This is a genomic window from Pseudomonas sp. GYB4201 (assembly GCF_056312595.1).
In genome coordinates this window covers 164,384-206,525 of the sequence record NZ_JBWGIG010000011.1, presented here as the reverse complement: position 1 = coordinate 206,525, position 42,142 = coordinate 164,384, and the positions used below count along the sequence as shown (strand labels likewise).

Sequence of the window (42,142 nt, the reverse complement as noted above, 5' to 3'; positions counted from 1 at the left end):
GTAACTTTTTGGCAGTCGCCCCAAAAAGTCACCAAAAAGGGCTTGCCCCTGCTTGGGCCCTCCGCTGCGCTACGGGTCCCCTCCTTCCGGCGCCGCTCAACGGGCAGACGGCACCCGCTATAGAAGCCTGCGGGTTACCGTCTCTTCGGCCTGCGGCCTCGGCCCTTCGGGCAGCCCGTTGATCGACGCCTCCAGTCGGCCCGGGCGCTTAACGGGGCCAAGATCAAAAGCAAGATCAAGATCAAGATCAAAAGCCAGATCACAAGCCAGATCACAAGCAGATCAACAGCCGATCAACGGCAGATCATCTGCCCCGCAAAACCTTCGCGATGGCGCGGCATCAGGCGCCTCGATTATCGTCGCGGCAGCGCCACTCCGCACCTATGCTGGTTCTCATTCCCGACAACGACAACAACGAGGTGTGGCATGCGTGAAGTGGTGATCGTCGACAGCGTGCGGACCGGCCTGGCCAAGTCCTTTCGCGGCAAGTTCAACCAGACCCGCCCCGATGACATGGCGGCTCATTGCGTCAACGCGCTGCTGTCGCGCAACGGTATCGACCCGGCCAGCGTCGAGGACTGTATCGTGGGGGCGGCGTCCAACGAGGGCGCCCAGGGCTTCAACATTGGCCGCAACGTGGCGGTGCTGTCGAAACTGGGCACCGGCACCGCTGGCATGACCCTCAACCGGTTCTGCTCCTCGGGCCTGCAGGCCATCGCCATCGCGGCCAACCAGATTGCCTCGGGCTTCAGCGACATCATCGTCGCCGGCGGCGTGGAGTCCATCAGCCTGACCCTGCGCAGCGTCAATCAGGACCGCCTGCTCAACCCCACCCTGCAGGAAAGCTCGCCGGGCATCTACATGCCCATGGGCCTGACCGCCGAGGTGGTGGCCAAGCGTTACCAGGTCAGCCGCCAGGCCCAGGACGCCTACGCTCTGCAGAGCCAGCAACGCACCGCCCAGGCCCAGGCCGATGGCCGCTTCGACGACGAGATCGTGGCCATGCACACCCGCTACCTGGTGGAGGACAAGGCCAGCGGTGAACAGAAGTGGCTGGACGGCGTGGTCGATCGCGACGACTGCAACCGCCCCGACACCACCCTGGAAAGCCTGGCCAGCCTGAAGCCGGCGTTCAGCGAGGACGGTTCGGTGACCGCCGGCAACGCCTCGCAACTGTCGGATGGCGCCTCCATGACCCTGGTCATGAGCCTGGAACGTGCCCAGGCCCTGGGCCTGAAGCCGCGCGCTATCTTCCGCGGGTTTACCGTGGCCGGCTGCGAGCCGGACGAGATGGGTATTGGCCCGGTGTTCGCCGTGCCCAAGCTGCTGAAGGCGGCGGGTGTGAGCTTGCAGGACGTGGACCTGTGGGAGCTGAACGAGGCGTTTGCCTCCCAGTGCCTGTACTGCCGGGACCGCCTGGAGATCGACAACGCCAGGTACAACGTCAACGGCGGCTCCATCGCCATCGGCCACCCGTTCGGCATGACCGGCTCGCGGCAGGTGGGGCATATCGTGCGTGAACTGCAGCGGCAGAAGCTGCGCTACGGCGTGGTGACCATGTGCGTGGGCGGCGGCATGGGCGCGGCGGGGCTGTTCGAGGCGCTGTAAGCCTTCAGCCTTGGCGCTGCATGCGCTGGATATAGGCCTCGGTCTCCTGCGCCGCCAGCTCGCGGGTAGGGTAGGGGCCTTCCTGGGTGTTTTCCCGGGTGGTGAAGAAAAACTCGCCGTTGACCATGATCACCCGGTCACTGCGGTAATGCACCGTGGGTACCGGGTCTTGCGCACGCTTGCCGTACATGGAAATTCCCCCAGGCTGGTTGCCTTCATCTTATCCATTTCCCCCCGCCAGCATAGCTACCACCCGTCACCCCCGTAGCAGCGGCCATCAGGCCGCGTCACGGGCGCCGCGGTGTGCCAGGCGGAGCGCTGTCAGCCGTTTTTCCCTGATTCGAGCATGTTTTCCGGGCGCACCCACTGGTCGAACTCGGCATCGGTGAGGTAGCCCAGGTCCAGCGCCGCCTGGCGCAGGGTGAGGTTCTCGGCGTAGGCCTTCTTGGCGATCTGCGCGGCCTTGTCGTAGCCGATGTGCGGGTTCAGCGCGGTTACCAGCATCAGCCCGCGTTCCAGGTGGTCGGCCATCTGCACCGGGTCGGGCTCCAGCCCGGCGATACAGTGCGCCTGGAAGTTGCTGCAGCCGTCGGCCAGCAGGCGGATGGATTGCAGCAGGTTGTGGATGATCACCGGCTTGTACACGTTCAACTGCAGGTGCCCTTGGCTGGCGGCAAAGCCGATGGCCACGTCGTTGCCCAGCACCTGGCAGGCCAGCATCGACAGCGCCTCGCACTGGGTGGGGTTGACCTTGCCGGGCATGATCGAGCTGCCCGGCTCGTTGGCCGGCAATTTCACCTCGGCGATGCCTGCGCGGGGGCCGGAGCCCAGCAGGCGCAGGTCGTTGGCCAGTTTCATCAGGGCCACCGCCAGGGTCTTCAGGGCGCCAGCCAGGGTGGTCAGCGGCTCGTGGCCGGCCAGGGCGGCGAATTTGTTTGGCGCGGTGATGAATGGCAGCCCCGACAGTGCCGCCAGCTCGGCGGCGATGGCCTCGGAAAAGCCGTGGGGCGCGTTCAAGCCGGTGCCTACCGCGGTGCCGCCCTGGGCCAGTTCGCACACCGCCGGCAGCGCTGCGCGAATGGCGCGCTGGGCGTAATCGAGTTGCGCCACGTAGGCCGACAGCTCCTGGCCGAAGGTGATGGGCGTGGCGTCCATCATGTGCGTGCGCCCGGTCTTGACCAGGTGCATGTGCCGCGCCGCCAGCTCTGCCAGGCCCGCCGACAGCTCAGCGATGGCCGGCAGCAGGTCCTGGTTCACCGCCTGGGCAGCGGCGATGCTCATGGCCGTGGGGAAGCAGTCGTTTGAACTCTGCGAACGGTTGACGTGGTCGTTCGGGTGCACTGGCGCCTTGCCGCCGCGGCCCTTGCCGGCCAGCTCGTTGGCGCGCCCGGCGATCACCTCGTTGACGTTCATGTTGCTCTGGGTGCCGCTGCCGGTCTGCCACACCACCAGGGGGAACTGGTCGTCGTGCTCGCCGCCCAGCACTTCGTCGGCCGCCTGTTCGATCAGCCGGGCGATGTCGGCCGGCAGGTCGCCGTTGCGGTCATTGACCCGCGCCGCGGCCTTCTTGATCAGCGCCAGGGCATGCAGCACCGCCAGGGGCATGCGCTGGTCGCCGATGGCGAAGTTGATCAGCGAGCGCTGGGTCTGGGCCCCCCAGTAGGCCTCGTCGGGAACTTCGATGGGGCCCAGGCTGTCAGTTTCTGTTCGGCTCATGCGACGGTCCTCCTTAACGGTGTGATTGGCAGTTTAGGCTGCGGATCGCCGTTGCGGTTCCATCAGGTTTCATCTGCCGACCGTGCGCCCGGGGTTGAGCCACAGGCTTGCTTGGGCGCAGAATGTTCGATTCCGGGGTACTACCTCGCCTGCTAACTTAAGGAAACTCGATGACCCGTCTTCGTGCCATCTGTACCGCGGTTGCTCTGGTCTGCGCCAGCGGCCAGGTCTTCGCCGACACCGCCAGCCACAACGCCAGTGCCGAATCGTTCCTGATGATGGCGCACGCCGACAAGCTCGGGACCCCGGTCTACATGCAGGTGCAGCAGATGTTTGCCCAGCGTTTCGAACAGACCAAGGCCCCGGACTCCAAGCGCGCCGTGCTGGAAACCTACCAGGCCAAGGCCAACGCCGCCCTGGACCAGGCCATTGGCTGGCCGAAGCTGAAGCCGGACATGGTCAAGCTGTACACCGACAACTTCACCGAGCAAGAGCTGCGTGACCTGGTCAAGTTCTACCAGTCGCCACTGGGCAAGAAAGTGCTGGAGAAGATGCCTTCGGTGACCCAGCAGTCCGCCCAGCTCACCCAGCAGAAGCTGGAAAGCGCGGTGCCGGTGGTCAACAAGCTGTTGTCTGACATGACCAACGAACTGGCACCGGCCAAGGCCGCCGCGCCAGCCGCACCGGCCAAGAAGCCGTAAGCGGGGCCCGTCATGACCATGCAGCAACGCATTGAACAGGCCCTGGTGGCCCTGAACCCGGCGCATTTGCAGGTGCTCGACGAGAGTCACATGCACAGCCGCGGCCAGGAAACCCACTACAAGGTGGTGCTGGTCACCGACCAGTTCGCCGGCCTGTCGCGCGTGAAGCGCCAGCAGATGGTCTATGCCACCCTGGGTGAGCTGATGGGGCAGTTCCACGCCCTGGCCCAGCACACCTACACCCCCGAGGAATGGGCACAGCTGGGCGTCGCCCCGGCGTCGCCCACCTGCGCGGGCGGGCATTGATCCAGAGCAATACTTCCTGGACCAGTTTTTTGCTAGAATTGGCGCAGAAGTAGCAGCCCTCCATTGAGAGGGCCTTGTGGGAGCGGGCTCTGCCCGCGAAGCAAACACCGAGGTGCTTCAGGCATCACGCGGTGTTCACTTCGCGGGCAGAGCCCGCTCCCACTGTCGTTTAACGAACATTCAAATATCAACCCGGTCCGCCCTTTACGAGGGCAACCACCTGGAGTTTCATCCATGACACAAGCCATTGTCGTGGCGGCACTGTACAAGTTCGTCACCCTGGAAGATTACGTTGACCTGCGTGAGCCCCTGCTCAATGCCATGGTCGACAACGGCATCAAGGGCACCCTGCTGATCGCCGAGGAAGGCATCAACGGCACGGTCTCCGGCACCCGCGAAGGCATCGACGGCCTGCTGGCCTGGCTGCGCAGCGACGCGCGCCTGGTGGACATCGACCATAAAGAGTCGTACTGCGACGAGCAGCCGTTCTACCGCACCAAGGTCAAGCTCAAGAAAGAGATCGTGACCCTGGGCGTGCCGGGCGTGGACCCCAACCGCAGCGTCGGCACCTACGTCGACCCAAAGGACTGGAACGCGCTGATCAACGACCCCGAAGTGCTGCTGATCGACACCCGCAACGACTACGAAGTGGCCATCGGCACCTTCGAAGGCGCCATCGACCCCAAGACCACCTCGTTCCGCGAGTTCCCCGACTACATCAAGGCGAACTTCGACCCGGCGGTGCACAAGAAAGTGGCCATGTTCTGCACCGGCGGCATCCGCTGTGAAAAAGCCTCCAGCTACATGCTGGGCGAAGGCTACGGCGAGGTGTTCCACCTCAAGGGCGGCATCCTCAAGTACCTGGAGGAAGTGCCCCAGGAAGAGTCCAAGTGGCAGGGCGACTGCTTCGTGTTCGACAACCGCGTCACCGTGCGCCACGACCTCACCGAGGGCGACTACGACCAGTGCCACGCCTGCCGCACGCCCATCAGCGTCGAAGACCGTGCCAGCGAGCACTACGCGCCTGGCATCAGCTGCCCGCATTGCTGGGACAGCCTGAGCGAGAAGACCCGCAAGAGCGCCATCGACCGCCAGAAGCAGATTGAATTGGCCAAGGCGCGCAACCTTCCGCATCCGATAGGCCATAATTACCGTAAAGCCGCTGCCCAGGACTGACGCCATGCAAAACCGCCTGCTCTACGTGATGGACCCCATGTGCTCCTGGTGCTGGGGCTTCGCACCCGTGGCGCAGGCGCTGATCGAGCAAGCCCAGGCCGCTGGCGTGGGCGTGCACCTGGTAATGGGCGGCCTGCGCACCGGGGGCGGCGCGGCGCTGGAACCGTCGCTGCGCAGCAGCATCCTGCACCACTGGCACGCGGTGCACGAGGCCACCGGCCAGCCGTTCCAGTTCGACGGCGCGCTGCCCGAAGGCTTCGTCTACGACACCGAACCGGCCTGCCGGGCGGTGGTGGCGGTGCGCAGCCTCGACGAAGGCGCGGCCTGGGCCATGGCCAAGCTGATCCAGCACGCCTTCTACGCCGAAGGCCGCGACGTGACCCAGGTGGCAGTGCTGGTGGAACTGGCCGAGGCGGCCGGCATCCCGCGCATCGAGTTCGCCGCCGCCTTCGACAGCGCCGAGCAACTGGCGGCCACCGCGGCCGACTTCAACTGGGTGCGCGACCTCAACATCGCCGGTTTCCCTACCTTGCTGGCCCAGCGCGGCGGCCAGATGGCCCTGCTGACCAACGGCTACCAGCCGCTGGACGAGCTGGCGCCGCTGTTCGCCCGCTGGCTGGAAAGGGCTGCCCATGCTTGACCTGCCCGGGCCGACCGAACTGCCCCTGCGGCCCGAGCCGGTCACCCCCGACCGGCTGAGCTGGGCGCACATTCGGCAATTGGCCCTGCGGCACCGCAAAGCCCTGTGGCTGGCCAATGGCGTGGCCGTGCTGGCCACCCTGTGCAGCGTGCCCATTCCCCTGCTGTTGCCGTTGCTGGTGGACGAAGTGTTGCTGGGCCATGGCGACACCGCGCTGCAAGTGATGAACCACGTGCTGCCCGGCGCCTGGCAGAAGGCCGCCGGCTACATCGGCCTGATGTTGCTGGTGACCTTTGCCCTGCGCTGCCTGGCGCTGGTGTTCAACGTGGTGCAGGCCAGGCTGTTCGCTGGGCTGGCCAAGGACATCGTCTACCGCCTGCGCATCCGCCTGATCGAACGCCTCAAGCGCATCTCCCTCAGCGAATACGAAAGCCTGGGCGGCGGCACCGTGACCACGCACCTGGTCACCGACCTGGACACCCTAGACAAGTTCGTCGGCGAGACCCTGAGCCGTTTCCTGGTGGCCATGCTCACCCTGGTGGGCACCGCCACCATCCTGATGTGGATGAACTGGAAGCTGGCGCTGCTGATCCTGTGCTTCAACCCGTTGGTGATCTTCGCCACGGTGCAGCTGGGCAAGCGCGTCAAGCACCTGAAGAAGCTGGAAAACGACAGCACCGCACGCTTCACCCAGGCGCTGACCGAAACCCTGGAGGCCATCCAGGAGGTGCGCGCCGGCAACCGCCAGGGCTTCTTCCTCGGTCGCCTGGGCCAACGCGCCCGTGAAGTGCGTGACTACGCCGTGGCCTCGCAATGGAAAAGCGACGCCTCGGGGCGTGCCAGCGGCCTGCTGTTCCAGTTCGGCATCGATATCTTCCGCGCCGTGGCCATGCTCACCGTGCTGTTCTCCGACCTGTCCATCGGCCAGATGCTGGCGGTGTTCAGCTACCTGTGGTTCATGATCAGCCCGGTGGAACAACTGCTCAACCTGCAATACGCCTACTACGCCGCCGGTGGCGCGCTGACCCGCATCAACGAACTGCTGGCGCGCGCCGACGAGCCGCAATACCCCGGCGGCATCGACCCGTTCCGCAACCGCGACACCGTGGGTATCGAGGTGCGCGACCTGAGCTTCGGCTACGGCGAGGACCAGGTGCTGGAACACCTGGACCTGTCCATCGCCCCGGGCGAGAAAGTGGCCATTGTCGGCGCCAGTGGCGGCGGCAAGAGCACCCTGGTGCAACTGCTGCTGGGCCTGTACACGCCGCAGAGCGGGGTCATCCGCTTTGGCGGTTGCACCCAGCAGGACATCGGCCTGACCACCCTGCGGGAAAATGTCGCGGTGGTGCTGCAGCACCCGTCACTGTTCAACGACACCGTGCGCGCCAACCTCACCATGGGCCGCGAGCGCAGCGACGAAGCCTGCTGGCAGGCCCTGGAGATCGCCCAGCTGGACGCCGCCATCCGCCTGCTGCCGCAAGGCCTGGACAGCATCGTCGGGCGCTCTGGCGTGCGCCTTTCCGGCGGCCAGCGGCAGCGCCTGGCGATTGCCCGGATGATTCTGGCGCAACCCAAGGTGGTGATTCTCGACGAGGCCACCTCGGCGCTGGACGCCGCCACCGAGTACAACCTGCACCAGGCCATGGCGCGCTTCCTCAACGGCCGCACCACGCTGATCATCGCCCATCGCTTGTCGGCGGTGAAACAGGCCGACCGGGTGCTGGTGTTCGATGGCGGAAGAGTGGCCGAGGACGGCGATCACCAGCAATTGATTGCCGATGGCGGGCTGTACGCGCGGCTGTACGGCCACCTGCAACAGGTCTGAAACGTCCGGTTTTGAGTACATTTGTACCAAAGACAACGCTAGCCATTCATTTGGATAGGCCTGTAAAGTGCCGCCTCGAACGAAATGTAATGCCTGATCATCGATAACCCACTGAACGCGCAGTTTTCGCCTAGGCTGAGCTGATGTGAGTGGAGTTTTCCTGGATGGTTGTCTGGCTCTGCTGATGCAAGGGACCTCATGAAGCAAAATCGGACTCTCGAAACGCCGAGATTATTAGGCATCGTCTGGCCATTTATCGCAGTCGTATTGTTTCAGGCACTGTTGGGGTGCATCAGCCTATACGCGTTGTCGGCCGTGCGGGGCTATGTGGCCGGCGAGAGTCTGTGGTCCAAGGGCCAGAAAGACGCCATCTACTACCTGAACCTGTACGCCGACAGCCGCGATGAACGCATTTTCAGCAAGTACCAGGCTGCCATTGCCGTGCCGCAGGGCAGCCATGACCTGCGCGTGGCCCTGGACCAGCCCGTCCCGGACCTGGTCGCGGCGCGCCAGGGCATCCTGCAGGGCGGCAACCACCCTGACGACGTGTCCAGCCTGATCTGGCTGTACCTCAATTTCCGCCATTTCAGCTACCTGGAGCGCGCCATCGAGCGCTGGACCGTGGGCGACAGCTACCTGGTGCAGCTGGACTCGGTGGCCCAACAGATGCACGCCGGCATCGGCAGTGGCAGCGCCAGCGAAGAAGACATCATGCGCTGGAAGGACCGCATTTTGGCCATCAACGACGGCGTCACGCCGGCGGCCAAGGCCTTCAGCGACGCGCTGGGGGAGGGCTCGCGGTTCCTCTGGCGGCTGTTGATGCTGGTCAACGTCGGCACCGCGCTGCTGCTCATCGCCCTGGCCCTGTGGCGCAGCCACAAGCTGCTGGTGCAGCGACGCGCCTTCGCCACCGCCCTGGAGCTTGAGAAAGAGCGTGCCCAGGTGACCCTGGCGTCCATCGGCGATGGCGTGATCGCCACCGACTTCGAGGGCTGCATCGCCTACATGAACCCGGCTGCCGAGCAGCTCACCCACTGGAACGCCGAGCAGGCGGCCGGCCTGCCGCTGGCCTCGCTGTTCAACCTGCTCGACGAAAACGCCGAGAAAGACAGCTTCACCCTGATCGAGCACATCCTCGGCGGCCAGCTGACCGGTGGCAGCGAGCACGCCAAGCTGATCCAGCGCCTGGACGGCAGCACCGTGTCGGTGACCCTGGTGGGCGCGCCCATCCGCACCGACGGGCGCATCAGCGGCACCGTGCTGGTGCTGCACGACATGACCCAGGAGCGGCAGTACATCGCCAACCTGTCCTGGCAGGCCACCCACGACGCCCTGACCGGCCTGGCCAACCGCCGCGAGTTCGAATTCCGCCTGGAGCAGGCGCTGGGCAACGTCGGCCGCAACCAGTGCCGCCACTCGCTGATGTTCCTCGACCTGGATCAGTTCAAGCTGGTCAACGACACCTGCGGCCATGCCGCTGGCGACGAGCTGCTGCGGCATATCTGCACTTTGTTGCAGTCGGGGCTGCGCGACGGCGACACCCTGGCGCGCCTGGGTGGCGACGAGTTCGGCATCCTCCTGGAAAACTGCCCGGCCGATGTCGCCGAGCGCATCGCCGACAGCCTGCGCCAGACCGTGCAGAACCTGCACTTCGTGTGGAAGGGCCGGCCATTCGTGACCACCGTGAGTATCGGCCTGGTACACATTGCCCAACTGCCCACCACCCTGGAAGCCTCCCTGCGCGCCGCCGACATGGCCTGCTACATGGCCAAGGAGAAGGGCCGCAACCGCGTGCAGGTGTACCACGCCGACGACACCGAGCTGTCCATGCGCTTCGGCGAGATGGCTTGGGTGCAGCGCCTGCACATGGCCCTGGAAGAGAACCGCTTCGTGCTCTACGCCCAGGAAATCGCCGCCCTGGGCCGCACTTCGGCCTCTGGCGGCCACGTGGAGATCCTGCTGCGCCTGCACGACGAAAGCGGGCGCATCATCATGCCGGAGAACTTCATCCCCGCCGCCGAGCGCTACGGCCTGATGACGGCGCTGGATCGCTGGGTGGTGCAGAACGTCTTCAAGATCATCCAGCAGTGCATGAGTGAAGGGGTGGAAGGGCCGCTGGCCATCTGCGCCATCAACCTGTCGGGCACCAGCATCGGCGACGAGGCGTTCCTGGAGTACCTGCGCGAGCAGTTCCAGCGCTTTGCCATTCCGCCGGAATTGATCTGTTTCGAAATCACCGAGACCGCGGCGATTTCCAACCTGGGCAGCGCCATCCGCTTCATCAACGAGCTCAAGAGCCTGGGCTGCCGCTTCTCGCTGGACGATTTCTGCGCCGGCATGTCCTCGTTCGCCTACCTCAAGCACCTGCCGGTGGACTTCCTCAAGATCGACGGCAGTTTCGTCAAGGACATGCTCGACGACCCGATCAACCGCGCCATGGTCGAGGTGATCAACCATATCGGCCACGTGATGGGCAAGGAAACCATCGCCGAGTTCGTCGAAACCCCGCTGATAGAGCAGGCTTTGCTGGAAATCGGGGTAGATTATGCCCAGGGTTATCTGATAGAACGTCCACAGGTATTCACCTGCGAAAGTCTGCAGCGTCGCGAGGTCCGCCCGCGCCCCTTGTTGTTCAAGGCGCCGGGGACTTTTCGCTGATGCTGCAGCCGTGACCGTCACTCAATAAAGAAGGAATCTGACAAGTGATCGAGGCGTTCGTCCGTACTGGCCCCCTCATGGAAGCCACCAGTTACCCGCTTTGGGCCCAACAGCTGATTCGTGACTGCAGCGAAAGCAAGCGGCGCGTGGTGGACCATGAGCTGTACCGCGCCATGCGCGATGCCACCCTCAGCGCCAAGACCATGCGTCAGTACCTGATTGGTGGCTGGCCGGTGGTGGAGCAGTTTGCCCTGTACATGGCCCAGAGCCTAACCAAGACCCGCTTTGGCCGCCACCCGGGCGAGGACATGGCCCGCCGCTGGCTGATGCGCAACATTCGCGTGGAACTCAACCATGCCGATTACTGGGTGCACTGGTGCAACGCCCATGGCGTCAGCCTGGAAGATCTGCAGGCGCAGGACGTGCCTGCCGAGCTGCTGTCGCTGAGCCACTGGTGCTGGCAGACCACGTCGGCGGACTCGCTGATCGTCGGCATTGCCGCTACCAACTACGCCATCGAGGGTGCCACCGGCGAATGGTCGGCGGTGGTCTGCGCCAACGACGTGTACGCCAACTCGTTCCCCGAGGAAGGCCGCAAGCGCGCCATGAAGTGGCTGAAGATGCACGCCCAGTACGACGACGCCCACCCGTGGGAAGCGCTGGAGATCATCTGCACCCTGGCCGGCCACAACCCCACCAAGGCGCTGCAGGCCGAGCTGCGTCGCGCGGTGTGCCGCAGCTACGACTACATGTTCAACTTCCTGGAGCGCTGCATGGCGTTCGAGCGCGAGCAGCACAGCGTGCGCCGCGAACGCCTGGCGGCCGTGGCCGCCCAGCACTGAGGGTGATTACTGGGCGTTGAACGCCTGGCCGTTCACGGCCTTGCTGTCCGGGCCCATCAGGTACAGGTACACCGGCATGATGGCCTCGGGCAGCGGGTTTTTCTCCGGCGCTTCCGCCGGGTAGGCCTGGGCACGCATGCTGGTGCGTGTGGCGCCCGGGTTGATGCTGTTGGCGCGCAACGTGCCCATGCCATCCAGCTCGTCGGCCAGGGTCTGCATCAGGCCTTCGGTGGCGAATTTCGACACCCCGTACGCACCCCAGTAGGCCCGGCCCTTGCGCCCGACGCTGCTGGAGGTGAACACCATCGAACCATCCGCCGACAGCTTGAGCAGCGGCAGCAGCGTGCTGGTGAGCATGAAGGTGGCGTTGACGTTGACGTGCATCACCCGCATGAAGTGCTCGCCCGACAGTTGGTCGAGGGGCGTGCGCGGGCCGATGATGGAGGCGTTGTGCAGCAGCCCGTCGAGGCGGCCGAACTCGTTCTCGATCATCACTGCCAGCTCGTCGTAGTGATGTGGCAGGGCGGTTTCCAGGTTGAAGGGGATGACCACCGGGCGCGGGTGGCCGGCGGCCTCGATCTGGTCGTAGACCTCGCTCAGGTTGGCTTCGGTCTTGCCCAGCAGCAGCACGGTGGCACCGTGGGCGGCGTAGGCGAGGGCGGCAGCGGCGCCGATGCCGCGGCCGGCACCGGTCACCAGGATGATGCGGTCCTTGAGCAGGGCGGGTGGGGCGGTGTAGTCGAACATGAAAATTCTCCTTTGCGGCCGCCACATCCCCGTAGCCGCTGGCGAAGCCTGCGCTGGCCCTGAAGTGCGCCGTAGATCTCCAGCGGGGCATAGGGCCAGCGCAGCCTGGCGGCAGCGGCTACGGGCGTGGTGGGCCGGCGGTCAGCAGCTGCACATGGCCTGGTCGAGCACCTTGCGCAGTTCCAGCGGGTGGTCCACCACCACGTCGGCGCCCCAGTGGCTGGGGTTGTCGTGAGGGTGAATATAGCCATAGCGCACGGCTGCGGTGCGGGTGCCGGCGTCGCGGCCCGACTCGATGTCGCGCAGGTCGTCGCCCACGAACAGCACGCTGGCCGGGTCCAGGTCGAGCATCTTGCACGCCAGGGTCAGCGGCTCGGGGTCGGGCTTGCTGTTGGTCACGTGGTCCGGGCAGATCAGCAGCGCCGAGCGCTCGGCCAGGCCCAGCTGCTGCATGATCGGCTCGGCGAAGCGCACCGGCTTGTTGGTGACCACGCCCCAGCGCAGGCCGGCTTTCTCGATGTCGTCCAGCAACTCGGCCATGCCCTCGTAGAGGTGGCTGTGCACCGCGCAGCCCACCTGGTAGCGCTCCAGGAATTCCAGGCGCAGGGCCTCGAACTCCGGCGCCTGGGGCGACAGGGCGAAGGTGGCCGAGACCATGGCCTTGGCACCGCCCGACACCACGTCGCGAATCAGCTGCTCATCGATGGCCGGCAGGTTGCGCTCGGCGAGCATGGCCTGGCAGATGGCGATGAAGTCCGGCGCCGTGTCCAGCAGGGTGCCGTCCATGTCGAAGAGAACCGCTCTCAAGCGCATCGATCACTCCTCCCGCAGGGTCTGGACCATGTAGTTGACGTCGACGTCGGCGGCCAGCTTGTAGTGCTTGGTCAGCGGGTTGTAGGTCAGGCCGATGATGTCCTTGACCGACAGGCCGGCCGTGCGCGCCCAGGCGCCCAGCTCGGAAGGGCGGATGAATTTCTTGAAGTCGTGGGTGCCGCGCGGCATCAGCTTGAGGATGTACTCGGCGCCGATGATGGCGAACAGGTAGGACTTGGGGTTGCGGTTGATGGTGGAGAAGAACACCTGGCCGCCCGGCTTGACCATTTTGTAGCAGGCGCGGATCACCGACGACGGGTCGGGCACGTGCTCGAGCATTTCCAGGCAGGTGACCACGTCGAACTGGCCAGGCATTTCCTCGGCCAGGGCCTCGGCGGTGATCTGCCGGTATTCCACCTGCACGCCGGACTCCAGCTGGTGCAGCTGGGCCACGGCCAGTGGCGCCTCGCCCATGTCGATGCCGGTGACGGTGGCGCCGCGCAGGGCCATGGCCTCGCTGAGGATGCCGCCGCCGCAGCCTACGTCCAGGACCTTCTTGCCGGACAGCTTGGCGCGCTCGTCAATCCAGTTGACGCGCATGGGGTTGATGTCGTGCAGGGGCTTGAACTCGCTCTCGCGGTCCCACCAGCGGTGCGCCAGGGCTTCGAACTTGGCGATTTCGGCGTGGTCGACGTTGCTCATTGGGGTGTCCTTTTGAAAACTGTGTTGAATTTGGCGTAGTGCCGGCCGCCACCAGGCGGCCGCAAGGGTTATTCGTGCCGGGCCGCGATGCGCTGGCCCCAGCCGGCGGCGGTGGCCGCCAGGCCCTGTTCGTCCATGCGCGTCAGCGCACGGTCCTGAAGCAGGGCGCTACCACCGACCCAGACGTGCGTCACGCAGTCCCGGCCCGTGGCGTAGATCAGTTGTGAAACCGGGTCGTACACTGGCTGCTGGGCCAGCCCCGACAGGTCGAACGCGGTCATGTCGGCGGCCTTGCCCACTTCCAGCGAGCCGATGCTGGCTTCCAGGCCCAGGGCGCGGGCGCCGTTGAGCGTGGCCATGCGCAGGGCGCGGTGGGCGTCCAGGGCGGTGGCGTTGCCGGCCACGGCCTTGGCCAGCAGCGCGGCGGTGCGCGTCTCGCCCAGCAGGTCGAGGTCATTGTTGCTGGCGGCGCCGTCGGTGCCTACTGCCACATTGACGCCGGCCTGCCACAGGCGTTCCACCGGGCAGAAGCCGCTGGCCAGCTTGAGGTTGGATTCGGGGCAGTGCACCACGCTGGTGTTGCTTTCCACCAGCAGGGCCAGGTCCTCTTCGCTGATTTGCGTCATGTGCACGGCCTGGAAGCGCGGGCCCAGCAGGCCCAGGCGGCCCAGGCGCGCCAGTGGCCGCTCGCCACCCTGCGCCAGGGCCTGCTCCACTTCGCCGGCCGTCTCGTGCACGTGCATCTGGATGGCAGCGTCCAGTTCGTCGGCCAGCACGCGGATTTTTTCCAGGTTGGCGTCACCCACGGTATAAGGGGCGTGGGGGCCGAAGGCAATGGAGATGCGCGGATGGTGTTTCAGGTCACTGAACAGTTCCACGCCCTGGTGCAGGGCTTCATCGGCGCTGCGTGCACCCGGGATGGGGAAATCCAGCACCGGAATGCTGATTTGCGCGCGCATGCCGCTGTGGTGCACCCGTTCGCTGGCCGCGCGCGGGTAGAAGTACATGTCCGAGAAGCAGGTAACGCCGCCTTTCAGCTGCTCGGCGATGGCCAGGTCAGTGCCGTCGCGCACGAACGCCTCGTCCACCCAGCGCCCTTCGGCGGGCCATATGTGGTCCTGCAGCCAGGTCATCAGCGGCAAATCGTCGGCCAGGCCGCGGAACAGGGTCATGGCCGCGTGGCCGTGGGCGTTGACCAAACCCGGGGTCAGCAGCATGCCGGGCAGCTCGCGCACCTCGCGGGCCGCCAGCTTCAAGGCTTCCGCTCGCGGGCCGATAAACACTATATTGCCGTCACGCACGCCCAGGCCATGCTCCTTCAGCACCACGCCGGCCGGTTCCACGGGCACCAGCCAGCTGGGCAACAGCAACAGGTCGAGGGGCTGGGCAGCGTCGGGCATGGTGAGGTTCCAGTGCTTTGGGTCGGTGATGGCGAAGTATACCCGAGCGTCTTCCCCGGGGGCTCGCTATAATCGGCCGCTTTTGATGTCAGCTTTCAGATCAGGGGTGGGCAATGCGCGAACGTCTATTGGCAGCAGAGAAAGTGAAGGCCATCGACTGGCGTGACGGGGCCCTGCATCTGCTCGACCAGCGCGTGCTGCCGCACCAGGAGACCTGGCTGGCCTACACCGACGCCGCCGGCGTCGCCGAGGCCATCCGTGGCATGGTGGTGCGCGGCGCGCCGGCCATCGGCATCAGTGCCGCCTATGGCATCGTCCTGGGCGCCCGCCAACGTCATGCCCAGGGGGGCGACTGGCTGGCAGCGCTGGAGCAGGATTTCACCGTGCTGGCGGCCTCGCGGCCTACGGCGGTCAACCTGTTCTGGGCGCTGAACCGCATGCGCGAGCGCCTGGAACGGGTCAAGGGCCATGCCGACGTGCTGGGCCTGCTGGAGGCCGAAGCCCTGGCCATCCATGAAAGCGACCGCGAGGCCAACCTGACCATGGCCCAGCTGGGCGTGGATCTGATCCGCCGTCACCAGGGCAACGCCCAGGCCATCCTAACCCACTGCAACACCGGCGCCCTGGCCACCGGCGGCTTCGGCACCGCGCTGGGGGTGATCCGCGGGGCGTTCATCGAAGGCATGGTCGAGCGCGTCTACGCCGATGAAACCCGCCCGTGGCTGCAGGGCTCGCGCCTGACCGCCTGGGAGCTGGCCAACGAGGGCATCCCGGTCACCGTCAACGCTGATTCCGCCGCCGCGCACTTGATGAAAACCAAAGGCATCACCTGGGTCATCGTCGGCGCCGACCGCATTACCGCCAACGGCGACGTGGCCAACAAGATCGGCACCTACCAGCTGGCCGTCACCGCCATGCACCACGGCGTGCGCTTCATGGTGGTGGCGCCCAGTTCCACCATCGACATGAGCCTGGCCAGTGGCGAGGACATTCCCATCGAGGAGCGCGACGGCCGCGAACTGCTGGAAGTGGGCGGGCAGCGCCTGGGCGCCGATGTCGATGCCTTCAACCCGGTGTTCGACGTGACCCCGGCGGACCTGATCGACGCGATCATCACCGAGAAAGGCATCGTCGAGCGGCCCGACGCGGCCAAGCTGGCCCAGCTGATGTGTCGCAAGCGGTTGCATTGACTCGCACCTGCGCCGCGCACCCTCTGGGACCGCGCCGATCCGGGACGCAGCCTTCGGCAGCTGCTACGGGGAAATCAGGGGTGTAAACATTGCCAATTGCGCACAAAAGCCCCTCAGAGCCATCCCAGGCGCGATCACTCATCAATTAATGGGTTTGCAAGCCTTCCAGGGGATAGGTCCCTGACGGGCTTTGTGGTAACATCCGACGGTTTCCAGGGTCGCCCTTTGAGGTGGCCCCCACTGCGCAGATCCAGAGCATAACTCGTTGATTTGTCGTAAGTCGCCTCACGGCCGTGCCGTCGGCGGCGAGCTTCGTTCGTCCCATTGGATGTGACGGAGTTTCACCAGAAAAAGGAATCAGGCTTCTCATGGGCGAACTGGCCAAAGAAATCCTCCCGGTCAATATCGAAGACGAGCTGAGACAGTCCTACCTCGACTACGCGATGAGCGTCATCGTCGGGCGTGCACTGCCTGATGCGCGTGATGGCTTGAAGCCCGTGCATCGCCGCGTTCTGTTTGCGATGAGTGAACTGGGTAACGACTGGAACAAACCGTACAAGAAATCCGCCCGTGTGGTCGGTGACGTGATCGGTAAGTACCACCCTCACGGTGACACCGCGGTCTACGACACCATCGTGCGTATGGCCCAGCCTTTCTCCCTGCGCTACCTGCTGGTAGACGGCCAGGGCAACTTCGGTTCGGTGGACGGCGACAACGCCGCGGCCATGCGATACACCGAAGTGCGCATGACCAAGCTGGCCCATGAGCTGCTGGCCGACCTGCACAAGGAAACCGTGGACTGGGTGCCCAACTACGACGGCACCGAGCAGATCCCGGCGGTGATGCCGACGCGCATCCCCAACCTGCTGGTCAACGGCTCCAGCGGTATCGCCGTGGGCATGGCCACCAACATCCCGCCACACAACCTCGGTGAAGTCATCGACGGTTGCCTGGCGCTGATCGACAACGCCGACATCACCGTCGACGAGTTGATGCAGTACATTCCCGGCCCCGACTTCCCGACCGCAGGCATCATCAACGGTCGCGCCGGCATCATCGAGGCCTACCGCACCGGCCGTGGCCGCATTTATATGCGTGCCCGTTCCACCGTCGAAGACATCGACAAGGTTGGCGGCCGCCAGCAGATCGTGGTCACCGAGCTGCCGTACCAGCTGAACAAGGCCCGCCTGATCGAGAAGATCGCGGAGCTGGTGAAAGAGAAGAAGCTGGAAGGCATCACCGAACTGCGCGACGAGTCCGACAAGGACGGCATGCGTATCGTCATCGAGCTGCGTCGCGGCGAAGTGCCGGAGGTGATCCTCAACAACCTCTACGCCCAGACCCAGATGCAGGCCGTGTTCGGCATCAACGTGGTGGCCCTGATCGACGGCCGCCCACGGGTGCTGAACCTCAAGGACCTGCTGGAAGCCTTCGTGCGCCACCGCCGCGAAGTGGTCACCCGCCGCACCGTGTTCGAGCTGCGCAAGGCCCGCGAGCGCGGCCACATCCTGGAAGGCCAGGCCGTTGCCCTGTCGAACATCGACCCGGTCATCGCCCTGATCAAGGCCTCGCCGACGCCGTCCGAGGCCAAGGAAGCCCTGGTCAGCACTGCCTGGGAATCCAGCGCCGTGGTAGCCATGGTGGAAGCGGCCGGCGCCGAGTCGTCGCGCCCCGAGAACCTGGATCCGCAGTACGGCCTGCGTGACGGCAAGTACTGGCTGTCGCCGGAACAGGCCCAGGCCATCCTCGACCTGCGCCTGCACCGCCTCACCGGCCTGGAGCACGAGAAGCTGCTGGCCGAGTACCAGGAGATCCTCAACCAGATCGGCGAGCTGATCCGCATCCTCAACAGCGCTGCGCGCCTGATGGAAGTGATTCGCGAAGAGCTGGAAGTGATCCGCGCCGAATACGGCGACGTGCGCCGCACCGAGATCCTCGACGCGCGCCTGGACCTGACCCTGGGTGACATGATCCCGGAAGAAGAGCGCGTGGTGACCATCTCCCACGGCGGCTACGCCAAGACCCAGCCACTGGCTGCCTACCAGGCCCAGCGCCGCGGCGGCAAGGGCAAGTCGGCTACCGGTGTGAAGGACGAAGACTACATCGCCCACCTGCTGGTAGCGAACAGCCATACCACCCTGCTGCTGTTCTCCAGCAAGGGCAAGGTGTACTGGCTCAAGACCTACGAGATCCCGGAGGCCTCGCGTGCCGCCCGTGGTCGCCCGCTGGTCAACCTGCTGCCGCTGGACGATGGCGAGTACATCACCACCATGCTGCCGGTGGAGGAATACACCGAAGGTCACTTCATCTTCATGGCCACCGCCAACGGCACCGTGAAGAAGACCCCGCTGGAATCCTTCAGCCGCCAGCGCAGCGTGGGCCTGATCGCCCTGGAGCTGGACGAAGGCGACGTGCTGATCTCGGCCGCCATCACCGACGGCGAGCGTGAAGTCATGCTGTTCTCCGACGGCGGCAAGGTCACCCGCTTCAAGGAATCCGACGTACGGGCCATGGGTCGTACCGCCCGCGGCGTGCGCGGCATGCGCCTGCCAGAAGGGCAGAAGCTGATTTCCATGCTGATCCCTGAAGAAGGCAGCCAGATCCTCACCGCTTCCGAGCGTGGTTATGGCAAGCGCACCGCCATCGGCGAGTTCCCCGAGTACAAGCGTGGCGGCCAGGGCGTCATCGCCATGGTCAGCAACGACCGCAACGGCCGTCTGGTCGGGGCTGTACAGGTGCTGGACGGCGAGGAGATCATGCTGATTTCCGACCAGGGCACCCTGGTGCGTACCCGCGTCAGCGAAGTCTCCAGCCTGGGCCGTAACACCCAGGGCGTGACGCTGATCAAGCTGGCCAGCGACGAGACGCTGGTAGGCCTGGAGCGCGTGCAGGAGCCATCGGAAGTCGAGGGCGAGGAATTGCTCGAGGGCGAAGAGGGCTTCGAAGCGCCGGCCGAAGGCGCCGAGGTGGCGGATGAGGCGCCAGGCGACGACGAGTTGCCGCAGGAATAAATTGTCGTGATGGATCATGGGGGCACTTCGGTGCCCTCAATGATATTTGGGTGGTGGTGCTGGTTGCCGTCAACGTTGGCCGTAGGAGCCGGCCTTGGCCGCGATGGCCTCACCGCCGATCTAACGAATTCAAGCAGAGCGAGAGTGGATGTGAGCAACCGAGCCTTTAACTTCTGCGCAGGTCCCGCTGCGCTCCCTGAAGCTGTCCTGCAGCGCGCCCAGGCCGAAATGCTGAACTGGCGCGGCAAGGGCCTCTCCGTCATGGAGATGAGCCACCGCAGCGACGACTACGTGGCCATTGCCGAGAAGGCCGAGCAGGACCTGCGTGACCTGCTGTCCATTCCGTCCAACTACAAGGTCCTGTTCCTGCAGGGTGGCGCCAGCCAGCAGTTCGCCGAGATCCCGCTGAACCTGCTGCCCGAAGGCGGCACCGCGGACTACATCGAGACCGGCATCTGGTCGAAGAAGGCCATCGAAGAAGCGCGTCGCTACGGCAACATCAACGTCGCCGCCAGCGCCAAGCCTTACGATTACCTGGCCATCCCTGGCCAGAACGAGTGGAACCTGACTCCAGGTGCCGCCTACGTTCACTACGCGTCCAACGAAACCATCGGCGGCCTGGAATTCGACTGGGTACCGCAGACCGGTGACGTGCCGCTGGTGGTGGACATGTCCTCCGACATCCTCTCGCGCCCCATCGACGTGTCGCAGTACGGCATGATCTACGCCGGCGCGCAGAAGAACATCGGCCCCAGCGGCCTGGTGGTGGTGATCATTCGCGAAGACCTGCTGGGCCGCGCCCGCAGCGCCTGCCCGACCATGCTCAACTACAAGATCGCCGCCGACAACGCGTCGATGTACAACACCCCGGCCACCTATTCCTGGTACCTCTCGGGCCTGGTGTTCGAGTGGCTGAAGGAGCAGGGTGGTGTCGAGGCCATGGAAGCGCGCAACCGCGCCAAGAAAGACCGCCTGTACGGCTTCATCGACAGCAGCGCCTTCTACACCAACCCGATCTCGCACAACGCCCGCTCGTGGATGAACGTGCCGTTCCGCCTGGCGGACGAGCGCCTGGACAAGGCCTTCCTGGCCGGCGCCGACGCCCGTGGCCTGCTCAACCTCAAGGGTCACCGTTCGGTGGGCGGCATGCGTGCCTCCATCTACAACGCCCTGGGCCTGGACGCGGTTGAAGCGCTGGTTGCCTACATGGCCGAGTTCGAGAAGGAAAACGCCTGATGTCTGACCAGGAGCTGAAAGCCCTGCGGGTGCGCATCGATGCCCTGGACGAGAAAATTCTCGAACTGATCAGCGATCGTGCCCGCTGCGCCGAAGAAGTTGCCCGCGTGAAAATGGCCTCCCTGGCCGAAGGCGAGGTGCCGGTGTTCTACCGGCCCGAGCGTGAAGCCCAGGTGCTGAAACGCGTGATGGAACGCAACAAGGGCCCATTGAGCAACGAAGAGATGGCGCGCTTGTTCCGCGAAGTCATGTCCTCGTGCCTGGCCCTGGAGAACCCACTGAAAGTCGCTTACCTGGGCCCTGAAGGTACCTTCACCCAGGCGGCGGCCATGAAACACTTCGGTCACGCCGTGATCAGCAAGCCGATGGCGGCCATCGACGAAGTGTTCCGTGAAGTGGTGGCTGGTGCGGTCAACTTCGGCGTGGTGCCGGTGGAAAACTCCACCGAGGGTGCGGTCAACCACACCCTGGACAGCTTCCTGGAACACGACATGGTCATCTGCGGTGAGGTGGAGCTGCGTATCCACCATCACCTGCTGATTGGCGAAAGCACCAAGACCGACGCGATCACGCGTATCTATTCCCACGCCCAGTCCCTGGCCCAGTGCCGCAAGTGGCTGGACGCGCATTACCCCAACGTCGAGCGTATCGCCGTGTCCAGCAACGCCGAGGCCGCCAAGCGGGTCAAGGGCGAGTGGAACTCGGCGGCCATCGCCGGCGACATGGCGGCCAGCCTCTACGGCCTGACCCGCCTGGCCGAGAAAATCGAGGACCGCCCGGATAACTCCACGCGGTTCCTGATCATCGGCAACCAGGAAGTGCCGCCCACCGGCGACGACAAGACCTCGATCATCGTCTCCATGAGCAACCGCCCGGGTGCGCTGCACGAGCTGCTGGTGCCGTTCCACGACAACGGCATCGACCTGACCCGTATCGAGACCCGTCCGTCACGCAGCGGTAAATGGACCTACGTATTCTTCATCGATTTCGTCGGCCATCACCGTGATCCGCTGATCAAGGGCGTGCTCGAGAAGATCAGCCAGGAAGCCGTGGCACTCAAGGTGCTGGGCTCGTACCCGAAAGCCGTTCTCTGAGGTTTAGCAATGAGTGATTTTCTCGCCCTCGCGCAGTCGGGCGTACAAAAGCTGTCGCCTTACGTCCCCGGCAAGCCGGTGGATGAACTGGCCCGCGAGTTGAACCTGGACCCGGCGAACATCGTCAAGCTGGCCAGCAACGAAAACCCGCTGGGTGCCAGCCCCAAGGTGCGCGAAGCCATCGCCAACGAGCTGGCCGAGCTGACCCGCTACCCCGACGGCAACGGCTTCGAGCTGAAGACCCTGTTGGCCGAGCGCTGCCGTGTGCAGGTCAACCAGGTCACCCTGGGCAACGGCTCCAACGACATCCTCGAGCTGGTGGCCCGCGCCTACCTGGCCCCTGGCCAGAACGCGGTGTTCAGCGAGCACGCCTTCGCCGTCTACCCGATCGTGACCCAGGCCGTGGGCGCCGAGTCGCGCGTGGTGCCGGCCAAGGAGTGGGGCCACGACCTGCCGGCCATGCTGGCGGCCATCGACGCCAACACCCGCATCGTCTTCATCGCCAACCCCAACAACCCGACCGGCACCTGGTTCAATGCCCAGGCGCTGGGCGACTTCCTGCGCGACGTGCCGCAGGACGTGCTGGTGGTGCTGGACGAGGCCTACATCGAATACGCCACCGGCGGCGAGCTGCCGGACGGCCTCGACTACCTGGCGCAGCACCCCAACCTGCTGGTCTCGCGCACCTTCTCCAAGGCCTATGGCCTGGCAGCGTTGCGCGTGGGCTACGCGCTGTCCTCGCCGGTGATCGCTGACGTGCTCAACCGCGTGCGCCAGCCGTTCAACGTCAACAGCCTGGCCCTGGCGGCCGCCTGTGCGGCGCTGACCGACAGCGCCTACCTGGCCAAGAGCCGCGAGCTCAACGAGTTCGGCATGCAACAGCTGCAGGAAGGCTGCCGCGAGCTGGGCCTGGGCTGGATCCCGTCCAAGGGCAACTTCCTCTGCATCGACCTGGGCCGCGTGGCTGCGCCGGTGTTCCAGGGCCTGTTGCAGGAAGGCGTGATCGTGCGTCCGGTGGCCAACTACGGCATGCCCAACCACCTGCGGGTGACCATTGGCCTGCCGACTGAAAACGCTCGTTTCCTGGAAGCGCTGAGCAAGGTCCTGGCACGTGGTTGATGGTTTTTCGGTAGTAGCACCCAAGCCCCTGATCGGCCGCCTGGTGGTGGTCGGCCTGGGCCTGATCGGTGGTTCCTTCGCCAAGGGCGTGCGCGAAAGCGGGCTGTGCGCGGAAGTGGTGGGCCTGGACCTGGACCCGCAGTCGCGCAAGCTGGCGGTGGAACTGGGCGTGGTCGACCGCTGCGAGGCGGACCTGGCCGAAGCCTGCAAGGGCGCCGACGTGATTCAGCTGGCCGTGCCTATCCTGGCCATGGAGAAACTGCTGGCCAAGCTGGCGCAGCTCGACCTGGGCGATGCCATCCTCACCGACGTGGGCAGTGCCAAGGGCAACGTCGTGCGTGCGGCGCGTGAAGTGCTGGCGCCGGCGCAGCTGCTCAACTTCGTGCCCGGCCACCCGATTGCCGGGTCCGAGCAGAGCGGGGTGGAGGCCTCCAACGCCAAGCTATTCCAGCGCCACAAGGTCATCCTCACGCCGTTGCCGGAGACCGCGCCGCGTGCGTTGTCCATCGTCGACGCGCTGTGGCGCGCATTGGGCGCCGACGTCGAGCACATGGCCATCGAGCGCCACGACGAAGTGCTGGCGGCCACCAGCCACCTGCCGCACCTGCTGGCCTTCGGCTTGGTGGATTCCCTGGCCAAGCGCAACGAAAACCTGGAAATCTTCCGCTACGCCGCGGGCGGTTTCCGCGACTTCACCCGTATTGCCGGCAGCGACCCGGTGATGTGGCATGACATCTTCCTGGCCAACCGCGACGCGGTGCTGCGCACCCTCGACACCTTCCGCAGCGACCTTGACGCGCTGCGTGACGCCGTGGACGCTGGCGACGGGCAGAAGATGCTCGGCGTGTTCACCCGCGCGCGCATGGCGCGCGAACACTTCGGCAAGATCCTCGCCCGCCGTGCCTACGTGGACAAGCGCGAGGCGCGCGACCTGAATTTCGTCGCCGCACCGGGTGGCCGCCTGTCGGGGCGTATCCGCGTGCCGGGCGACAAATCCATTTCCCACCGTGCGGTAATGCTCGGCGCGCTCGCCGACGGCACCACCGAGGTGGAAGGCTTCCTTGAAGGCGAGGACGCCTTGGCCACCCTGCAGGCGTTCCGCGACATGGGCGTGGTCATCGAGGGCCCGCACCACGGCCGCTTGACCATTCATGGCGTCGGCCTGCATGGCTTGCAGCCGCCGCCGGGGCCTATTTATGTCGGTAATTCCGGCACCAGCATGCGCCTGCTGGCCGGGCTGCTCGCGGCCCAGCGCTTCGACAGCGTGCTGACCGGCGATGCGTCCTTGTCCAAGCGCCCGATGAGCCGCGTGGCCAAGCCATTGCGGGAAATGGGCGCGCAGATCGAGACCGGCGCCGGCGGCCTGCCGCCGCTGACCATTCGCGGGGGCCAGCCGCTCAAGGCGCTGGACTACACGCTGCCCATGGCCAGTGCCCAGGTCAAATCCAGCCTGCTGCTGGCGGGCCTGTACGCCCAGGGTGAGACCCGCGTCACCGAGCCGGCGCCGACCCGCGACCACACCGAGCGCATGCTGCGTGGCTTCGGCTACCCGGTCGACACCCAGGGCGCCACGGTGTCCCTGGCGGCCGGCCAGCCACTGACGGCCACGCGCATCGAGGTGCCGGGGGATATTTCTTCCGCCGCGTTCTTCCTGGTGGCCGCGTCCATCGCCGCAGGGTCGGACCTGGTGCTGGAGCACGTGGGCATCAATCCCACCCGCACCGGTGTCATCGACATCCTGCGCCTGATGGGCGCCGACATTCGCCTGGAAAACCGCCGTGAAGTGGGCGGCGAGCCGGTGGCCGACCTGCATGTGCGCTCGGCCGCGCTCCAGGGCATCGATATTCCCGTCGAGCTGGTACCGCTGGCCATCGACGAATTCCCGGTGCTGTTCGTCGCCGCCGCCTGCGCCCAGGGGCGTACCGTGCTGCGCGGCGCCCAGGAACTGCGGGTCAAGGAATCGGATCGCATCCAGGCCATGGCCGACGGCCTCACGGCGCTGGGTGTAACATGTCAGCCAACCGAGGACGGCATCATCATCGACGGCGGTGCAATGCACGGTGGCGAAGTGCAAGGGCAGGGCGACCATCGCATCGCCATGGCCTTCAGTGTCGCCGCGCTGCGCGCCAGTGCGCCCATCCGCATCCTGGATTGCGCCAACGTCGCCACCTCCTTTCCCAACTTCCTGGCCGTGTGCGGCCAGGTCGGGATCCGTGTAACCGAAGAGGGCAAGTCGTGATTTCCCACGCGCCAGTAATTACTATCGACGGCCCAAGCGGCTCGGGCAAAGGCACTGTGGCCGGTATCCTGGCCAAGCGCCTGGGCTGGAACCTGCTGGACTCCGGCGCCCTGTATCGCCTGCTGGCCTTCAATGCCGGCAACCATGGCGTGGCCCTGGACAACGAAGCCTTGCTCGCGCAACTGGCCGCTCATCTGGATGTGCAATTCATCGCCGCCACCGAAGGCCAGCTGCAACGCATCATCCTCGAGGGTGATGAGGTCAGCAGCGTGATCCGCACCGAGACCGCCGGCGCCGGCGCCTCGAAAGTCGCCGCCCTGCCGGCGGTGCGCGACGCCCTGCTGCAGCGCCAGCGCGCGTTCCTGGAGGCCCCGGGCCTGATCGCCGATGGCCGCGACATGGGCACCGTGGTGTTCCCTGATGCACCGCTGAAAATCTTCCTGACCGCCAGTGCCGAGGAGCGTGCTCGTCGACGTTACTTGCAGTTGAAGGGCAAAGGCGAAGATGTTAGTCTGTCGAGTCTGCTAGATGAGATACGTGCGCGCGATGAGCGTGACACCCAGCGAGCGGTAGCCCCGCTCAAGCCGGCGGCTGACGCCATACAGCTGGATTCCACGGAATTGTCGATCGAGCAGGTGTTGGAACGCATCATGAGCGAAGTCGCACTACGCGACATCGCCGGGTGACCAGAACGCGTACGGGAAACCAGTCCCTAGCCCGTACGCCTTCTTTACTATGAACGAACCCGCATTGTCTGGAGTGCGGCTGATGGGCGTTTCTACCGCCCAAATCTACAGGAATTAAAATGAGCGAAAGCTTTGCGGAACTCTTTGAAGAAAGCCTGAAAACCCTCAACCTTCAACCAGGTGCGATCATCACCGGTATCGTTGTCGATATCGACGGTGACTGGGTTACTGTCCACGCCGGTCTGAAATCCGAGGGCGTCATCCCGCTCGAGCAGTTCTACAACGAAGCTGGCGAGCTGACCATCAAGGTCGGTGACGAAGTTCACGTTGCGCTGGACGCGGTCGAAGACGGCTTTGGCGAAACCAAGCTGTCCCGTGAAAAAGCCAAGCGCGCCGAGTGCTGGATTGTTCTGGAAGCAGCTTTCGCCGCCGAAGAAGTGGTCAAGGGCGTTATCAACGGTAAGGTTAAAGGCGGCTTCACTGTCGACGTTAACGGCATCCGTGCGTTCCTGCCTGGTTCCCTGGTCGACGTCCGTCCGGTTCGTGATACCACGCACCTGGAAGGCAAAGAGCTGGAATTCAAGGTCATCAAGCTGGACCAGAAGCGCAACAACGTTGTCGTTTCCCGTCGCAGCGTCCTGGAAGCAGAGAACTCGGCCGAGCGCGAAGCTCTGCTGGAATCGCTGCAGGAAGGCCAGCAAGTCAAGGGTATCGTCAAGAACCTCACCGACTACGGCGCCTTCGTGGACCTGGGCGGCGTGGACGGCCTGCTGCACATCACCGACATGGCCTGGAAGCGCATCAAGCACCCTTCCGAAGTGGTCAACGTTGGCGACGAGATCGACGTCAAGGTTCTGAAGTACGATCGCGAGCGCAACCGCGTTTCCCTGGGCTTCAAGCAACTGGGTGAAGACCCATGGGTTGCTATCAAGGCTCGTTACCCAGAGAACACCCGCGTCATGGCGCGCGTGACCAACCTGACCGACTACGGCTGCTTCGCTGAGCTGGAAGAAGGCGTTGAAGGCCTGGTACACGTTTCCGAAATGGACTGGACCAACAAGAACATCCACCCTTCGAAAGTCGTACAAGTCGGCGACGAAGTGGAAGTCATGGTTCTGGACATCGACGAAGAGCGTCGTCGTATCTCCCTGGGCATCAAGCAGTGCAAGTCGAACCCATGGGAAGACTTCTCTGGCCAGTTCAACAAGGGCGACGAAATCTCCGGCACCATCAAGTCGATCACCGATTTCGGTATCTTCATTGGTCTGGACGGCGGCATCGACGGTCTGGTTCACCTGTCCGACATCTCCTGGAACGAAGCTGGCGAAGAAGCAGTACGCCGCTACAAGAAAGGCGATGAGCTGAACACTGTGATCCTGTCGGTTGATCCAGAGCGTGAGCGCATCTCCCTGGGCATCAAGCAACTGGAAAGCGATCCGTTCTCCAACTACGTTGCTGTCAACGACAAAGGCGCTATCGTTCGCGGTACCGTTAAAGAAGTTGACGCCAAAGGCGCCATCATCACCCTGGCCGACGACATCGAAGCCACTCTGAAAGCTTCCGAAATCAGCCGTGACCGCGTTGAAGACGCGCGTAACGTCCTGAAGGAAGGCGAAGAAGTCGAAGCCAAGATCATCAGCGTTGACCGCAAGTCGCGCGTGATCAACTTGTCCATCAAGTCGAAAGACGTTGAAGACGAGAAAGAAGCAATCCAGAGCCTGCGCGACAAGCCAGCTGCTTCGGACATCGCAACTGGTCCAACCACCCTGGGTGACCTGCTGCGTGCTCAAATGGAAAAGCAGAACTAAGTTCTGATTGACCATTAGAAAAAGGGCGACTTCGGTCGCCCTTTTTTGTGCCCGCGATTTGCGTCCGCCCACGTATCCCTGTAGCAGCGGCCCCAGGCCGCGTCATGGTTGTCGCGGTATAAGCAGGACCACCGCCGACGCAGCCTTCGGCAGCTGCTACAGCGTGCATTTTGAAACAATCCCTTCGTTGATCCTCCTCCCAGTCTTGTCGCACTATCGCTCGGGTCACCCATGCAGGAAGCCCGCGCATTCCACAGTCGCGGCCGCTCAACCCAAGGAGAAGCGCCCATGCCCACCGGCACCGTCAAATGGTTCAACAACGAAAAAGGATTTGGCTTCATCGCCGCTGAAGCAGGCAAGGATCTGTTCGTCCACTACAAGGCCATCAAGGGTGATGGCTTCAAGAGCCTCCTGGAGGGCCAGAGAGTGACCTTCACCGTGGAGCGCACCCCAAGGGGGGATCAGGCCGTCGACGTCGAGGTGCAGTGAGCCAGTGCCCTCCAACAGCAGGCAGGCCGTTTCAACCTGCCTGCTGATTGTCTTGTCGCGGCAGCGGTGCACCTTCTACCGGCCTGCTACATTAAACAGTCATAAACAGTCGCCACTCTGTTGCTCCGCCGGAAGAAATCCGGGATGCAGGAGAATCTCCTGAAAAATCAGTTGTCTACCCAAAAGAGGGCATGCGGCGACCCGGCGAAACGGTCATTGACCGTTTCGGGGGCAATCAGAAGGACCGGTAATGAAAGGATGGCTGCCTCTCACCCTGTTGATCACGTTGTCCGGCTGCTCAGCGACCATGTCCAGCCACAACGTGAAGGGCCTCGCTACCCTGCACATCAATTGCTCGGGTATCACGTCCTCGTGGGAGAAGTGCTACGAGAAAGCGGAGAGCGCCTGCGGGGTGCGGGGTTATAGCGTGCTGAGCAAGTCCACGGACCTGACCGACGATACGCCTGACTACCCCTTTGGTATCAATCCTGCAAGCATGTCGAGTCGTAGCCTGGTGGTGCGTTGCAAGCAATCCTGATGTCCGGATTCCGCGATCTACCGTAAACCTTTGCAACAAGTCAATACGCGGGCTGTTCAAATCCCTCCAGCCATGCTAAAACCTTTGAAGCGATTGTCTAGCTTCTTGATAAAGAAGGGAAAAATATGACGAAATCTGAACTGATCGACCGTATTGTCACCCATCAAGGCCTGCTTTCATCCAAGGATGTGGAGCTGGCCATCAAGACCATGCTTGAGCAGATGTCACAGTGCCTGGCCACGGGTGATCGTATCGAGATTCGCGGTTTTGGCAGCTTCTCGCTGCACTACCGGGCACCACGGGTAGGCCGCAATCCCAAGACCGGGCAGTCGGTCAGTCTGGATGGGAAATTCGTTCCTCACTTCAAGCCAGGCAAGGAGCTGCGCGACCGGGTGAATGAGGATGAAGAGCACGAACATGCCTGAGGCATTCGGCAAAAGGAGTGCGTAGTGCACAAGGTTAAAAAACTGCTGCTAGTGGCCCTGGTCCTCCTGGTGCTGGTGGCGGGCGTCGTGTTCATGCTGGAGAACCAGCAACCCGTGAACATCGTGGTGCTGGGCTACACCGGCCCGCAGTTGCCGGTTGCAGTGCTCATCATCGCGGCATTCCTGGCAGGCATGGTCCTGGGTCCTGTCCTTGCGGTCCTGGCTTCCCTGCGCCGCCGCCGCAAAGTCGTCAGCCGGCCACTATGACTCAATTGATACAAGGCCGTCGGTGAACCAGATCGATATTTTGCTGCCTTACAAGTCGCAAGCCACTGGCATGAAGCCTTGGCGGTCCATTCTTGCCTTCGGCCACCCCTTTGTGGTCATGGATAATTAAGGTTGGTGAACAGCATGTACCCCGCGATCCACACTCAATGTTTCAAGGCCTACGACATCCGCGGCCAGGTCCCCTCCCAGCTCAACGATGACATCGCCTATCGGATAGGCCGGGCATTGGTGCTCGAACTCAGCGGCAAGGCCATCGTGGTAGGTCGCGACATGCGTCTGGAAAGCCCCGGCCTGGCCGCAGCCCTGGTCCGTGGCATCACCGAGGCCGGCGCCGACGTCATCGACATCGGCCTGTGCGGCACCGAGGAAGTCTACTTCGCCACCAGCCATTACAAGGCTGACGGCGGCGTGATGATCACTGCCAGCCATAACCCCAAGGGTTACAACGGCATGAAGCTGGTGAAGGCCGAATCCCGGCCCATCAGCGGCGATACCGGCCTGGATGCAATCCGCCAGCGTGTCGACGAAGGCAACCTCGGCACCCCGGCCGCCAAGGCTGGCCAAGTGCGCGAAGCCTTCGACAAGAGCGCCTACCTCGACCACCTGGTAGGTTACGTCGACGTCAAGGCCCTCAAGCCACTCAAAGTCCTCGCCGACCCGGGCAACGGTGCTGCCGGCCCTGTGGTCCAGGCCTTGGCCAGTCGCTTGCCGCTGGAGTGGGTATTCATCAACGTCGAGCCCGACGGCAACTTCCCCAACGGCGTGCCCAACCCGCTGCTCCCGGAAAACCGCGAGCTGACGCGCAAGGCCCTGCTGGAAAACGGCTGTGACATGGCCATTGCCTGGGACGGTGACTTCGACCGCTGCTTCTTCTTCGACGCCGACGGCCGCTTCATCGAAGGCTACTACCTGGTAGGCCTGCTGGCCGAGATGCTGCTCAAGCTGCACCCCGGCAGCAAGATCATCCATGACCCACGCCTGACCTGGAACACCATCGAACAGGTGGAGCAGGCCGGCGGCGTCGCCATTCAAAGCAAGACCGGCCACGCCTTTATCAAGGAGCGCATGCGCCTGGAAGATGCGGTCTACGGCGGCGAAATGAGCGCCCACCACTACTTCCGTGATTTCGCCTACTGCGACAGCGGCATGATCCCATGGTTGTTGGTGGCAGCGCTGATGTCCGAGACCGGCAAGACCTTGGCGCAGTTGGTAGACGAGCGGATCGCGGCGTACCCGTGCAGCGGCGAGATCAACTACCGCGTCGACGATGTGCCAGGCAGCATCGAGAAGATCCTGGCGCATTACCTGCCGCACAACCCCGCGGTTGATCGCACTGACGGCATCAGCGTGGAATTTGCTGATTGGCGGTTCAGCCTGCGCGGGTCGAACACCGAGCCGTTGCTGCGGTTGAACATTGAGAGCCGTGGGGATGAAGCGGTGGTGGGTAAGCGGCTGGCTGAGATTGAAGGCATGATTCAAGGGTAGTAGCGAGTGGCGGCATCAGGGGCTCTATATGGGCCCCGATTCATATGGATAGCCCAAGGGTTTATCCGTGATGGCAAATTGCCGCTTCGCAGATAATTTGTACGTAAGTACTTCAAATGGATGGCCTAATAATATTACCGTCGCGGGAAAACCTTTCGTTGAAACACGTGCTTACCCACTCATGAAGTCATTCGGGCTACAACGGGAAGCTTTGAAAATTCTTCTCTGGTATTCTGGCCAACAGCCATTCTCATTACGGTCTCACTCTCGCTAACCAAAAAGCTAGCAAAGCCCTTTCGCAAGTAACCACCAGAAATATGACTTTTGCCCCATTAACCTGGCAATGGCTAATGGGCTGTTAAGGATTAAAAAAATCTATGGAAATGATTCCCGTAATTCTGTCCGGTGGCGTCGGTAGCCGGTTGTGGCCTGTATCTCGGGAAGCTCACCCCAAGCCATTCATGGCGCTGCCAGACGGGCAAAATCTGATTCAGAAAACGTTTCTGCGCGCAACTCGCCTGGACGATGTCGTTGAGGTGATGACGGTCACCAACCGTGAATTGCTGTTCAAGACCGAGGACGAATACCGCACCGTCAATACCTTGGGTCGGGCACTGGGCTATATTCTGGAGCCGTTTGGGCGCAACACCGCGGCCGCCGTTGCCGCCGCCGCACTGCAGTTGAACGAGAGCCGCGGCAGTGATGCGCAGATGCTGGTACTCGCTGCCGACCATTTGATTCAAGATGAAACGGCTTTCGCCGCTGCAGTGAAACAGGCGTCGCAGCTGGCCGCGCAAGGATGGTTGGTTACATTTGGGATTCAGCCCCAATATCCTGAAACCGGCTTCGGGTACATCGAGGCCGCCGCGACGGGTGATCTTCCTTTTGGCCAGAAAGTGAAGCGCTTTGTCGAAAAACCGGACCTGCAGACCGCGGAATCCTACCTGGCTGCCGGGAACTATTTCTGGAACTCGGGCATGTTCTGCTTCCGGGTTGGCACTGTGCTCGAGGAGTTTGCTGCGCACGCGCCTGACGTGCTGGCAGCCGTTACGACCGCCATCGAGCAGTCGCGTTGCTCCAAAGCCTCGGGCTATAGGTGCCTCACGCTTGATGTGGATGCATTCAGCCAGGTGCCAGACATTTCTGTCGACTACGCCTTGATGGAGCGCTCTTCCAAGGTCGTCACTATCCCTTGTGATATCGGCTGGAGTGACATTGGCTCGTGGAATGCGGTCAGTGAATTGACCCGCGCAGATGCCAACGGCAACCGCTTTGAAGGCGAGGTACTGGCACATGGCTCCCTCAACAACTATGTCAACAGCGAGCATCGCCTGACCGCATTGGTCGGCGTTGAAGATCTGCTCGTCATCGACACGCCTGACGCCATGCTGATTGCTCACAAGGACCATGCCCAGGACGTCAAGCATATCGTAGGCCAGCTGAAAGCCAAGTCGCACACGGCGCATCTGTTGCACCAGACGGTCCACCGTCCATGGGGTACCTACACCACGCTGGAAAACGGTGAACGCTTCAAGATCAAACGCATCGTGGTCAAGCCAGGGGCCTCCTTGTCATTGCAGATGCATCATCACCGCAGTGAACACTGGATTGTCGTCAGTGGCATGGCCGTTGTAGTCAATGACACCCAGGAGCTCATGCTCAATACCAACGAGTCCACGTTCATCCGAGCGGGGCACAAGCACCGCCTGAAAAACCCTGGGGTTATTGACCTGGTGCTGATCGAGGTGCAAAGCGGAGACTATCTAGGCGAGGATGATATCGTTCGCTTCGAAGATAATTACGGGCGTGTCGGAAAATAGTACTTCCTTGTTTTGTACTTACTCGTCCGCACCAGCGGTTTGCGCTGGAATAGCATTGTCGTTCGGATGGTAGGGCAGGGGGGTAGGGGTACGGTATCTCACCGTATCGCTGCGATTGAGCGCTTGATTCAGGGGTAAATATGTTTGGTATGTTGAGAGGGCTTTGGGATTACCGAAGCTTCGTTATCAACTCGATTAAAAACGAGTTTATTGCAAGGTTTGCCCGCAGTCGCTTGGGCGGACTTTGGATGATTATTCATCCACTGACTCAGGTTGCGATATACGCCCTCATTCTGTCCAATGTCCTTGCGGCAAAACTGCCCGGTGTCGACAATAAATACGCCTATGCGCTGTATCTCATGGCCGGCATGCTGGCGTGGAATCTGTTTTCTGAAATCGTCTTGCGCTGCCTGACGGTTTTCATCGAAAACGGGAACCTGATGAAAAAGATGCGTTTTCCGCGTATAGCTTTACCGGTGATCGTCGTCGGCTCGTGCCTGCTTAACAACCTGCTGTTATTTGTTGCGGTGCTGGCTGTATTCGCGATTCTTGGCCATTTTCCAACACTGCAGATGTTCTGGTTGGTACCACTGGCATTGGCAGTGGTTGCGCTCGCGGTAGGGCTTGGCCTGGTGTTAGGTGTGCTCAACGTCTTCTTGAGGGACATTGGGCAAGTGGTCCCGATTGTATTGCAGGTGCTGTTTTGGTTTACGCCGATTGTGTACTCCGTGAATATCATCCCGGAGACGTTGCGTGGGGCGCTGGTCTATAACCCTTTGTATCCGCTCGTTACTGCTTATCAAAGCGTTATGGTTTACGGGGCTTCGCCTACTTTGCAACAGGTCGCAGTTGCCTTCGCCCTGGCGCTCTGCCTGATGGTGCTGGGCCTGTTTCTTTTCCGTCGAGCTGCACCTGAGATGGTGGATTCCCTATGAGCCTGCTCAGCGTTAAAAACCTGGGCAAAGCCTATCGTAGCTATCGTTCGGAGTGGCAGCGCATTGCCCGGTGGTTCTTCCTGCCGGTGTCGCCCAGTGAAGAACACTGGGTGCTCAAGCACGTAAGCTTCGAGATTCAGCCGGGAGAGGCGGTTGGCATCGTTGGCCAGAATGGCGCGGGTAAATCCACCCTGCTCAAGATGATCACCGGGACATTGCAGCCTTCCGAAGGGACTTTGCAGGTCAATGGCCGCATCGCAGCGATTCTTGAGTTGGGCATGGGTTTCAACCCCGAGCTCACCGGCCGCCAGAACGTCTACCACGCAGCTGGACTCATGGGGTTCAGCGCGCAGCAGTTGGATACAGTCATCGGTGATATTGAGGCGTTTGCCGAGATTGGCGAATACTTTGATGAGTCCGTGCGGACCTACTCAAGTGGGATGCAGATGCGCGTAGCGTTTGCCGTCGCCACCGCGTTCAGGCCCGAGATACTGATCGTCGACGAAGCGCTCTCCGTAGGCGATAGCTACTTTCAGCACAAAAGCTTCGACCGCATTCGAGAGTTCCAGCGCCTAGGCACCACGTTGCTGATCGTGTCCCATGACCGAGGTGCGATTCAGGGGCTTTGCAGCCGAGCGATCCTGCTGGAGTCCGGGACCGTGATCAAGGATGCCGCGCCAGAAGAGGTGATGGACTATTACAACGCCATAATCGCGGCCAAGGAAAACTCGACGGTAACCGTTACCCAGCTTGAGGACGGTAGCACCCAAACCCGGTCTGGTTCGGGTGAGGCGACGATTCGATCCGTTAGCCTGCATAACAGCGCAGGTGAGCCTATCGAATATGTGCAGGTTGGCGAGGCGGTCAGTCTGTGCATCGATATCCAGGTTAATAGCGATATCCCCGAACTGGTGACGGGCTATATGCTGAAGGATCGTTTGGGGCAAACCGTGTACGGGACCAATACTCACCACTTAGGTCGTGAGCTGGAGCACCTGACGGCAGGCCAGGAAGTACGCTATAGCTTCCGTTTCGAGGCCAACCTGGGTGTTGGTTCGTACTCGGTGGCGGTTGCCCTGCACACAACCGAGAATCATATTGCCTGCAACTATGAGTGGCAGGATCTGGCGCTTGTTTTCAATGTGGTTAATGTCTCTAAAGCAGAGTTTGTCGGCCTTGCCTGGCTACCGCCAACATTGGAAGAAAATAGATGAGTACAACCTTTTATCGCGCTTTTGAGGACCGACATCGTGGTAGCCGCGAGCTCATCGCGAAGCGCTTGGAGGTGTACCTGCCTTTCATCAGTCCACTCAAGGTGTTGTACTCCACCTGTCCTGCACTGGATGTGGGGTGTGGCCGTGGTGAATGGCTTGAATTGCTTAACGCGCATGGCTTTGCTGCCCGGGGAGTGGATCTTGACGAAGGCATGCTGGACGCCTGCCGGGAGCTGAACCTCGTGGCAGAGTATGGGGATGCATTATCGGCGCTTGCAGCGCTGGACGATAATAGCCAATCCGTTGTTTCCGCGTTCCATCTGGTGGAACACATACCTTTCAGTGATGTGCAGACGTTGGTGAAGGAAGCGTTGCGGGTGCTTAAACCCGCAGGACTGTTGATTATGGAAACACCTAACGCTGAAAATTTGGTAGTCGGGACCAGCAACTTCTTTCTCGACCCGACGCATGAAAAACCCGTTCCTCTGGATTTGCTTGGCTTTCTGACTGAGTACTCAGGGTTTTGCCGTAGCAAAGTAGTGCGGCTGCAAGAAGATCCGTTATTGCATGAATCGCAACAGTTGACCCTCATGGATGTCCTCGGTGGCGCTAGCCCCGATTACGCGATCGTTGCCCAGAAATCAGCCCCTCCTGATCAGTTGGCGATGTTCGAGGCCTGCTTTGCCCGCGATTACGGATTGAGCTTGGAACACTTGGCGAAGCGTTACGAGTCGCAGGTGCAGCAGCGCCATCAGGAGACCGTGGACAAGTTCCGGCAGGAGACCGTGAACAAGTTTCGCCTGCCCGAGCTTCAGGACCAGATCCTGGAAATCAAGACTGAACTGCAGTTGGTGCGCGAGCAGCGCGACGAGGCGTTGGCCAAGGCACATGAACTCTGGTTACAGGCCTGTGCGAACGACAGCGCCCTCCAGGCCTTGACCAGCAGCACGTCATGGCGCATCACGAGGCCGTTGCGGTGGGCGGTGCATAACGCGCAAGTAATGCCAGCAGTATGTGTCGGGGCGCTCAAGGCCGCCCCTCGGCGAGCATTGATTTCAGGCGTTCGTTTTGTGCTCGCGCGGCCAGCACTTCTGGACGGGCTGAACAAATTAATCAGGCGCGCTCCGGGTTTACATAATGCGCTGAAAAGATTTGCCCACAACCATAGGGTCATCACCGACGCTACGCTGGCTTCCAGCCAGTCGGCCGAGGGCTCAGTGCCGCAGCATCTTGATAGTTTGTCAGTAGAAGCTCGCCAGGTTTACCACGACTTGAAAAAAGCTATAGATCAAAAGGATCTGGGTTGATGCGTATTGTCCTAGACATGCAGGGCGCTCAGGCGCGTTACGTTAAATCTGAGGCGTCGTGCTACGTCACCAACCTGGCACGTAGCTTGGTCGAGTACTCGGGTGAGCACGAAATCATATTGGCCCTGAGCGGCTTGTTCGAAGGGAGTATCGAGGCGCTTCGCTCGGAGTTTCACGGTTTACTCCCGCGCGAAAACATTCGTGTATGGTCCGCTCCTGGTCCGGTCAGCCACAAGCACGGGGTGAATGAAGGACGCACGCAAGTTGCCGAGCTGATTCATGCAGCGTTTCTCGCAAGCCTCAAGCCTGACCTGCTATTGGTGTCGGATGCTTTCTACAGCGATGACAGCGAGCTTTTTTTCACTCCCGCAGCATTGGCGCAGGCACCCTGCAGTGTCGTTGTACTTGAGCATTTGGCGGAGGTGGAACATCCCACTGCCGCACAAATCGCTCGTCGTGCGCGGCAGCTCCAACAACTTGAAATGGCCGATAACGTGCTGTTGCTTCCGCCGTTGGAGGTCGAGCCAGTAAGCCGGACATTCGGTCTGCCCGTCGAGCGGTTTACCCGGCTGGTGTCGACTCCCATTGGAGGATTTACCGACCAAGGTTTGCGCGAAGATGCGTTGACAGTGTTGGCACTGCAGCCTCCTATCGAAGCTTCCCCGGAACGGGGCGCTCCGGTTGCACGGCAAAAGTTGGCCTACGTTTCACCATTGCCCCCCCAGAAAAGCGGCATCGCCGGCTACAGCGCAGAATTGTTACCTGAACTTAGCCGTTACTACGACATAGAGGTGGTAACCGGGCACCCGGAGGTAACTGATCCGTGGGTTGTAGCCAATTGCCCGATACGCACGGTTGAATGGTTCCGCCAACATGCAGAGAGTTATCAGAGGGTTATCTACCACTTCGGTAATAACCCGATGCACGCCTTCATGTTTGAGCTACTGGACGAAATTCCAGGCGTCGTGGTGCTACACGATTTCTATCTCAGCGATGTGCAATGGTATTGCCAGGTGCATGGCATCAAGCCTGATGCCTGGGTAAAAGAGCTGTACCAAGGGCATGGCTACAAAGCGGTGGCGGACTTTTACCGAGACGGAGTGTCCGGCACCCTGGCCAAGTATCCAGGTAGCCTTGGCGTGCTCAGCAAGGCATTAGGTGTCATCGTTCACTCCGACCATTCCTTGTCCCTGGCGCGGCAATGGTACGGGGATGCCCCCCACTGCTCGATGATTCCACTGCTGCGCATACCTGCTGCTACCCCAGATCGTGCGCGCGCTCGCAAGGCCTTGGGTTTGAGTGAGGATGACTTCGTCGTCTGCAGCTTCGGTTTCATGGGCAGGACCAAGCTCAACCATCGATTGCTGGCTGCTTGGGAAGGCTCCGCGCTGTTACGCCAGGATCCCAAGTGCAAGCTGTTTTTCGTGGGGCAGAATGAAGCTTCCGACTACGGCCAGGAAATCGAGCGCAGTTTGCGCGCCCGTGAAGAGGCATCGAGTGTAAGTATCGTGGGTTGGACGAATGCCGACACCTACGAACTGTACCTGGCTGCTGCAGATGTTGGGGTTCAACTGAGGGAGTTGTCGCGAGGGGAAACCTCCGCCGCTGTACTCGACTGTTTCAACTACGGGCTTGCTACTGTCGTGAACGCCAATGGCGCCATGGCAGACCTTCCCGATGATGCAGTGATCAAACTCCAGGATCAATTCAGCGATACACAGCTGACTGAAGCGCTTGAGGGGCTGCGCAGTGACGTGCAGGCCCGCGCCGAACTTGGGGGCAGGGCTGCTGCGTATGTGCATCGTGAGCATGCCCCGGCGCACTGTGCCGAGCTCTACGTTGAACGAATCGAAGCTCATTATCATGAGCGTGGCCACTATCAGGCGTTTATTTCTTCGTTGGCGAAGGTGTGTGGCGATAACGAAGGGCAAGTGGATATTCTTGCAACTTCACAGTGCATTGCCCTTAACCGACCGCCAAGGATGGGGCTGCGACGCATCTATGTAGATGTGTCTGCAATGGCTCGTGTCGATTTGCGCACAGGTATTCAACGCGTTGTACGGGCATTGCTGCTCGCACTCATTGAATCTCCGCCCCCAGGCTACCTGTTCGAGCCCGTTTACCTGAGCAACGCTAACGGGGCATGGCATTGGCGCTACGCGCGCAACTTTATGCTTACGCTGATGGGATGCCCGACCGGTTGGTTGCGGGACGACGCAGTGGACATGCAGCCGGGCGAGCAGTTCCTGGGCCTCGATTTTGCCGGCTCTTACGCCGTGGAAGGTGGCAAGGCCAAGGTGTTCTCACGTATGCGCGAGCGTGGGGTAAGAACCACATTTGTTGTATACGACCTGATTCCGATCTTGTTCGAAAAACATTTTCCGCCGGGCACCAAGGAGGCTCACGCCCAGTGGCTATACGAGATTACCCAGGCAGATGCGGCGCTTTGTATCTCTGCGGCAGTGGCTCACGATCTCCAGTACTGGGTTGCTGTTCACGGTGCGCCGCGGGCGCCTCACATGCATCTCCAGACTGGCTGGTTCCATCTTGGGGCTGATCTCAACTCATCGGTTCCCACTACAGGAATGGCAGACGGCGCAGCCCAGGTGCTCAAGTCCCTACGCGATGCGCCGACGTTCCTGTCCGTGGGGACCATTGAGCCGCGCAAGGGCTATGCCCAAGCGCTTTCGGCGTTTGAGTTGCTATGGGCCCAGGGCGAACAGCTTAATTTGGTCTTCGTGGGCAAACAGGGCTGGATGGTCGACGATCTTGCTGCACGCCTGCGTGAGCACCCGCAATTGAACAAGCGTCTTTTCTGGCTTGAAGGTATCAGTGATGAATACCTTGAAGCGCTCTATGCGTCCTCTTCCTGTTTGCTGGCGGCTTCCGAAGGCGAAGGGTTTGGTTTGCCACTGATCGAGGCTGCCCAGCACAAATTGCCGATCCTCGCTCGAGCACTGCCAGTATTTTGCGAGGTTGCAGGCGAGCATGCTGCGTTCTTCGAGGGGGATAGCGCACAAAACCTAGCCGATGCAGTGCTCCAGTGGATGACGGACAGTCATGAGGGAAGGACCATCGGCTCTACCAATATGCCTTGGCTAACGTGGAAGCAAAGTGCAGAGCAGTTCAAGGCAGCCTTGCTCGGTTTGGAGCAAGCTCACTTTACAGGACAAAAAACCATTGAGTCGCCAATGACTAGCGCAGCGACTCCCGCACAGGCTGCCCATCATGGTCAACCCGACGGCGTAGCTCATCGCTGAAGGTAATTAGCGCTAGCCCCGTTGAAGAAGCTCTGCAATCAACCCGCTACGGCGGGTTTTTTGCGTCTGCATGAAACTACAGGTTTTTTTGGGAGGGACTTGGCTGGGCGGGGATGGCCGTTTCAGGGCAGTTCCGGTACCGGCTTTCGCCGGTACCGGTGCCTGATCATTGAGTGATCCGCATTGATACGAAACCAATACCCAGAATACGCCGATCAGTGTTTCCGGTGAGCCGTTGTGGAGAAACTGGCTCTGGAGGGACGAAGGTAATGCTGTCCGCACTCGCACCTTCGAGGTCAACATCCAAGTGTACTTCAGAGACTCCCGCAGTGAGCTGAACGCTATATTCGTGGCTACCGATCAGAACGCGAGTCGGCTTTTGAGCATTGCCGCCGTATGCTTGGGCCTTCAGTACAAGTGTAAACTTCTGCGGCAAGGGGGATGTAAACTCAAACATTGCCTGCTGGGAGGACCAGCGTCCCCACGGCTCGACGCCGTAAAGGCCCTGAGCGCTACTAATGAACTCAGGCATTCCATTGCGAGTGAAGTCTATGCCGCTCGCCAGAGTGGCACTGTAGCGAGGTCCCAGCGCGTCCCCGAAGTATCCTGCCGTGTGCTGAATTTGCTTCATCGACAAGCCCGCTAGGTCAGGGTGCACGCTGTTTTCAAGCTTGAAAAAAACGATTTCCTTGTCATCGCTCTGAAGCAGCGGTTGCTGCTGCAGCAACTGCGACAGTTCCTGAATCTGTGCGTCACCGTTGTCGGCATAGCCGCGTCGGTCGATATAAATACCGTCGAAGCCCAGCTTGCGGATGACCTCAAGCTGTCGAGCCATGGGTTCTTGTGCCAGCGCGCGGTAGAACAAGTCACCCGGCCGCCCCTTCATGCCGCCGAAGCTCCAGTGCAATGCAGTTGAATGCAGCACGCCGACCATCATCTGGTAATTGATCAGACGTTGCAGCATAGGTACTTCAGGGAAGCCAATGTAGGGTAGCTGGTAAACTGCGCCTCCGGGAGGAAGTGCTTTCTCGATCGCCTGTACAAAGCGCTTGTCGCTATCAAATTGCGCGTTTTGGGTGGCTGTACAGCTTTTGCATGGCGAGGTGGTCTGGTCGAACAAGCCTACGAGTAGAAGCAGGGTTGCGACGGCAATGGAGTAATTTCCCAGGCGCGGTGCGATTTTCTGCAAGAACAACTGCAGCGCGACGAACAGGAAGAGCAGGGCGCCGCATGCGATGAATATGCTGTCCCTGTTCCAGGCTCTGATGGACGGCGAGACAGTCATCGCGAACAGCATGCCTAAACCGCCCACCGTGGCGAACAGAAATAACAAAACTGTTGTGACTGCCAGCAGGCGAAGCCTATCGTCGACCTCGGCACGGGCATGGGCAAAAAGGAAATAAAGCAACGCTAGCAGGAAGCCAGCGGCTGCTAGGGCGCCGAGCGACGAAGTGGAGTTCTCGTTAACCAGAGGAGTTGCTTGGTTATAGCGCTGGGCGATAACGCCAACTCGCCCTACGCGATGGTCGGGGCGAGGCATCAACAGCTGCATCATCTTCATTCCGTAGACTTCAGACTCCTCAGGCGCGCGCTGCGCAACTTCCAGGTTGGGACCGTTCTGATAGGTGCCGATCAGGTTGGGCGCAATGTTGATGAAGACACCAAAAACCGTAGCAGCGATGAGCAGGGCGGCTTTTCGTAGGCCATGTGTATGACGCGCTTTGACCACGCTCATGACACCGGCTGCGGCCAGGATAATCACTCCAAACAATGCGTAGTAGACGCCAAAGGAAGCCAGGACCAGCATGCCTACGGCCGTCGCGATTAGCGAACGAACCTTAGACTTGATTCCGTTGGATGTGGCCGGCGCTTGGGTGAGGTAGATGTCCAGTGCAAGGTAAAAGAACAGCGGTGCTATGAAGTACCACGTATAAAAGAGGTGCTGGAGGCGCAAGAAATGGAAGGGCGCAAACGTGTAGAGGACGCTGGTTGCCACTGCAAAACTGCGATTGAGGCCGTAGGCGCGGGCAGCTACATAGGTAGCCACGAAGCAGGTAGGAAAGCCGAAAAGATAAAACAGCTTGACCCCTGCCGGCCAGCCTCCGCCCAAGAGAGCAAAGACTTTGATGAGCACATGGTCCCCGCCGTCCGAGCCAGGGAAATCGAGGAAATTGGAGCCGAATGGAAAACCACTTCGGGCGTTGTCGAACAACCAGCCTTCCGCTACACGTTGGGCCATCCATGCGTGGAAGAGACCATCTCCCGAATAGGCATAGGGCCTTGTCAGGTCTGGCATCAGGCCAGCGGGAAGGCCGCTGATAATAATGCTGGCAAGGAGAAGCGATGCCAGCGCGCCTACAAGAATTAGCTTCCAGTCCGTGGCGAAAATTGTTCGCCATGTAGGGTGGGAAATTAACCGGGCGGAGGCAGGCGTGGCTATAGAATGTTGTGAATTCACGGGCTAGGCTCGAATTATTTAGTCAAAATTTACGCGTTCGATTTCGACCACGAGCGGCATGTTGCGAATTTTGGTGTGAACCGAGCCCAAGTATTCACCCAGCATCCCCAGAAATAGGATTTGGACCGAGCTGAAGAAGAACAACGAAATGAGGAGGGGGGCGATACCCATCTGGAAGGAGTTCCAGAACGCCAATTTCGCAATCAGGAACCCGAACGCAGCCAATAGGCTCAGGCCTGCTAAGAACGCACCACCCATAACCATCAGCCGCAATGGAACTTTGGAGTGATTGGTAATGCCGAGCATGGCAATGTCATACAAGGTATAGAAATTGTTCTTGGTGATACCGCGCATGCGGCGTGGTTGCTTGAACGGAACGGTCGCGATCGGGAACCCGATTTCACAT

At 61.9% G+C, this 42,142-nt stretch carries 34 protein-coding genes (1 of these 34 only partly in view); 26 read left to right on the top strand and 8 right to left on the bottom strand.

Features of this window, described 5'->3' with window-relative positions:
• The first annotated feature begins 426 nt into the window (after window positions 1-426).
• Window positions 427-1,608, top strand: coding sequence for a thiolase family protein (locus AC0Z2B_RS13405; RefSeq protein ID WP_476297189.1), 1,182 nt, complete (start codon window positions 427-429; stop codon window positions 1,606-1,608).
• Between the two features lie 4 nt (window positions 1,609-1,612).
• On the opposite strand, the gene AC0Z2B_RS13400 is transcribed toward AC0Z2B_RS13405, so the two are convergent.
• A complete protein-coding gene (locus tag AC0Z2B_RS13400; protein ID WP_416423001.1) occupies window positions 1,613-1,798 on the bottom strand; it encodes a DUF6316 family protein in 186 nt (61 codons plus the stop codon).
• A gap of 131 nt (window positions 1,799-1,929) precedes the next feature.
• Complete coding sequence (locus AC0Z2B_RS13395) at window positions 1,930-3,324, bottom strand: class II fumarate hydratase (protein WP_476297187.1); 1,395 nt, start codon at window positions 3,322-3,324, stop codon at window positions 1,930-1,932.
• A gap of 170 nt (window positions 3,325-3,494) precedes the next feature.
• Between AC0Z2B_RS13395 and AC0Z2B_RS13390 the strand changes: the two genes are divergently transcribed.
• From AC0Z2B_RS13390 to AC0Z2B_RS13360, 7 genes are all read left to right on the top strand, one after another.
• Window positions 3,495-4,025 (top strand): DUF2059 domain-containing protein, encoded by a 531-nt coding sequence (locus tag AC0Z2B_RS13390; RefSeq protein ID WP_476297185.1) that lies wholly within the window; start codon window positions 3,495-3,497, stop codon window positions 4,023-4,025.
• Window positions 4,026-4,037: 12 nt separating this feature from the next.
• Entirely contained in the window at window positions 4,038-4,331 is a 294-nt protein-coding gene (locus tag AC0Z2B_RS13385) for a BolA family protein (protein ID WP_476297183.1), read from the top strand.
• 234 nt (window positions 4,332-4,565) lie between these two features.
• The gene (gene trhO, locus AC0Z2B_RS13380) at window positions 4,566-5,507 is read left to right on the top strand and encodes an oxygen-dependent tRNA uridine(34) hydroxylase TrhO (RefSeq protein ID WP_416423005.1); all 942 of its coding nucleotides are present in this window, start codon (window positions 4,566-4,568) and stop codon (window positions 5,505-5,507) included.
• A gap of 4 nt (window positions 5,508-5,511) precedes the next feature.
• Window positions 5,512-6,147: a DsbA family protein gene (locus AC0Z2B_RS13375; RefSeq protein WP_416423006.1), complete on the top strand. Its 636-nt coding sequence runs from the start codon at window positions 5,512-5,514 to the stop codon at window positions 6,145-6,147.
• Window positions 6,140-7,972, top strand: a complete 1,833-nt coding sequence (locus tag AC0Z2B_RS13370) for an ABC transporter ATP-binding protein (RefSeq protein WP_476297180.1) — start codon at window positions 6,140-6,142, stop codon at window positions 7,970-7,972. Before AC0Z2B_RS13375 ends, AC0Z2B_RS13370 begins: the two co-directional genes overlap by 8 nt.
• 198 nt (window positions 7,973-8,170) lie before the next feature.
• Window positions 8,171-10,630 carry an EAL domain-containing protein gene (locus AC0Z2B_RS13365; protein ID WP_416423008.1) on the top strand — a complete coding sequence of 820 codons (2,460 nt, stop codon included), beginning with the start codon at window positions 8,171-8,173 and terminating at the stop codon, window positions 10,628-10,630.
• Window positions 10,631-10,674: 44 nt separating this feature from the next.
• Window positions 10,675-11,472 (top strand): TenA family transcriptional regulator, encoded by a 798-nt coding sequence (locus AC0Z2B_RS13360; protein ID WP_416423009.1) that lies wholly within the window; start codon window positions 10,675-10,677, stop codon window positions 11,470-11,472.
• Between the two features lie 6 nt (window positions 11,473-11,478).
• Here the strand turns inward: AC0Z2B_RS13360 and AC0Z2B_RS13355 are convergent, their stop codons facing one another.
• From AC0Z2B_RS13355 to AC0Z2B_RS13340, 4 genes are all read right to left on the bottom strand, one after another.
• A complete protein-coding gene (locus tag AC0Z2B_RS13355) occupies window positions 11,479-12,219 on the bottom strand; it encodes a YciK family oxidoreductase (RefSeq protein WP_476297178.1) in 741 nt (246 codons plus the stop codon).
• A gap of 141 nt (window positions 12,220-12,360) precedes the next feature.
• A complete protein-coding gene (gene mupP / locus AC0Z2B_RS13350) occupies window positions 12,361-13,032 on the bottom strand; it encodes an N-acetylmuramic acid 6-phosphate phosphatase MupP (RefSeq protein WP_416423011.1) in 672 nt (223 codons plus the stop codon).
• A gap of 3 nt (window positions 13,033-13,035) precedes the next feature.
• A complete protein-coding gene (gene ubiG, locus AC0Z2B_RS13345) occupies window positions 13,036-13,734 on the bottom strand; it encodes a bifunctional 2-polyprenyl-6-hydroxyphenol methylase/3-demethylubiquinol 3-O-methyltransferase UbiG (protein WP_416423012.1) in 699 nt (232 codons plus the stop codon).
• Window positions 13,735-13,802: 68 nt separating this feature from the next.
• Window positions 13,803-15,134, bottom strand: a complete 1,332-nt coding sequence (locus tag AC0Z2B_RS13340) for a TRZ/ATZ family hydrolase (protein WP_476297175.1) — start codon at window positions 15,132-15,134, stop codon at window positions 13,803-13,805.
• 113 nt (window positions 15,135-15,247) lie between these two features.
• On the opposite strand from AC0Z2B_RS13340, the gene mtnA reads away from it, so the two are divergent.
• From mtnA to AC0Z2B_RS13250, 18 genes are all read left to right on the top strand, one after another.
• The gene (mtnA, locus tag AC0Z2B_RS13335; protein ID WP_476297173.1) at window positions 15,248-16,324 is read left to right on the top strand and encodes an S-methyl-5-thioribose-1-phosphate isomerase; all 1,077 of its coding nucleotides are present in this window, start codon (window positions 15,248-15,250) and stop codon (window positions 16,322-16,324) included.
• Between the two features lie 368 nt (window positions 16,325-16,692).
• Complete coding sequence (gene gyrA, locus AC0Z2B_RS13330; protein WP_476297171.1) at window positions 16,693-19,335, top strand: DNA gyrase subunit A; 2,643 nt, start codon at window positions 16,693-16,695, stop codon at window positions 19,333-19,335.
• A 150-nt stretch (window positions 19,336-19,485) separates the two neighbouring features.
• Window positions 19,486-20,571 (top strand): 3-phosphoserine/phosphohydroxythreonine transaminase, encoded by a 1,086-nt coding sequence (gene serC, locus AC0Z2B_RS13325; protein ID WP_416423016.1) that lies wholly within the window; start codon window positions 19,486-19,488, stop codon window positions 20,569-20,571.
• Entirely contained in the window at window positions 20,571-21,665 is a 1,095-nt protein-coding gene (gene pheA / locus AC0Z2B_RS13320; protein WP_416423017.1) for a prephenate dehydratase, read from the top strand. Before serC ends, pheA begins: the two co-directional genes overlap by 1 nt.
• 9 nt (window positions 21,666-21,674) lie before the next feature.
• Window positions 21,675-22,784, top strand: coding sequence for a histidinol-phosphate transaminase (gene hisC, locus AC0Z2B_RS13315; RefSeq protein ID WP_476297168.1), 1,110 nt, complete (start codon window positions 21,675-21,677; stop codon window positions 22,782-22,784).
• Between the two features lie 28 nt (window positions 22,785-22,812).
• Window positions 22,813-25,023: a bifunctional prephenate dehydrogenase/3-phosphoshikimate 1-carboxyvinyltransferase gene (locus AC0Z2B_RS13310; protein ID WP_476297202.1), complete on the top strand. Its 2,211-nt coding sequence runs from the start codon at window positions 22,813-22,815 to the stop codon at window positions 25,021-25,023.
• Complete coding sequence (gene cmk, locus AC0Z2B_RS13305) at window positions 25,020-25,709, top strand: (d)CMP kinase (protein WP_416423019.1); 690 nt, start codon at window positions 25,020-25,022, stop codon at window positions 25,707-25,709. Before AC0Z2B_RS13310 ends, cmk begins: the two co-directional genes overlap by 4 nt.
• Before the next feature lie 119 nt (window positions 25,710-25,828).
• Window positions 25,829-27,517: a 30S ribosomal protein S1 gene (gene rpsA, locus AC0Z2B_RS13300; protein WP_027977357.1), complete on the top strand. Its 1,689-nt coding sequence runs from the start codon at window positions 25,829-25,831 to the stop codon at window positions 27,515-27,517.
• A 288-nt stretch (window positions 27,518-27,805) separates the two neighbouring features.
• Window positions 27,806-28,006 carry a cold-shock protein gene (locus tag AC0Z2B_RS13295; RefSeq protein ID WP_476297166.1) on the top strand — a complete coding sequence of 67 codons (201 nt, stop codon included), beginning with the start codon at window positions 27,806-27,808 and terminating at the stop codon, window positions 28,004-28,006.
• A gap of 250 nt (window positions 28,007-28,256) precedes the next feature.
• On the top strand, window positions 28,257-28,544 hold the full coding sequence (locus tag AC0Z2B_RS13290; RefSeq protein ID WP_476297164.1) for a hypothetical protein: 288 nt from the start codon (window positions 28,257-28,259) through the stop codon (window positions 28,542-28,544).
• 125 nt (window positions 28,545-28,669) lie between these two features.
• The gene (gene ihfB, locus AC0Z2B_RS13285; protein WP_008370717.1) at window positions 28,670-28,969 is read left to right on the top strand and encodes an integration host factor subunit beta; all 300 of its coding nucleotides are present in this window, start codon (window positions 28,670-28,672) and stop codon (window positions 28,967-28,969) included.
• Between the two features lie 24 nt (window positions 28,970-28,993).
• Complete coding sequence (locus tag AC0Z2B_RS13280; RefSeq protein WP_476297163.1) at window positions 28,994-29,236, top strand: LapA family protein; 243 nt, start codon at window positions 28,994-28,996, stop codon at window positions 29,234-29,236.
• Between the two features lie 144 nt (window positions 29,237-29,380).
• Window positions 29,381-30,742, top strand: coding sequence for a phosphohexomutase domain-containing protein (locus tag AC0Z2B_RS13275; protein ID WP_476297161.1), 1,362 nt, complete (start codon window positions 29,381-29,383; stop codon window positions 30,740-30,742).
• A gap of 377 nt (window positions 30,743-31,119) precedes the next feature.
• The gene (locus AC0Z2B_RS13270) at window positions 31,120-32,562 is read left to right on the top strand and encodes a mannose-1-phosphate guanylyltransferase/mannose-6-phosphate isomerase (protein ID WP_476297159.1); all 1,443 of its coding nucleotides are present in this window, start codon (window positions 31,120-31,122) and stop codon (window positions 32,560-32,562) included.
• 140 nt (window positions 32,563-32,702) lie between these two features.
• Window positions 32,703-33,497: an ABC transporter permease gene (locus AC0Z2B_RS13265; protein ID WP_476297157.1), complete on the top strand. Its 795-nt coding sequence runs from the start codon at window positions 32,703-32,705 to the stop codon at window positions 33,495-33,497.
• On the top strand, window positions 33,494-34,711 hold the full coding sequence (locus AC0Z2B_RS13260; RefSeq protein ID WP_476297155.1) for an ABC transporter ATP-binding protein: 1,218 nt from the start codon (window positions 33,494-33,496) through the stop codon (window positions 34,709-34,711). The genes AC0Z2B_RS13265 and AC0Z2B_RS13260 overlap by 4 nt, the downstream gene beginning before the upstream one ends.
• Complete coding sequence (locus AC0Z2B_RS13255) at window positions 34,708-36,018, top strand: class I SAM-dependent methyltransferase (RefSeq protein WP_476297154.1); 1,311 nt, start codon at window positions 34,708-34,710, stop codon at window positions 36,016-36,018. The genes AC0Z2B_RS13260 and AC0Z2B_RS13255 overlap by 4 nt, the downstream gene beginning before the upstream one ends.
• Complete coding sequence (locus AC0Z2B_RS13250; protein ID WP_476297152.1) at window positions 36,018-39,278, top strand: glycosyltransferase; 3,261 nt, start codon at window positions 36,018-36,020, stop codon at window positions 39,276-39,278. Before AC0Z2B_RS13255 ends, AC0Z2B_RS13250 begins: the two co-directional genes overlap by 1 nt.
• A 166-nt stretch (window positions 39,279-39,444) precedes the next feature.
• On the opposite strand, the gene AC0Z2B_RS13245 is transcribed toward AC0Z2B_RS13250, so the two are convergent.
• Both AC0Z2B_RS13245 and AC0Z2B_RS13240 read right to left on the bottom strand, forming a co-directional pair.
• Window positions 39,445-41,736, bottom strand: a complete 2,292-nt coding sequence (locus AC0Z2B_RS13245) for a DUF7024 domain-containing protein (RefSeq protein WP_476297150.1) — start codon at window positions 41,734-41,736, stop codon at window positions 39,445-39,447.
• An 18-nt stretch (window positions 41,737-41,754) separates the two neighbouring features.
• Window positions 41,755-42,142, bottom strand: the final stretch of a protein-coding gene (locus AC0Z2B_RS13240; protein ID WP_476297148.1) for a glycosyltransferase family 2 protein. It continues 545 nt past the right edge of the window; 388 of the gene's 933 nt are visible here — the last part of the coding sequence; the start codon falls outside the window, past its right edge — the gene reads right to left on this strand; the stop codon is at window positions 41,755-41,757.

Bases quoted from the DNA above. Each gene is read 5' to 3' on its own strand.
- AC0Z2B_RS13295 (WP_476297166.1), top strand. From the start codon at position 27,806: ATGCCCACCGGCACCGTCAAATGGTTCAACAACGAAAAAGGATTTGGC.
- AC0Z2B_RS13250 (WP_476297152.1), top strand. From the start codon at position 36,018: ATGCGTATTGTCCTAGACATGCAGGGCGCTCAGGCGCGTTACGTTAAA.
- AC0Z2B_RS13270 (WP_476297159.1), top strand. From the start codon at position 31,120: ATGGAAATGATTCCCGTAATTCTGTCCGGTGGCGTCGGTAGCCGGTTG.
- AC0Z2B_RS13390 (WP_476297185.1), top strand. From the start codon at position 3,495: ATGACCCGTCTTCGTGCCATCTGTACCGCGGTTGCTCTGGTCTGCGCC.
- AC0Z2B_RS13265 (WP_476297157.1), top strand. From the start codon at position 32,703: ATGTTTGGTATGTTGAGAGGGCTTTGGGATTACCGAAGCTTCGTTATC.
- mupP (WP_416423011.1), bottom strand. From the start codon at position 13,032: ATGCGCTTGAGAGCGGTTCTCTTCGACATGGACGGCACCCTGCTGGAC.
- AC0Z2B_RS13340 (WP_476297175.1), bottom strand. From the start codon at position 15,134: ATGCCCGACGCTGCCCAGCCCCTCGACCTGTTGCTGTTGCCCAGCTGG.
- hisC (WP_476297168.1), top strand. From the start codon at position 21,675: ATGAGTGATTTTCTCGCCCTCGCGCAGTCGGGCGTACAAAAGCTGTCG.
- rpsA (WP_027977357.1), top strand. From the start codon at position 25,829: ATGAGCGAAAGCTTTGCGGAACTCTTTGAAGAAAGCCTGAAAACCCTC.
- trhO (WP_416423005.1), top strand. From the start codon at position 4,566: ATGACACAAGCCATTGTCGTGGCGGCACTGTACAAGTTCGTCACCCTG.
- AC0Z2B_RS13255 (WP_476297154.1), top strand. From the start codon at position 34,708: ATGAGTACAACCTTTTATCGCGCTTTTGAGGACCGACATCGTGGTAGC.
- AC0Z2B_RS13260 (WP_476297155.1), top strand. From the start codon at position 33,494: ATGAGCCTGCTCAGCGTTAAAAACCTGGGCAAAGCCTATCGTAGCTAT.
- mtnA (WP_476297173.1), top strand. From the start codon at position 15,248: ATGCGCGAACGTCTATTGGCAGCAGAGAAAGTGAAGGCCATCGACTGG.
- AC0Z2B_RS13365 (WP_416423008.1), top strand. From the start codon at position 8,171: ATGAAGCAAAATCGGACTCTCGAAACGCCGAGATTATTAGGCATCGTC.
- AC0Z2B_RS13405 (WP_476297189.1), top strand. From the start codon at position 427: ATGCGTGAAGTGGTGATCGTCGACAGCGTGCGGACCGGCCTGGCCAAG.
- ubiG (WP_416423012.1), bottom strand. From the start codon at position 13,734: ATGAGCAACGTCGACCACGCCGAAATCGCCAAGTTCGAAGCCCTGGCG.
- AC0Z2B_RS13395 (WP_476297187.1), bottom strand. From the start codon at position 3,324: ATGAGCCGAACAGAAACTGACAGCCTGGGCCCCATCGAAGTTCCCGAC.
- gyrA (WP_476297171.1), top strand. From the start codon at position 16,693: ATGGGCGAACTGGCCAAAGAAATCCTCCCGGTCAATATCGAAGACGAG.
- AC0Z2B_RS13375 (WP_416423006.1), top strand. From the start codon at position 5,512: ATGCAAAACCGCCTGCTCTACGTGATGGACCCCATGTGCTCCTGGTGC.
- ihfB (WP_008370717.1), top strand. From the start codon at position 28,670: ATGACGAAATCTGAACTGATCGACCGTATTGTCACCCATCAAGGCCTG.
- AC0Z2B_RS13400 (WP_416423001.1), bottom strand. From the start codon at position 1,798: ATGTACGGCAAGCGTGCGCAAGACCCGGTACCCACGGTGCATTACCGC.
- AC0Z2B_RS13370 (WP_476297180.1), top strand. From the start codon at position 6,140: ATGCTTGACCTGCCCGGGCCGACCGAACTGCCCCTGCGGCCCGAGCCG.
- AC0Z2B_RS13275 (WP_476297161.1), top strand. From the start codon at position 29,381: ATGTACCCCGCGATCCACACTCAATGTTTCAAGGCCTACGACATCCGC.
- AC0Z2B_RS13290 (WP_476297164.1), top strand. From the start codon at position 28,257: ATGAAAGGATGGCTGCCTCTCACCCTGTTGATCACGTTGTCCGGCTGC.
- AC0Z2B_RS13355 (WP_476297178.1), bottom strand. From the start codon at position 12,219: ATGTTCGACTACACCGCCCCACCCGCCCTGCTCAAGGACCGCATCATC.
- pheA (WP_416423017.1), top strand. From the start codon at position 20,571: ATGTCTGACCAGGAGCTGAAAGCCCTGCGGGTGCGCATCGATGCCCTG.
- AC0Z2B_RS13385 (WP_476297183.1), top strand. From the start codon at position 4,038: ATGACCATGCAGCAACGCATTGAACAGGCCCTGGTGGCCCTGAACCCG.